The organism is Pseudarthrobacter sp. 1C304 (assembly GCF_052245515.1).
Lineage (GTDB): Bacteria > Actinomycetota > Actinomycetes > Actinomycetales > Micrococcaceae > Arthrobacter.
The window spans coordinates 779976-837646 of the sequence record NZ_JBQQCH010000001.1 but is presented as its reverse complement, the minus strand read 5'-3'; the positions used below and the strand labels follow the sequence as shown (position 1 = coordinate 837646).

The following is a 57671-nucleotide window of genomic DNA, read 5'->3' as shown; positions in this document are numbered from 1 at the left end:
AGCACCGTCGAGGTCGCCGCCGTCATCAGCCGCAGCGCGGCGACGGCGCTCTCGGCCTTGTTCTCCTGCACGAAGCCGAGGGCGCCGTTGAAGACCACCACCGCCCCGATCACGAGGGCATCAACCGGGAGCCCTGCAGCTCCTTCCACGGCCCAGGCCACCACCGAGATGGCGATCGCCGCCAGCAGCAGGTAGATCAGCGGGTCCTGGAACTGCCGCAGGATCTTCCGCCACAGCGGCACGGGCGGTGCGGCGCGCAGTTCGTTGGGCCCGTAGCGTGCCAGGCGCTGCTGCGCTTCCGCCGGGTGCAGCCCGGTCTCCGGGTCGACGCCGAACGCGTGCAGGGCCTCCGTGGCACGGCGGAGGTGCCAGGGGAGGGCACCGGTTCCACCGCCGGAGGCTGGGTTTGTGGGCACGGCCGGTAAACCGGATCAGGCTGCCCAGACGGAAGCGGCGCCGGAATGGCCGGTGATGACGCTCTGGTAGATGAAATAGGCCCCGGCCGCGGCGGCGAGAACCAGCAGTACCATCCGGACGGCCCGGTGTGTCCGCAGGCTGCCAAGGAACGCGAAGCGCCGGCCGATCGGCTCATAGCTTGTTACCAGGGACGCTGCGACCACCACGAAGAAGAGGACGGAGATGGCCTTGAGCACGTCCCCCTGCTCCGCGTGCTCATGGATGAGTGCCGACGCCGGGCGGGTTTCCTCCAGCTGCTCGCCCGCCTCGGCGGTCAGCAGGGACAGGGGAACGAGGAACAGCGACAGCACTCCGAGCGGCCAGGCCAGGTAGCCGCGCCACCGCGGCGCCGCGGCATAGACGACGGCGGCCAGGCCGGCGAGGGGTGCCAGCACGACGACGGCGTGGATGAGCAGAATGTGGGCGGGGAGCCCGGCGATTTCGATCACGAGTGCCCTCTTCCTAGAGAACTCTCCGGTGGCGGCCGCATTGCCCGGGCCGGGATTCTATGATTCTTGCATGAGTGAGCAGGCACTGGCGGACATTGCTGCCCAGCTCTATGCCCTTCCGTTTGACGAGTTTGTCGCCGCGAGGACTGCCGCCGCCAAGACGGCGGCCGCGGCAAAGGACCGGCGGGCCCTCGCCGGGGAAGTACGTTCCCTGCCCAAGCCTTCCGTGGCGGCGTGGACGGTGAACATGCTCGCGGCCCGCTGGCCGGAGACACTCCGGGAACTCGCCGGGCTGGGGCAGTCGATGCGCGCCGCGCAGTCCTCCCTCGATGCTCCCGAACTCCGCCGGCTGGGCCAGGAACGCCGCCAACTGCTGAGCGGCGCGGTCAAGGCAGCGCAGGCGGCGGCGGAACAGCAGGGCCGGAAGATCAGCGGTGCGATCGCGACGGAAGTGGAAGAGACACTGCGCGCCGCGACAGCGGATGCGGGGGCCGCGGCCGCCGTCCAGTCCGGCCGCCTGCTCCGGGCCCTGTCCGCCGACGGCGTCGACGTGGTGGATCTGTCAGGTGCCGTGGCGCTCCCCGGCCTGCTTCCCGCCGGGGATGGGCCTGGCCCGGCGCCGGTTCGATCCGGAAAGACGGCCCGCGCCGGGGCCGCCACCGGGGCCCCGGCGGGGAAAACGGCATCGCAACCGCGGCTCCGGGCGGTCCGGCCGGAACCGCGGCGGTCCACGCCGTCCGCGGTGGAACGGGCCAAGGTGTTGCTCGAGGAGGCGGAAGCGGCAGCGGCCGCCGCTGCCCGGGAGGCCAGCGAGCGGGAGGAGGAACAGGCCGAAGCCACCGCTCTGGCCACAGGGCTCGAAGACGCCGTGCGCGAGCTGCGCGGGCAACTGGCGCAGCGCGAGCTGGAGCTTAAGGCTGCCCGGAAGCACCGGGAAGTGTCGGCCGCCCGCGCCCAGCAGGCCGCACGGTCCGCGGCGAAGGCGCGGCGTAGCGAGGACCTGGCCCGGGAACGCGTGCTGCGCTTGGGCGACACGGGCAACACGCCGGACCGGTGACCGAATAGTGTCGGAGGCCCGCGCCACACTTAATGCATGGATACCAACCAGTACTTTGAAGTCACGTACCTGGACCCGGACTGCGGCCGCATCTGCACCGAAACCTTCGACGACGTCTCCGCCGCCGAACGCTTCGCGAGCCGTAAGGTGCTGGACGAGCACGGCTGGGCCGTCATTGACGCCGTGCCGGTCCAGGCAGGCCGGAAAGCCGCTTAGCCCCTGCTCCGCGCGGCCCCGGACAGCAGCAGGGCCCCCACCCTGTCCGGGTGAAGGCCCTGTTGCGGACTGAGCCGGCCGGTGTACCGGCGGCGGATCCGCTTAGGCGAAGTCGGAGACAGCCGGGTCGGGGCCGATGCGGCCGGCGCCCTCGGCGGACTTGTCCAGGCCGTTGATGGCCTGCACGTCGGTCTCGTCCAGGGTGACGTCCAGCGCTGCGAAGTTCTCGCGGATGCGGGACTCCGTCACCGACTTCGGGATGACCACGTTGCCGATGGCGAGGTGCCAGGCGATGACCACCTGCGCCGGAGTGGCGTTGTGCTTGGCCGCGATCTGGCCGATGACCGGGCTTTCCAGCAGCTCTCCGCCCTGGCCCAGCGGCGACCAGGCCTGGGTGAGGATGCCCTTGGAGGCGTGGAACTCACGCAGTGCGGCCTGGTTGAAGAACGGGTGAAGTTCGACCTGGTTGATGGCCGGCACGACCCCGGTCTCATCGATGAGGCGCTGCAGGCCCTCCTGGGTGAAGTTGGAGACACCAATGGTCTTGACCCGGCCCTGCTTCTGGAGCTCGATGAGGGCCTTCCAGGTATCGACGTACTTGTCCTGCTTGGGCTGCATCCAGTGGATCAGGTACAGGTCCAGGGTCTGAAGGCCCAGGCGCTCCATGGATTCCTCGAAGGCCTTCAGCGTGGACTCGTAGCCCTGGTCCGCGTTCCACAGCTTGGTGGTGATGAAGATTTCCTCGGGCGTGAGGCCGGAGCGCTCGATCGCGCGGCCCACTCCTGCTTCATTGCCGTAAATCTTGGCGGTGTCGATGTGGCGGAAGCCGGCTTCGAAGGCCTGCACCACCACCTTCTCGGCGACGTCGTCTTCAACCTGCCACACTCCGTAGCCAAGCTGGGGAATCGTGTTGCCGTCATTGAAAGTCAGTACCGGTGAGATTGTCATTCAGCTATCCTGCCAACGCTTTCACCCGGACCGCCAGCCTGGAGGGCCCGGCTAAGCTAGGCGCTTAACCGGGAATTTTGGCCGCCCCGTGAGGGGGGGCCGACGGGCGCGGCCTGCCGCGTCAGTCCGTAGCAGCAGCCTCGGCGAGCCGGCGTTCGGCGTCGGCCACCTGCTCCAGCACGGAAGTTGCGCGGCGCCGCACCGACTCGGCGCCCGCGGGAACCGGGCCGACGGCGAGGCGGAGCATCGCCGCCGCCTCGGCCGTCGTCGCGAGGGAGTTGCCGGCCGACGACAAGGCACGGTGGACACCCGCGAGGCTCCCCGGGATGTCGAGCCCTTCACTCGGCGATCGGCGCTGGGCCTCCACGCAGACCCGCCGGACCCGCCCCGAGAGCGCGGACAGCTCATCGGCTACCTCAAGCAGCTCGGCGTAGAGGGCTTCGTCGTCCACCCCTTCGAGGACCTGGTGGTAGCGGTCCAGGCCCCGGGTGAAGCGGTCGTGGGCCCGCCGCCAGAGGCCCTTGCCGAGCTCGGCGTCGTCTTTCCGCCCCTGGCGGGCGGCGCTGAAGAATCCCAAGGGTGCCCTACAGGTACTGGCCGGGGCCGTGGTCCGGGTCTGCGGGTTCGCGCGGCTGCGACGGATCCGCGCCAGGCCTGGGCGCGGCCGCCCGCTGCGGTTCCCCGTTCTCCCCGATGACGACGCCGGGGGCGATCATGGTGCCGGGCGGCAACTGGCGGAGCTGGGCCTGCGCGGCCGAGTGTTCGCGGGCGGCGTGCTGGGCGGCGAGGGTGGCCTGGATGCCGTGGAAGAGGCCTTCCAGCCAGCCGACCAGCTGGGCCTGGGCGATCCTCAGCTCCGGGTCCGAGGGTGTGCCGTCCGCGGGTAGGGGCAGGCTGATCCGTTCCAGTTCGTCGACGAGTTCCGGCGCGAGGCCGTCTTCGAGTTCCTTGATGGAGCGCGCGTGGATGCCGGCCAGCCGGGCCCGGGCGGCGTCGTCGAGCGGGGCGGACTTCACTTCGTCAAGGAGCTGCTTCATCATGGTTCCGATCCGCATCACCTTCGCCGGCTGGTCCACCAGGTCCTGGAGCTGGCTGGGCCCGGGCCGTCCGTCCCTTTCGGGCGCCGCCGGCTGTGGCGGGTGCTCCGTCGTTCCGGGACCGCCGCGGCGGTCCTGCGGCGGCGCCTGTCCGTCGTCGCCGGCTGGCTGGGCGGGAAGTGCGGCGCCCACCAGGGGGTCTCCGTCGGGGACCTCGCTGGCCGGCTGAGTATCGTGCGGATCGCTCATGGCTTCATACTCTCATGAGCCCGCAGCGGGCACGGGCGGCGGGCGGGCACGGAGGTGAAACGCCCCGGACGGCGAGGGGCGCCGCCGGGCACTGGTGTGCCTGGCGGCGCCCTTCGCGGCTGCCACGCCGCTCAGCCGGTGAAACTCAGCAGCACCGGCCCTGCGGGTTGGCGTCCTGGCGGTCTGTCTGGTCCCGCCAGAACTCCCGTTCGGTCATCGGCGGGGAGCTGTGACCGGCCTCGGCGTGATGGGCCAGATACTTCGCGTACGCGTCCGCACCCATCACACCCCCCAGGTACCGGGCGAATCCCCGGAATCCTGCAACCACCGCGTTCATTGTTGGCTCCGCATCAGTGGTGGGCGGCCTGTGTCCGCTTGTCCGCCGGCAGCTGGTTCCACTCGTTCATAAGCTCACGCTCGGAACGGGTGGGCGCCGGACCGGCCGGAGCGAACACGCGGGACGGCAGCGCCGGGTCCTCGTTGTCCTCATTGGGCAGCCCGGCTTTGGAGTTGCGGAACGCCTTGTAAGTGGCGAGCAGCGCCGCCGTGATGACGATGATGCTGAGCACCACGAAGATGACCGAGAGCCAGCCCTGGATCGCGGTGTTGCGGATGACCGCTTCCATGGCCTGCACGGTCTTGGCCGAACCGAAGGAGGTCTGGCCTTCCGCGAGTGCCTTGGAGAAGGCCGCGTTGTTGGCGAAGTAGCCGACGGCCGGCGTCGAAGAGAAGATCTTCTGGTAGCTGGCCGTGATGGTGACGACGGCGGCGAAGGCCAACGGGAGCGCCACGATCCAGAGGAACTTGAAGGATCCCTTCTTCGCCGCGATGGCGAGGCAGACGGACAGCGCGATGGCGGCCAGGAGCTGGTTGGCGATGCCGAACAGCGGGAACAGCGTGTTGATGCCGCCCAGGGGGTCGGTGACGCCCATCAGCAGCACCGCACCCCAGGCACCGACCATAACGGCGGTGCAGAGCCAGGCGCCGGGGCGCCAGGAGTGCTCCTTGAACTTCGGGACGAAGTTGCCGATCGAGTCCTGCAGCATAAAGCGGGCGACGCGCGTGCCGGCGTCGACAGCGGTCAGGATGAACAGGGCCTCGAACATGATGGCGAAGTGGTACCAGAAGCTCATCATGGCGGTGCCGCCGATGAACTGCTGCATGATGTGGGCCAGGCCCACGGCGAGGGTCGGGGCGCCGCCGGTACGGGAGACGATGCTGGTCTCGCCGACGTTGGCTGCCGTCTCGGCCAGCATGTCCGGGCTGACGTTCACCCCCGAAAGTCCCAGGCTGTTGACCCAGGCCGCCGCGGTTTCCACCGTGCCGCCGGTGAGGGCTGCGGGGGCGTTCATCGCGAAGTAGAGACCGCGGTCAATGGAGATTGCCGCGACGAGCGCCATGATGGCCACGAAGGACTCCATCAGCATGCCGCCGTAGCCGATGTAACGGGTCTGGCGTTCCTTTTCGATCAGCTTCGGGGTGGTTCCGGAGGAGATGAGGGCGTGGAATCCCGAGAGTGCGCCACACGCGATGGTGACGAAGAGGAACGGGAACAGCGCACCGGGGAAGACGGGTCCGTTGTCGCGGCTGGCGAATTCGCTGAAGGCCGGTACGGAGATTTCCGGACGGACCACAATGACGGCCACGGCCAGCATCACGATCACGCCGATCTTCATGAAGGTGGAGAGGTAGTCCCGCGGCGCCAGGAGGAGCCAGACCGGCAGGATCGCGGCGATGAAGCCGTAGATGATGATGGCCCAGGCGAGGGTGACCTTGTCCAGGGTGAAGAGCGCGTCGCCCCACTCGGTCGCTGCGACGACGCCGCCGCCGATGATGGCGGCCATCAGCAGCACAAAACCGATCAGGGAGACTTCCATGATCTTGCCCGGGCGGAGGAAGCGCAGGTAGACGCCCATAAAGAGGGCGATCGGGATGGTCATGCCGACGGAGAACACACCCCACGGGCTTTCGGCGAGGGCATTGACGACGACGAGCGCCAGGATGGCGACGATGATCACCATGATGAGCAGCGTGGCGATCAAGGCTGCGGTGCCGCCGATGACACCGAGTTCTTCGCGGGCCATCTGGCCAAGGGAACGTCCGCCGCGGCGCATGGAGAAGAACATCACGACGTAGTCCTGGACGGCGCCGGCGAACACGACGCCGATGATGATCCAGATGGTGCCCGGCAGGTAGCCCATCTGGGCTGCGAGGATGGGGCCCACCAGGGGCCCGGCGCCGGCGATCGCGGCGAAGTGGTGGCCGAAGAGGACGTTGCGGTCCGTGCGGACGTAGTCCTTGCCGTCTGCCTTGTACTCCGCGGGGGTGGCCCGACGGTCGTTCGGCTTGAGCAGGTAGCGCTCAATGACCTTGGAGTAGAAGCGGTAGCCGATCAGGTAGGTGCTCACCGCAGCGAAGACGAACCAGATGGCGTTGACGGTTTCGCCGCGGACAATCGCCAGCATGAACCATGCCACGGCGCCCAGCAGGGAAATTGCCACCCAGATCGCGATCTTGGCGGGCGTCCATTTGCGCTCCTCGGCCTCGCGCACGGACTCGTCCACGGCTGTGGGCGGCAGGGCCGGGTCCGGCCTAATGCCGTCGTCGACCAGTATGTTCTTTGGCGTGCCATCCGGCATTGTGCCCATGTCTCCTCCTTGAGAAACCTGACCGGGGCAGCTCAACTCGACAGACTTGCCCCAAGGCACCCTACCAACGGCGGCGAGTCATGGGTATGGCTTTGCGCCAGGCGGCAGGAGCCGGGCGACGAACGGTCAGCCGGGAGGCGGGTCCCCGGCGTTACTGCGGGCCCGTCAGCTGCATCAACCGGGCCTCGCAGAGGTCCAGCCAGCGCACCTCCGCTTCCGTCTGGAAGATCAGCGAATCGAGGACCAGCAGCCGGGCAGTATCCGTCGGCCGGTGCTGTGACGCCGTCTCGCGCCGTGCTTTGGTGTAGTCCTGCAGGGCACGGATGGACACCGCGCGCTGGGCATGGATGGCAGCGCCCACGTCGACGCCGGGAAGCGTCAGCCCCAGCGCGAGTTTGATGGCCAGTTCGTTCCGCGGAGGGCTGGCCCGCGGCACAGGGGTGGTGAACCAGTTCCGGACCTCGGTGCGGCCCTCGGGGGTGATGCTGTAGATGACGTGACCCTCGCCGTCGGCGCCGTCCTTGCGGACCAGCCCGTCGCGCTCAAGGCGGTCGAGCGTGGTGTAAACCTGCCCGATGTTGAGGGGCCAGGACGCTCCGGTGCGGTCCTCGAACTCTATTCTGAGCTGGTACCCGTAGCGCGGCCGGTCCTGCAGAAGGGCGAGGAGGCTGTGACGGATGGACATGTTGCTCCCGGAGGGTAGCGGGGACGACAGCATACACGCGCCCCAAGACGCGTGTATACCGCGTATGGAATTACATTACAGTGATTCGCCGGCCGGGAGCAATTCCGGATATGTCGTATGTGGCATATGTCCTACATGACCAGCAGGATCTTCCCCACGTGGTCGCCGCTGTCGAAATACCGGTGCGCCTCCTGGACCTGCTCCAGCGGGAAGGTCTTGGCGACGAGCGGCCGGATCCGACCGTCGGCCAGCAGCGGCCACACCGCGTCGCGGACAGCGTCCATGATCACGGCTTTCTCTTCAACGGGGCGGGGGCGGAGGGCTGTTGCGATGATCGCGGCCCGCTTGCTCAGCAGTTTGCCGAGGTCCAGCTCGCCCTTGGCTCCGCCCTGCAGCCCGATCACCACCAGCCGGCCGTAGTCAGCCAGCGCATCCACATTCTGCCCGAGGTACTTGGCCCCGACGACGTCGAGAATCACATCCGCGCACTTGCCGCCGTTCTGCGCCCGGAGGCTCTCCGGGAAACTTTCCTCGGCGTAGTTGATGGCGATGTCCGCGCCCAGGAATGCCTTGGCGGTGCCCACCTTTTCGGCAGTGCCCGCGGTGGTGGCCACCACGGCGCCCAGGGCCTTGGCCAGCTGGATGGCCATGGTGCCGATCCCGCCGGTTGCCCCGTGGATGAGCACGGTCTCCCCCGGCTGAAGCTGCGCGGTCATGACCAGGTTGGAGTAGACCGTGGCTGCGACCTCGGGCAGGGAGGCCGCGGTCACCAGGTCCACGCCGTCGGGAATCCTCAGGACCTGCCCTGCCGGCACCGCAACCTGCTGGGCGTAGCCGCCGCCCGCCAGCAGCGCGACCACCTTGTCGCCCACTGAGAACGGCCTGGTCACCCCGGGCCCGAAGCCGGAGATCCGCCCCGAAACCTCCAGACCGGGAATGTCGGAGGCGCCGGGCGGGGGCGGGTAGTAGCCCTTGCGCTGCTGCACGTCTGCGCGGTTGAGCCCTGCGGCGACGACGTCGATCAGCACCTCACCCGTCCCGGGCACCGGCGCCGGAACCTCGCGGACCTCAAGGGCCTCGGGTCCGCCCGGCTCCGAGATATAGACAGCCTTCATGGACACTCCCGATTTCTCACAGACTCTTGCAGCCTTCTCTTCCTTGATGCGCCTCCGGCACACCCCGGCCGAAGCGCTTCCTCCCAGAGTAGGCGGAGAAGCTGTCCCCTGTCCGCGAGCGCAGCCGGCTTTTTGTGGCTGCCGACCGGCTATGAAACACTACTCGTTAGGGAAGGTTGTCCGAGCGGCCGATGGAGCTGGTCTTGAAAACCAGTGTGCGGTAACCCCGTACCAAGAGTTCGAATCTCTTACCTTCCGCGAATAATGCCCCCGGTACCTGCGCCCGCCGCTGAACCGGGGGCATTTTTGCGTGCCGCGCCTGGGCCGGGCTGGTCACCGGGCCATTGAAAGTGTCAGCGGCCGGGAATAGTCTCACTGTGTCTTCGTCCACCACAGGAATCCGCCGGCCTGCCGCACCACACCAGGGCCGCAGAAGAGAGCAGGAGCCACCATGCCCACACCGAACCACAGCAACGGCGCGCCATGCTGGATCGACCTGATGACGTCCGACACCGGGACGGCCAAAGCGTTTTACGGCGAGCTCTTCGGCTGGACTTTCGAGACGGGCGACCAAGAGAAATACGGCGGATACATCATGGCCGCCAAGAACGGGGAGCCCGTTGCCGGGATGATGCAAAAAGACCTGACCATGGCCGGCATGCCGGACCTGTGGAGCACCTACCTGCGATCGGACAATGCGGCGACCACCGTGCAGGCCGCCGCCGAGCACGGCGGCCAGGTGTATGTGGCGCCTATGGACGTTCCGGACCAGGGCCGCATGGCCATGGTCGCCGATGCCACCGGCGCGTCGATCGGCGTATGGGAGCCCGGCGAAATGAAGGGCTACGGGCTGGCCGCCGAACCGGGCACCCCCGCCTGGCACGAACTCCACGCCAAGGACTACGGCGCCGCGGTGAAATTCTACGAGGACGTCTTCGGCTGGAACACCGACGTCATGAGTGACACGCCCGATTTCCGCTACACGACGCTGGGAGCCGGTGATGCCGCCAAGGCCGGGATTATGGACGCCTCCGGCTACCTTCCCGCCGAGGTCCCGTCGAACTGGCAGGTGTACTTCGCGGTCGCGGACGCGGACGCCTCGATCGACAAGGCTGTTTCCATGGGCGCCCGTGTGGTCGACGGGCCCGACGACACCCCGTTCGGACGGGTGGCCACCCTCGCAGACCCCACCGGCGCCATGTTCAAGATCGTGGCGGAAACCGCGCCGGATGGGGGCGAAGCCCCCACGGACGGCGTGTGAGCCCCGCGCTAAACCTCAGGAAAAGCTGAGGAAAAACTTCGGAAAATCCTTCCGCAAAAATGCCGCAGGAATACCGGCCAGCCGCCTTTCGGGCGATTACTGGCCGGTATTCTTTGTGCCATGCCCGCCGACTGCGCCGGGCAGGGCCGTCTGGCACTGCCAGAAGCCGCATCAACTCCCGTCTCCGGGGCGCACCGCTGGTCGCCCCGTGCCGGCTGTGACGCGTTCCGCTGGGGGACGTCTCGCCGAATGCACACGCAATACATGCCGTGTTCATTCACCCCTGTTTTGATGTGCCGGAAACTGCTTGACCAGGAGCAGCGACCGGCGGTCCGAGGCATCACCCGGACACCCTTCCACCCAGCCCGCACCCGGGCAACTAATGAGAGTTAGAGCGGATGAAACACATACCTTGGAAGACCGCGCTGGGCACAGCGCTGTCAGTGGGGCTCATCGCCGCCCCGCTGGCCGCTGTGCCGGCGTTTGCCGTGGAAGTCTCCCCGGCAGCGGCTGGCACCTCGCCAGTCATCATCAACGAGGCGTACCTCAGCGGCGGCAGCAACGGCGCCGCCTTCAAGGACAAGTTCGTCGAGCTGTACAACACCTCCGACGCCCCGGTGTCGCTGGACGGCTGGTCCATCCAGTACCGCTCCGCCACAGGGACCGGCACTCCCGGAAACACCGTCCCGCTGGCCGGCAGCATCGCCGCCAAGGGCTTCTACCTGATCAAGGCGACCGGCAACAATCCCACGACGTCGACGGCGCTGCCCCTCCCGCCAGCCGACCTGGACGCGGGCACCAAGTTCGCTCCCAGCGGCACCAACGGCACCATCCTGCTCGCAAAGCAGCCCACCGCCGTCACCCCGCTGGCCGCCGGCTCCGTCATTGAGCCCGCCAACGTTGCCGACCTGCTCGGCTACGGGACCTCCAACACCTACGAGACCCTGGCAGCCACCGCGCCGACGAGCAACACCGACGTCAAGAGCTTCAACCGCAGCAACGGCGTGGACAGCAACAACAACGCCGCCGACTTCAGCCTCAACGCCACCATCACCCCCAAGACCGCCAACGGTGCGGCCGCACCGGTGGATCCCCCGGTCGATCCCGGCCCCGTCACCCCGCCGGCTGCCAAGACCATCGCGGAGATCCAGGGCGACGGCGCCGCCAGCCCGCTGGCCGGCACGTCCGTCACCACCCGCGGCAAGGTCACGGCCACCTTCCCCACCGGCGGATTCTCCGGCTACTACATCCAGACCCCGGGCACCGGCGGCGATCTGACCCCGGCCAACCACACGTCGTCGGACGCCATCTTCGTCTTCTCCGCCGCCACGGCGGGCTCAGTCCAGCCCGGCGACTACGTCGAGGTCACCGGCGCGGTCAGCGAGTACTTCGGCATGACGCAGGTGACGGTCGCTGCCGCGGCGGACCTGAAGAAGCTCACCGAAGCCGCCCCGGAGGTCAAGGCCACCGGATTCGCCCTCCCGGCCGAGGAGGCCTTCCGCGAATCCCTCGAAGGCATGCTGCTGGCACCGCAAGGTCCCATGACGGTCAGCGACAACTACTCGCTGAACCAGTACGGCGAAATCGGCCTGGCCGGCGGCACCACCCCGCTGGAACAGCCCACCGCCGTCGCGGAGTACGGTTCCGCCACGTACACCGCCACCGTCGCCGCCAACGCCGCCCGCGGCATCAAGCTCGACGACGGCGCCACCACCAACTTCCTCAAGGACCCGGCCACCAAGGCCGAGGTGCTCCCGTACCTGACCACGGCGGACCCCGTCCGCGTCGGCACGCCGGTGACCTTTGAAACCAACGTGGTGCTCAACTACGGGAACGGCGCCTGGAAGTTCCAGCCGCTGACCCACCTGACCGCGGCCAACGCGGAGGCAGTCCAGCCCGCAAGCTTCGGCGCCACCACCCGCACGGAGGCCCCGGCCGCCGTCGGGGGCAACCTGAAGATTGCCTCGTTCAACGTGCTTAACTACTTCCCCACCACCGGCGACCAGCTCACCGGATGCACCTACTACACAGACCGCGCCGGCAACCCGATCACCGTCCGCGGCGGCTGCGACGCCCGCGGCGCGGCCAACGCCGAGAACCTCCAGCGCCAGCAGGACAAGATCGTCGCCGCCATCACCAAGTCCGGCGCCGACGTCGTCTCCCTCATGGAAATTGAGAACTCGGCGCAGTTCGGCAAGAACCGCGACGACGCCCTGGCCAAGTTGGTTGATGCCCTGAACATCCCCACGCCGGGGATCTGGGACTATGTCCGCACGCCCGCGAACGCACCTCCGCTGGCCGACGAGGACATGATCCGTACCGCTTTCATCTTCAAGAAGGCCGCCGCGGAGCCGGTGGGCGAGTCCGTCATCCACAACGACACCGTGGCGTTCGCCAATGCCCGCAAGCCGCTGGCACAGGTCTTCAAGCCGGTGGGCGCGGGCGATGACAAGAAGTTCATCGCAATCGCCAACCACTTCAAGTCCAAGGGTTCTGCCGCCACCCCGGAGGACACCGACAAGGGCCAGGGCGCCTCCAACCTCGCGCGCGTCGCGCAGGCCAAGTCGCTCCTGGCGTTCTCCAACGAGCTGCAGACCGCCAAGGGCACCGACAAGGTCTTCCTGATCGGCGACTTCAACGCCTACGCCAAGGAAGACCCCATCAACGTCTTCACGGCCGCGGGCTATGTCAACCAGGACGAAAAGGCCCGGAACGCCGACGGCTCCGCCAAACACTCCTACCTCTTCGGCGGCCTGGTGGGTTCCCTGGACCACATCCTCGCCTCCCCGGGCGCCAACGCCGTCGTCACCGGCGCCGACATCTGGAACATCAACTCCGTGGAGTCCGTGGCGCTCGAATACAGCCGTTACAACAACAACGTGACCGACTACTACGCCCCGGACCAGTTCCGGGCGAGCGACCACGACCCGGTGGTGGTGGGACTGGATCTGCCCGCGACCCCCGCCAGCGTTGACCTGAACTTCCTCGGCATCAACGATTTCCACGGCCGCATCGATTCGAACACCGTGTTCTTCGCGGGAACCATCGAGAAGCTGCGCGCCGCGGCCGCCCCCGGCGCCACGGCGTTCCTCTCCGCCGGAGACAACGTCGGAGCCTCGCTGTTCGCCTCGGCCCTGGCCAAGGACCAGCCCACCATCGACGTGCTGAACGCCCTGGAACTGCGGACCTCCGCCGTGGGCAACCACGAGTTCGACGGCGGCTGGGCCGACCTGAACGACCGCATCATCGCCGGCGGCAGCAACGCGAAGTTCCCGTACCTGGGCGCCAACGTCTACCGGAAGGGCACCACCGAGCCCGTCCTGCCGGAGTACACCGTGCTGGACATGAACGGCGTCAAGGTCGCCGTGATCGGCACCGTCACACAGGAAACGCCGTCGCTGGTTACTCCCGCAGGCATCGCCGACCTTGAGTTCGGCGACCCCGTCGACGCCATCAACCGCGTCGCCGCCACGATCAAGGCGGAGAACCTCGCTGACGTGATCATCGTGGAGAACCACGACGGCGCCGGTTCCGGCGCGCCCGAGGGTTCCACGCTGGAGCAGGAAGTCGCTGCCGGCGGCCCCTTCGCCAAGATGGTCACCGAGGTCACCCCGGATGTGGCCGCCATCTTCAACGGCCACACCCACAAGCAGTACGCGTGGGATGCTCCCGTGCCCGGCGTGGAGGGCAAAACCCGCCCGATCGTGCAGACCGGCAACTACGGCGAGTTCATCGGCCAGATCCAGCTCACCATCGACACGAAGACCATGTCGGTCACGGGCTACAAGGCAGGCAACGTCAAGCGGACCACTTCCTCGGACCAGCCGGCAGCCGATCTCGTGGCCAAGTACCCGCGGGTCGCCGCCGTCAAGACCATCGTGGACAAGGCCCTGGCCGACGCAGCAGTGGTCGGCAACCAGCCCGTCGGCGCGGTGACCAAGGACATCACCACCGCGTTCACGCCTGCCACCGCCACCACCCCGGCGTCACGCGATGACCGTAGCAGCGAGTCCACCCTGGGCAACCTCGTGGCGGATTCCCTGGTGGATTCGCTGAAGGCACCGGAACTCGGCGGCGCCGAGATCGGCGTCGTCAACCCGGGCGGCCTGCGCAACGAGCTGTACTACGCCCCGGACGGCACCGTCACGTACGCCGAGGCCAACGCGGTGCTGCCGTTCGTGAACAACCTGTGGACCACGTCGCTGACGGGAGAGCAGTTCAAGACGCTCCTGGAGCAGCAGTGGCAGACCAACGCTGACGGCACGGTCCCCAGCCGCGCCTACCAGCAGCTGGGACTGTCCAAGAACGTCAACTACACCTACGACGCCGCCCGCGCGGCCGGTGACCGGATCACGTCGATCCGGGTCAACGGCGAACTGGTGGACCCGGCGAAGTCCTACCGGATCGGAACGTTCAGCTTCCTGGCAACGGGCGGCGACAACTTCCGCATCTTCACCTCCGGCACCGACACCCGGGACTCCGGGCTGGTGGACCGCGACGCCTGGATCAAGTACCTGCAGGCACACAACCCCGTGTCGCCGGACTTCGCCCGCCGCTCTGTGGCCGTGGTCAACACCACTGCCGCCGAGGTCAAGGGCGGGGAGGCCATCTCCCTGGCCGTCTCCAAGCTGGACCTCACCTCGCTGGGCAGCCCGGTCAACACCTCGCTGCGCGCGGAGTTCACGGATGCGATGGGTGCTGTCACGGCGCTCGGTTCGGTGCCGGTGTCCGGCGGCGCCGCCACCGTTCAGGTGACGGTACCCGCCGGCGCCGCGGCGGGCACGGGCACCCTGGTGCTCACCGCCGTCGAATCCGGCACCGTGGTGAAGACGGCCGTCCTGGTTGCGGCCAGCACACCGGTTCCGCCGAAGTGCACCGCGCCGGTCAAGCCGAAGCGTCCCGCGGACCTCGTGGGATACGCCAACTACGGCCAGGCCATGGCTGCCTACCGCCACTGCCTCAAGGGCTAGTTTCGTAGCCCCGCCCCACTGAGCATGCCCTCCCCCGGGCTGCAGCGATGGACATAGTGCCTGTATGTCCACCGCTCAGCCCGGACGGAGGGCATGCTCATTGGTTGAACCCGGAAACGGAGGGCATGCTCATTGGGGGCACCTGGAAACGGAGGGCATGCTCATTTTTCGGCTCCGACGGAGGGCATGCTCACGGGTGCTGCGGGCTGTCAGGCGCCGAGGATGGCCCGGGCGATCTCGTCGGCGTCCCGCAGGGTGCGCTGGCCGCTGCGGTACACGGGCCCGCTCTTCTGCCGGGCCTCGGCCGCGATGGCCGTCCCCCACTGCACGGCGGACAGCTGGAGGCCCAGCACATAAAGGCCCTCGGTCACGGAGCCGTTCGCGCCCAACGGCCGGTAGGGGTGCGGGGCCACGTCCAGCCCGGACGTCGGCACCGGTGTTCCTTCCACGGTCATCATGAGCCGCGGACGGACCAGGCCCTCGGCGAGCAGCTGCTCCAGCAGCGGCGACTCGTTGACCGCCACCCTGTTGGCCGGCGCCAGCGCTTCCACCATGGCCACGGCGTGCACCGGCTCCCCGGCCACGGCGTCCTCGGTGTTCCCCACCCAGGGCGACGCCGCCGTGAAGGTCCGCGCTGTGCGGTCCACCCCGAACTTGGGGTCCGGGCCCACAAAGCGCACGACGCCGGCCCGCACCAGTGCGGCGAGCTGATCGGCGCGCAGCGCCGGCGGCCCGCTGGCCAGCCCCTCCACAAACGTTTCAAACCAGCCGCGCAGCCCGGCCACCCACGATTCGTCGGTGATGCCGCCGTCGGCGACAGCGGTTTTCAGGACCGCCCGGCCGTGGTGCAGGGCGCCGATGGTCATCTTCACCGGGTCGTCTTCCCCCAGCGCGGAGCGCCGGGCATCATCCATGAGGTAGTCGACGACGGCGGCGTCCAGCTCCGCTCGGGAGTCGAACGACTTTCCCGCCAGGGGCGCTGCGAGCCCGAGCAGGTTGAGCCGGTGGTCGGTTTTCACGTGCACCGCCAGGACGGAGTCCACCAGGTCTTCCCATTTCGCCGCGGAGTGCGCGTGCGGCTGCAGGGCCTCCTCCAGCGCCGCCAGGAATTCCTTCGGTTCCGACAGGACCGCCTCGGGCTGCGAGCGCGCCAGCGTGGAGTAGTAGGCCCACAGGGCGTCCCGGTGCAGGAGCGGCCAGAGGTCGTGGTCGAAGGCCGGCCGGATGCCGGTTTCCGCGAATTTCGCCAGCGCGACTTCGGTGCAGTACCGCAGGGTCACGGCGCCCGGGTAGTAGCCGGAGAGGGTCGCCTTCGCCCGGTACGGGGTGCCGCGCCGCGAGGCCGCGATGATCAGCGGTTCGCGGCCGGAGGGAAGGTAGCGGAGCCCGCCCTCGCCGGGCAGGAACCGGCCGCCGCGGCCCTCGGTGAGCTGGCCCATGGCATCAAAGAAGTTCAGCCCCATGCCGCGCACCAGCACCGGTTTGACGGCGGGCACCAGGGACCAGTCGACGTCGGCCGGCGCCGCCGGGGGCAGGTACAGGAGCCCGAATTCCTCCGCGGCCGCTTGAAGCTCGCGCTGTTCGGGGTTGAGCCGCGACTCCAGATGGCCCAAGGCCAGCACCACGGAATCGACGGTCAGGACCTCGCCGCCGGCCAGTCCGACGTCGAACGCCGCCGGCCCGTCGGACGTTGCGGAACCGGACGCGTGGCGGACGGAGGTCGCCGTTGTGCGGTGGAACTCGACGGTGACGCCGGCGGGGAGGCAGGACAGCAGGTCCTCCAGGGTGGAGCGGAGGTAGCGGCCGTACAGGGCCCGGCTGGGGAAGTTCGTTGAGGCGAGCCCCGTGAGTTCGGCGCGTTCCTCGGCGGTGAGGCCGGGATGGGGGTGCTCGCGCTGCAGTTCACGCCAGCGGTCGAAGGTGTGGCCGGCCAGCGGCCGCGCGAGGTCCGGGTCCTCAGGGATGACCGTGGGGTAGAACGACTGCGTGTTCATCAGGTAGAGCCGCGACTGGCCGGGCTGCCAGACGTGCCCCGGACCGGCCGGATAGGGGTCGACGACGTCGATGTGCAGCGTGGCGTCCGGACCGGCGGGCGCCCAATTGGCAAGCAGCCGCTCCAGCACACTCGTGCCCCGGGGACCGGCGCCAATCACTGCCGTCCGGATGCTTCGCGATATTCCCACGGCATCCAGCGTATCTGCAACGCGCCCGCCGCCCCGACCCGGCAGTGGCGGCCCCGGTGGCTCCGCGGGTGCCGGCTTGACTTGCACCCGGCGCGCCGGGGTTGCTTGGATGGAAAAATGACCACCGCTGAAGCTGCTCCCCTGCCCGCGTCCGGCCGTCCGGCAACCGCCCCTGAACCCGTCGACGAGAACATCTGGCTCGAGGAGATCTACGGCGAGGAACAGCTGGCCTGGGTCCGGGAACAGAATGCCCGCACCGAGGAACTGCTGGAGGACGCGGAGTACACCGCGCTGGAGTCCAGCATCCTCGAGGTACTGGACTCCACCGACCGGATCGCGATGGTGGGCAAGCACGGCCGGTTCTACTACAACTTCTGGAAGGACCGGCACAACCCGAAGGGCCTGTGGCGCCGGACCACGTGGGACAGCTACCGCGGCGGGACCCCGGAATGGGAAGTCCTGCTGGATGTGGACGCGCTGGCCGCAGCGGAAGGCGAAGAATGGGTCTTCCACGGCGCCAGCTTCCTGCGCCCGGCCGAGGGCGAGCCGCACCGGCGGGCGCTCCTGGCCCTCTCCCCCGACGGCGGCGACGCCAACCGCTACCGCGAGTTCGACGTCGAATCCCGCACCTTCGTGGACCCGGCGGACGGCGGGTTCGACCTGCCGACGGCGAAAGGCAACGCGTCCTGGCTGGACGCCGACACCCTGCTGGTCGCCTCCACGGCGGAGGGCCTGCCCAGCACCACGTCCTCCTACGCGCGGACCGGCGTCAAGCTGCCCCGCGGCGGGTCCCTGGCCACGGCGGAGCGGCTGTTCGAGGTCCCCGAGGACCACATGATGGCGCTCGTGGCGCACGACTCCACCCCGGGTTTCGAGCGGACGTTCGCCGTGGACTGGATCAGCTTCTTCGAGAAGACCACCTCCGTGCTGCGGGACGGGCAGTGGGTGGAGCTGGATGTTCCGGTGGACGTGAACGTCAGCGCGCACCGGGAGTGGCTGCTGTTCCGGCCGCAGAAGGACTGGACGGTGGGCGGCGCAACCCACCCGGCGGGCTCCCTGCTCGCCGCCCGCTTCGAGGAGTTCCTGGCCGGCGGCCGGGACCTGGCGGTGCTGTTCACCCCGGACGAGCACACCTCCCTGCAGTCCTGGAGCTGGACGCGGGACTTCCTGCTGCTGAACCTGCTCCGCGACGTTTCCTCGGAGATCCGGGTCCTCGATCCGCAGCAGCCGGGAACGGACAGCGCCTGGGGCTCGACACTGCTGGACGCCTGCCCGCCGCTCCACGACGTCAACGCCTACGCCGTCGACGACGAGGACGCCGCCGGCTCCGACGACGACTCGGTCGACGACGGCACCGACGGCGCGGCACCCGTGGCCGAAGCCGAGGCTCCCGGCGCGGGAAACGACTTCTGGCTCATCGCCACCGGCTTCACAACGCCCAGCACCCTCACCCGCGGGACCCTGAAGCGTGCGGCATCGGGCGGCGTGGAGAGCACCCACGAGGTGGTGCGGTCCTCGCCGTCGTTCTTCAATGAGGCGGCCTACGAGGTGCAGCAGCACTTCGCCGTCTCCCGGGACGGCACCCGGGTGCCGTACTTCCAGGTGGCGGCGAAGGACCTCGTCCTGGACGGCCAGAACCCGACGCAGCTCTCCGGCTACGGCGGCTTCGAGATTTCCCGCACCCCCGCGTACAGCGGCGCGGTCGGCCGGGCCTGGCTGGAGCGCCGCACCGGGGAGTCCGCCGGGCTGAACGGGGAGGCCCCGCACACCCGCGGCGGCGTCTACGTGGTGGCCAACATCCGCGGCGGCGGCGAATACGGCCCCTCGTGGCACCGCGCGGCCCTGCAGGACAAACGGCACCGGGCCTACGAGGATTTCGCGGCGGTGGCGGCAGACCTGATCTCCCGCGGCGTCACATCCCGGGACCGGCTCGGCTGTGTGGGCGGGTCCAACGGCGGCCTGCTGGTGGGAAACATGCTCACCCAGTACCCGGAACTCTTCGGCGCCGTCTCCTGCGGGGTGCCGCTGCTGGACATGCGCCGCTACACCAAGCTGTCCGCCGGCTACTCGTGGATTGCCGAATACGGAGACCCGGACGTGCCGGAACAATGGGAGTTCATCAAGACGTTCTCGCCCTACCACCTGCTCCGGGACGGGGTGGACTACCCCGAGGCGTTCATCTGGACCGCGACGTCCGATGACCGCGTGGGCCCGGTCCAGGCCCGCAAGATGGCCGCCCGCATGCAGGCGATGGGCATCCCCAACGTCTGGTTCCACGAAGCACTGGAAGGCGGCCACGCCGGAGCCTCGGACAACCGCCAGGCCGCGGCCCTGCAGAGCCGCAGCCAGCACTTCCTGTGGCGGGCACTGGCGGGCCGGGGCGCCTGAGCCCGGACCGGCCACGCGGGGTCACTCTGCGCCCATGAGCGCGGCCGGGATGGACCGGAAGTGACCCCGCGTTGGCCGTTTTGCACTGCATGGCTCCTTCTGCGTATCCTTGGTTGGCTAGTTAATAGCAATTGGAGACGTGCCAGAGCGGCCGAATGGGCTTCACTGCTAATGAAGTGTGGGGCACAACTCCACCGGGGGTTCAAATCCCCCCGTCTCCGCGTTTGGCCCCGGTCCACGGACCGGGGCCTTTTGCGTACCCGACACCCGCATACCCGGACCCGCGTCCGGGGGCCGGACACCTGACGCCGTCCCCGCGGATGGGATGGCAGGATAGGCCCATGTCGAGCAACCCTCTGTTGAGCAGCCTGCCTTCCAGCAGCAAAGCGTATGACGCGATCATCGTCGGCGGCGGCCACAACGGCCTGGCCGCGGCAGCGTACCTGTCCAAAGCCGGCCGGAAGGTCCTGCTGCTGGAAAAGCTTGAGCAGCCCGGCGGTGCCGCGGTGTCCGCCCGGGCGTTCGACGGCGTCGACGCGCGCCTCTCGCGATACTCCTACCTCGTCAGCCTCCTGCCGCAGCAGATCATCGACGACCTGGGCCTGTGCATCCGGCTCGCGCGGCGCCGGTACTCCTCGTACACCCCGGACCCCGGCGGCGCCCGCCGCGCCCTGCTGGTCGACAACGGGGATGCCACCGCCACCGCCGCGTCCTTCGCCGCCGTCGGGGCCCCCGAGCACGAGTTCCAGGCCTTCACCGAGTTCTACGCCGGGTGCCGCCGCCTCACCGAGGCCCTCTGGCCGACCATGACCTCGCCGCTGCCGACCCGGTCCGAGGCCAGGGCCCTCGCCGCGCGGGCCGGCGCGGAGGACGTGTGGGACGCCGTGACCGGGCAGCCCATCGGGGACGCGATCGCGGCGTCGCTCCAGCACGACCTGGTCCGCGGCGTGGTGCTGACGGACGCCCTGATCGGCACCTTCGCGCGGGCCGGTGACGAGGACCTGCAGCAGAACATCTGCTTCCTCTACCACCTGATCGGCGGCGGAACCGGGGACTGGGACGTGCCGGTGGGCGGCATGGGCGCCGTATCCGGGGAACTGGAACGCGCGGCCCGCGAGGCGGGCGCGACCATCCTGACATCCGCGGACGTCACCGCCGTCGGCCCGGGAGGCGTGGTCAGCTACCGGCACGCCGGGGCAGAGCACACCGCCACCGCCCCGTGGGTCCTCGCCAACGTGGCCCCGGTGGTGCTGGACCGGCTCAGGACCGCCGGCCAGGCCGGCGGCGCCGCAGCCCCCGCCACCCGGAACCCGAACCACCTCCGGGAGGGCGCCCAGGTCAAAGTGAACCTGCTGCTGAAGCGGCTCCCCCGGCTGCTGGATGACAGCGTCGCCCCGGAAGCGGCGTTCGGCGGAACCTTCCACATCAATGAGACCTGGTCCCAGCTCGACGCCGCCTACCTCGCCGCCGAGGCCGGGGCGGTCCCCCACCCGCTGCCCTGCGAGATCTACTGCCATTCCCTGACGGACCCCAGCATCCTGTCCCCGGAACTGCAGGCAGCCGGCGCGCAGACCCTTACCGTGTTCGGGCTGCACGTCCCGGACCGCCTGATCACGGCAGACAACAACGACCAGCGCCGGGCCGATCTCCAGGCCGCGGTTCTGGCCTCCCTGAACTCGGTCCTGGCCGAGCCCATCGAGGACCTGCTCCTGGCCGGCCCGGACGGGAACCCCTGCATCGAAACCAAGACCACCCTCGACATCGAACGCGCCGTCGGCATGCCGCGCGGCAACATCTTCCACGGCGGCCTGGACTGGCCCTTTATCGAGGACACCACACCCCTGGCCACGCCGGCAGAGCGCTGGGGCGTCGCGACGGATGACCCGCAGATCCTGATCTGCGGCTCCGGCGCGCGCCGCGGCGGGGCCGTCAGCGCCATCGGCGGGCACAACGCGGCCATGGCCGTACTTGAGTCCGGGCCGCCCGCGGCGCACCCCGAAACCCTGGGCTGAGCCCGGGCCGAGGTCAGCCGGCCTGGCCAAGCACCAGCGGCAGCACCGCCCCGGCACCCGCGAGCCTGAGCGCCCGGCCGGCCACGGTCACGGTCCAGCGGCTGTCCACCAGGTCGTCAATCAGCATCACGCTCTGGCCCTGGATCCCGGCCAGGGCCGCTTCCAGCTCCGGCCCCACAACGAGGCGGTCCCAGACCCCGGCCAGCCGGTAGGCGCTGTTGCCGCCGCGGCCGCCGGTGGGTCCGCCGTGCTCCAGCTGCAACTGCCCCAGATACGGGATCCGGCCGATCTCCGAGATGCCCCGGGCCAGCGAGTCCACCAGGGCAGGCTTGCCGCGGGACGGGACGCTGATGATCGCGGCGGGCCGGCCGGCCCCGCTCCAGCCGGGGGCCCGGCTGTCACCGGCGCCCCACTCGCGGAGGACCTGGACGCAGGCCTGCAGCATGCCCGGGTCCACGGTCCGGTCCGGGGCTCCGGCGGCGAAGGTCTCCCGCAGGGCCCCGCCCCAGCCCAGGTCCGTCAGCCGTGCCAGCGCCCGGCCGGGGGCGACGCTCTCCTCGGGCTTGATCTTGCCCTTCACGGGCACGCCCAGCCGGTCCATTCCGCTCGGCCACTGCAGCCGGGGCTCCAGCGGAATTCCGGCGCGGCTCAGCGTCTGGCCCGCCGCTTCCGAGGCCGAGGCGGCAATGTCCGCCGGGAACCAGCGGCCGGCGCAGTTGTCGCAGCGGCCGCAGGCGCGGGCGGTTTCGTCGTCGAGGACCGAGGTGATGTATTCCATCCGGCAGCCCGCCGTGTCCTGGTAGATCACCATGGAGTCCTGTTCGTCCACCCGGGCCTCCGCGATCCGGCTGTAGCGCTCCGCGTCGTAGGTCCACGGCCGGCCGGTGGAACGCCAGCCCCCGCCCACCCGCTCGACGGCGCCGTCCACCGCCAGCACCTTCAGGAGCAGTTCCAGCGGTGTCCGGCGCAGGTCCACGCGCGCTTCCAGGGCCACGGTGGACACGGCGGTCCCCGCCTCGGCGAGCGCCGCGAGGACTGCACCGGCCTTTTCCTCCGAGGGCATGGACGCGGTGGCAAAGTACTGCCAGATGTCGCGGTCCTCGGACCCGGGGAGCAGGAGCACGTCGGCATTGGCTGCGCCACGGCCGGCGCGGCCCACCTGTTGGTAATAGGCCACGGGCGAGGACGGCGCCCCGAGGTGCACCACGAACCCGAGGTCCGGTTTGTCGAAGCCCATGCCCAGCGCGGATGTGGCCACGAGTGCCTTGACCTGGTTGTCCTTGAGGAGCTGTTCGGCGCGTTCCCGGTCGGCGGGGTCGGTGCGGCCGGTGTAGGCGAGCACCTCGTGGCCGGCCTCGGCCAGGAGCCGTGCGGTGTCCTCGGCCGCGGAGACCGTCAGCGTGTAGATGATTCCACTGCCGGACAGGTCCTGCAGGTGTGTGAGCAGCCAGCCGAGGCGGTCGCGGGAGTCCGGCAGGCTCAGGACGCCCAGGCGGAGGGACTCACGGCCCAGGGCGCCGCGGATGGTCAGCACGCCGGTGCCCAGCTGCTCCTCGATGTCGTGCACCACCCGGGAGTTGGCCGTGGCCGTGGTGGCCAGGACCGGGACGGTGTCCGGCAGCTGGGTGATGAGGTCCGCGATGCGCCGGTAGTCGGGCCGGAAGTCGTGGCCCCAGTCAGAGATGCAGTGCGCTTCGTCGATGACCAGCAGCCCGGTGCGGCGGATCAGCTCCGGCAGCTGGTTTTCGCGGAACGAGGGGTTGGTGAGCCGCTCCGGTGAAACCAGCAGGACATCGACCTCGTCCGCGGCGAGCTGTTCGCGGACGGTGTCCCAGTCCAGCTGGTTGGCGGAGTTGATGGCCACCGCCCGGACCCCGGCCCGCGCCGCGGCGGCCACCTGGTCCCGCATGAGGGCCAGCAACGGGGACACGATCAGGGTGGGCCCGGCGCCTCGGCGCCGCAGCAACAGGGACGAGACGAAATAGACAGCCGATTTTCCCCAGCCGGTGCGCTGCACCACGAGGGCGCGGCGGCCGCCGTCGACCAGCGCTTCAATCGCCTCGAACTGGCCGTCGTGGAACTCCGCGGCCGGGTGCCCCACCAGCTCGCGCAGCACCTCCTGGGCCTGCGCCCGCGTCCCCGACGCACCTGAGGGGGCAGCGGTGGAAGCGGACAGGACTGCAGCGTTCTGGTTATTGGCCATTGGTTCAGTATCCCAGCCCCCGCCGACAGCCACGAAGCCGCGGCGGCTGCTATGTGGACAATCACAGCGCGGATCCGGCGGCCGGTGGAACGCGGCAGTGTCCCTCCCCGGCCCGCTAACGCTTCGCCGTAAGATAAGACGCGTGACTATGGACCAGACCAAGACTTTTGACCTCTCCGCCTCCTTCAAGGCCTATGACGTGCGCGGCATTGTCGGCGAAACGATCACCGCCGAAATCGTCGAGGCGGTGGGTGCGGCGTTCGTCGACGTCCTGCAGCTGGAGGGCCAGACAGTGCTGGTCGGCGGCGACATGCGCCCCTCATCCCCCGAGTTCAGCAAGGCCTTCGCCGAAGGCGCCGCCCGGCGCGGCGCCAACGTCCAGCTGCTCGACCTGATCTCCACCGATGAGCTCTACTACGCGTGCGGGGCGCTCAACGCCGCGGGCGCCACCTTCACGGCGAGCCACAACCCCGCCGAGTACAACGGCATCAAGATGGCCAAGGCCGGCGCCGAGCCGATCTCCTCGGAATCCGGTCTCAAGGAAATCCAGGCCCGCGCCGAGGAATACCTCAACTCCGGGTCCATCCCGGCAGCCCCCGCCCGCGGCCTGATCGGCGTGCACGACGTCCTGAAAGGCTACTCCGAGTACCTCCGCAGCCTGGTGGACCTGCGCGGCTCCCGCCCGCTCAAGGTGGTGGTGGACGCCGGCAACGGCATGGCCGGGCTCACGACGCCGGCGGTGCTGGGCGATGCCCTGCTGCCCAAGCTTCCGCTCGAGATCGTGCCCATGTACTTCGAGCTGGACGGGTCCTTCCCCAACCACCCCGCCAACCCGCTGGAACCGGAGAACCTGCGCGACCTGCAGGCCGCCGTCGTCGAGCACGGCGCGGACATCGGGCTGGCGTTCGACGGCGATGCCGACCGCTGCTTCGTCATCGACGAGAAGGGCGACCCCGTCTCCCCGTCCGCGATCACCGGTATGGTGGCGCGCCGCGAGATCGCCCGCGCCCAGGGCCTCGGCGAGGCGAACCCCACCGTCATCCACAACCTCCTGACCTCCCGCGCCGTCCCCGAACTGGTGGAACGCCACGGCGGCCGGGCAGTGCGCACCCGCGTGGGCCACTCCTTCATCAAGGCCGTCATGGCCGCGGAGGGCGCGATCTTCGGCGGCGAGCACTCTGCCCACTTCTACTTCCGCGACTTCTGGAACGCGGACACGGGCATGCTCGCCGCAATGCACGTCCTCGCGGCCCTCGGCGAGCAGGACGGCCCGCTGTCCGATCTCGGCCGCGAATACGAGCCCTACGTGTCCTCCGGGGAAATCAACTCCGAAATCGAGGACAAGGCCGCGGCCGTGGAGCGCGTCCGGCACGATTTCCACACCGAGGACGTGGAGGTGGACTACCTGGACGGCAGCACCTTCATCGCCACGGACGGCAGCTACTGGTTCAACCTGCGCCCTTCCAACACGGAACCGTTCCTGCGCCTGAACGTGGAGGCCACGGACAACGACACCATGGTCCGCGTCCGCGACCGCGTCCTCGCCCTGGTCCGGGGCTAGGCCGTGGCGGAAGCTCCTGCAGAATCTTCCCGTTCTGAATCTTCCCCTTCTGAATCTTCCCCTGCTGAGTCTTCCCCTTCTGAATCTTCCCCTTCTGAATCTTCCCCTGCAGGGTCTTGGCGCAGCAGCGTTCCGGAGGCCAGCGCCACGGACCTGGAGAACCTGCTCGGGACCGGGGTCGGCGCCGCCCAGGAACAGCTCGAGCGTAACGGCGGGTTCCTGCCGTTCGCCCTCGTGGTCCAGAACGACGGCGAGGTCCGGCTGGTGGCCGTCACCCCGGCCGACGCGGCCGAGGGATCGGACGCCGATTTCGACGCCGACGCCATGATCAGGGACCTCACCGAGCTCCTGCGCCAGCACCGCGACGAGTTCCGTGCGGCCGCCGTCGTCTGTGACATCACTCTGCTGGAAGAAGCGTCGGACGCCATCCATGTGGCCGCGGAGCACAAGGACGGGTCGCTGTTCGCCGCGGTCCTGCCGTACGCCGCCAACCCGGCGACGCGGGAGCTGGAATTCGGGGAGCTCTCCGCGGATACGAACGAGCCCGGCGTGTGGGTGGACTAGACCGCCCGTAAGCTGGTGTTATGAAGATCAACGCCTTCGCGGATGTCAGCCTGCGCGCCATGATGGTGCTCGCGGCCGCTCCCGACGGCGGACTCCTCACCACCCAGAGCATCGCCGACGCCGTCGGGACGCCGTACAACCACGTCAGCAAGGCGATGGCGAAGCTGCGGGAGCTGGGGATGGTCGACGTCGAGCGCGGACGGAACGGCGGGTCCCGGCTCAGCAGCGCCGGGCGCTCCGCCACGGTGGGCCAGCTGCTGCGCCTGCTGGACACGCGCGCGGACCCGGCGGACTGCGTCGCCGCCGGCGGGACCTGCCCGCTGATCGCCGAGTGCCGCCTGCGCGGGGCACTCGCCCGTGCCCGCGAGGCCTTCTACCGCGAACTGGACGACCTGGTGGTCGCCTCGCTGCCCACATCCCGGCAGATGGCGCCGGTTTTCCAGGCCATCGGCTTGCGCCCCGGGCTCTAAGAGCACCCCCGTTACGCCCGGGGCCCCCTCGATTTGAACTTGTTTTCTACCTCATGTAGAACTGAGGCATAAATACTCGCATTTCAAATATGGGTATTTGAACCGGTCCGGTCGCAGACCCCGGGCCACTATCTCAGGAGTCAACATGCTCTCGGACAAGTCCTTCCCCGTCATCGAGGCCACCCTCCCGCTGGTCGGTTCCCGGATCGGTGAGATCACCCCCAAGTTCTACGCCCGCCTCTTCGCGGCGCACCCTGAACTCCTCGACGGGCTCTTCAGCCGCTCCAACCAGCGCAACGGCAACCAGCAGCAGGCCCTGGCCGGAAGCATCGCCGCTTTCGCCACCCACCTGGTCAACAACCCGGGGACCCTGCCGGAGACCGTGCTGGCCCGCATCGCCCACCGCCACGCCTCCCTCGGCATCACCGAACCCCAGTACCAGGTGGTCTACGAGCACCTCTTTGCCGCCATCGCCGAGGACCTCGCCGAGGTCATCACCCCGGAAATCGCCGAGGCCTGGACCGAGGTCTACTGGCTCATGGCAGACGCGCTGATCAAGCTCGAAAAGGGCCTCTACGCGGCGCAGGCCAACGGCACCATGTGGAGCCCGTGGCGGGTCGCCGCCAAGACCCCCGCCGGCACCGGCTCCATGACCTTCACCCTGGAGCCCGCCGACGACACCCCCATCACCTCCGCCCTGCCCGGACAGTACGTCAGCGTCAAGGTCACCCTCCCGGACGGGCTGCGCCAGGTCCGCCAGTACTCGCTCTCCGGCGACGCCGGCACCAGCCGCAGCTTCACCACCAAGAAGGACGACGGCGGCGAGGTCTCACCCGTGCTGCACAACAACGTCGAGGTGGGCGACATCCTCGAGATCTCCAACCCCTACGGCGAGATCACGCTCAAAGACGGCGACGGCCCCGTGGTGCTGGCCTCCGCCGGCATCGGCTGCACGCCCACCGCCTCCATCCTGCGCTCCCTCGCCGACGCCGGCTCCGACCGCCAGGTCCTGGTCCTGCACGCCGAAAGCACCCTGGACTCCTGGGCGCTGCGCTCCCAGATGACGGACGACGTCGAACGCCTGGACGGTGCCGACCTCCAGCTCTGGCTCGAGCAGCCGGTCGACGGGACCCGGGAAGGCTTTATGTCCCTGCGCGAGGTGGACCTGCCGGCCAACGCGTCACTGTACCTCTGCGGCCCGCTGCCGTTTATGAAGAACATCCGCAACGAGGCCATCAACGCCGGCATCCCGGCAACCAGGATCCACTACGAGGTCTTCGGCCCGGACATCTGGCTCGCCAGCTAAAGTACCCATCGGTTGCTCCGCAACGGCCCTTTAGAGGGTTCAAAAGGGCTGTTGCGGAGCAGACGATGAGAGTTCGACGGCGGCCCGCACCTTTCGTAACAAAGGTGCGGGCCGCCGTCGTCGCTAACCGGCCCGCGCAGCCCAGTCCGGACCGGTCAGGTCGCGGACGACACTCCGGTGATCGCATGGCCAAACCGCAGGAGGTTGCCGGGGTCGTAGGTGGCCTTGGCGGCCCGCATTCTTTCGTAGACGGCGGGCGACCATGCCCGGGCCCGGTCGGCCTCGTCGCCGGGCTCGCCGTGGAAATTGACCAGCGTAGATCCGGTTGAGTGGGGCGCCATCGCGGCCAGGATCCCGCGCATGGATGCGTGGGACGCCTCGGCCGCGGGCGGTGCGTTGATCCCGACAAGGAACAGAAGGAACGCGGCGTCCCGCCCGGACACGGCGTCCGCCAGGGCCCGGCCCTTGGCCAGCGCCCCTCCGAGCGGGCGGACTTCGATCATGATCAGCGGACAGCCCGAGTCCTGGCCGGCCAGCTCGAGCAGAGCCGCCACCGCCTTTTCGCCGAAATCTTTCAGGAGCACTCCGCCCTCCATGTATGGGAGCGGATCCATCGGATCCATGTGGATCTGGTCGACGTCCAGATAGTCCATCGGGCCCACAGTGTCCATCAAAGGTGCCGAAACCGCGCGCATCGGCGCCAGAAGCGGGTCGCCATCCTCGCGGTTCCCGGGGAATGCGAAGCGCAGGTGCACCACGAACTGGTTCCGGAGCGGCGGGGGAACGAATTCCATGTCCGGAAGGCGCAGCAGGGAGATCGAGGGGGACGCTTGGTCAGGAAGCGTGGGCAGCCACTCGCGGAACGCCGCCAGGATGGAGTCCGCGTCCGCCCCGGGATAAAAGATCGCGCCGCCGTAGAAATCCCCCAAGGGGAAGAGATTGAACTCGAGGGCGGTGACGATCCCGAAATTGCCCTTTCCTCCGCACATCAGCGCGAAGAGCTCGGCTTCGGTCTCGGCGTCGATCCGGCGGGACACGCCGTCAGCCGTCACAAGCTCCATGCTGCGGACCTGCTCCGCAGCGAACCCATGGGCGCGTCCCAGCACAGGGAGCCCGCCGCCGAGCGTGTAGCCGACCACGCCGACGTCAGTGCTTGAGCCGTGCAGCGGGATCAGCCCCTGCGGCACACTCGCTTCCAAAACGCTCCGCCACTTCACACCGGCCCCCACCCTGGCGGTCCGTTTATCCGGATCGATCTGCAGGTCCTGCAGGCGCCGCGTGGTGATGAGCAGGCCGCCGTCAATCGCAAAGTTCGCGCCGTGCCCGGTGGATTGGACCGCGACCGGGAGCCGGCGTGCGGCGGCCCATTTCACGCCGGTGGCGACGTCCTGCGCGTTTTCGGCCCCGAGCACGACGTCGGGACGATGGACGGTGCCGGCGTTGAACGCGAACGTCTCGGCCGCGAATTCGGGACTGTCCGGCAAGGCGACCGGGCCGCTGACAGCCGAGGACAAGGCCTGGATGTCGTCGGTGACAAGCATGATGAGCTCCTGAGCTCTCGCGTGCTGCGAGCAGGTTCGGGGCACGGCCGCGCGCGCAGATTGCCCCAGCTCCCTCTCCAGTCGGCGGACGGGCCGGCTGATGATTCGTCGAGCCTAGGCTTGCGCCCCGACGCGGTCTAGGGGCCTAAGTCCCGCGCCCGCGCAGAGGAGAGTACGACGGCGGCCCCGCACCTTGGACAAGGTGCGGGGCCGCCGATATGCCCCACCGGGAGTCGGTTGGCTGTTAGTGCTCCGCCATCCGCTCCTTCAGGCCTTCCAACTCTGCCCGCAGGGCATCGGGGAGAGAATCACCAAACTTGGCGTACCACTCCTCGATCGAGGCGAGCTCGGCGTCCCACTCCTCGCGGTCCACGCGGACGGCGTCCTCCACGTGGGCGTGCGTCAGGTCCAGGCCGGAGACGTCCAGCGAGTGCCCGGCCGGCACGAAGCCGATGGGGGTCTCGACGGCCTCCGCCTTGCCTTCGAGGCGCTCGATGGCCCACTTCAGGACGCGGGCGTTGTCGCCGAAGCCGGGCCAGGCGAAGTCGCCGTCGGCCGTGCGGCGGAACCAGTTGACCAGGAAGATGTGCGGCAGGCGTTCCGGGTTCGCCTTGCCGGAGACGCTGATCCAGTGCTTCAGGTAGTCGCCCGCGTCGTAGCCGATGAACGGCAGCATGGCCATCGGGTCGCGGCGCAGCACGCCCACCTGGCCGGCCGCGGCAGCCGTCGTCTCGGAGGAGAGCGTGGAGCCCATGAAGATGCCGTTAGTCCAGCTGCGGGCCTGGGTGACCAGCGGAACCGTGGTCTTGCGGCGGCCGCCGAACAGGATCGCGGAGAGCTCGACACCCTCCGGGTTGAAGTATTCCTCGGCGAGCATGTCGATCTGGGAGATGGGTGTGCAGAAGCGCGAATTCGGGTGCGCTGCGGGCTTGTCCGAATCGGGCGTCCAGGAGTTGCCCTGCCAGTCGGTGAGGTGCGCGGGCGTTTCGTCGGTCATGCCCTCCCACCACACGCCGCCGTCGTCGGTGAGGGCGACGTTGGTGAAGATGCTGTGGCCCTTGGCGATGGCGCGCATGGCGTTCGGGTTGGTGCCCCAGCCGGTGCCGGGGGCAACACCGAACAGGCCGGCCTCCGGGTTGGTGGCGCGCAGTTCGCCTTCCTTGCCGATCCGCATCCAGGTGATGTCGTCGCCGAGGGTCTCGACCTTCCAGCCCTCGATGGTCGGATCCAGCAGGGCGAGGTTGGTCTTGCCGCAGGCGGAAGGGAAGGCCGCGGAGATGTAGTAGTTCTTCTTTTCCGGAGAGGTCAGCTTGAGGATGAGCATGTGCTCGGCCAGCCACCCTTCGTCGCGGGCCATCACGGACGCGATCCGCAGGGCGTAGCACTTCTTGCCCAGCAGGGCGTTGCCGCCGTAGCCGGAGCCGAAGGACCAGATGGAGCGCTCTTCCGGGAAGTGCACAATCCACTTGTCCGGGTTGCAGGGCCAGGCGACGTCCTCCTGGCCGGGGGCCAGGGGGGCCCCGAGGGAGTGCAGGGCGGGGACGAAGAAGGCGTTGGTGGCGGTGATCTTGTCCAGGACCTGGGTGCCGATGGTTGCCATGATGCGCATGGAGGCCACCACGTAGGCGCTGTCGGTGATCTCCACGCCGAATTTCGGGTCCTCGGCGTCGAGGTGGCCCATCACGAACGGGATGACGTACATGGTGCGGCCGCGCATGGAGCCACTGAACAGTCCGCGCAGCTTCTCCTTCATTTCTGCCGGAGCCATCCAGTTGTTGGTGAAGCCGGCATCGCGCTCATTTTCGGAGCAGATGTAGGTCTGCTCTTCCACGCGGGCCACATCGGCGGGATCGGAGAATGCCGCGAAGGATTTGGGGAACAGCTCCTCGTTCAGGCGGGTCAGCGTTCCCGCCTCGACGAGCTCGTCCGTGAGCCGGGTGTTCTCCTCCTCGGAGCCGTCTACCCAGTGGATCCGGTCCGGCTGGGTCAGCTCGGCTACCTCTTCAACCCATGCCAGCAGGCCGGCATGTGTGGTGGGTGCCTTTTCAAGCAACGGCAGTCGCGCCAGATCTCCCATAACGGTTCCCTTCCTCGGGTTCAGTGGTGTTTCCTAAATGTAGGGCTAGATCACCTCCCCAAATCCGGGCCAAATGTCAGACGTCTGGGCGGCCGGAAATGAAAAACCCCGGAAAATCAAGGAACTGGCCTGCCACAAAGTGCCTGTTTTGTGATCAAGGTCACGTAGACCGGTCTAGTCGGGCAGATTACACCTGTTTCGATTTGGCAGTACGGGCCCACCTCGCGTAAAGTAATTCGAGGTTCGGGGAGCGAGAAGTTCCAAGAACTGAAGATGCGCCCATAGCTCAGCTGGATAGAGCGTCTGTCTACGGAACAGAAGGTCAGGGGTTCGAATCCCTTTGGGCGCACAATACAAAGATCCGCACCGGTCCGCCGGTGCGGATCTTTTTGTTTAGCATCCGACCTGTATAACGCCCGACGGCGACGCCTGCCGTCGGGTCGCCAGCCGGACTCGGCTACGGCGCGACGGCCCGGTTGATCCGGTCCCGGAGCCCGTCGAAATGGCTGTTGAGCCGCCGGGCGGCCAGATCCTTGTCCCCCGCGGCGACTGCCTCATAAATGCCCCGGTGCAACGCCGCCGCTTGCAGGAGGCCGCCCTCGCCCGCGCCATATGCCTCAGCTCCGGCGGCATCAGCCCCACCGAAATCTGCCCTGCCGGAATCTGCCCTGCCGGAATCTGCCCTGCCCAGCTCAAGCTGGAGCCGCCGGTACACCTTCCAGAAGGCGTCGAGCAGGCCGGACAGCATCTGGTTGTTGAGGGGTTCGAACAGCCGGCGGTGAAATTCCGCGTCCGCCTCCATGAAGCTCTCCCCTGCGCGGGCCAGGGACTCCATCCGGAGCACGGAGGCCTCGATGCCCGCGAGCTGCTCCGGGGTCATCTGCTCCATGGCGCCGGCGATCAGCCCGGACTCCAGCGCCTGCCGCACCTCCACGAGCTGCAGCGCTTCCTGCCCGTGATGCCGCAGCGACAGCCTGCCCCGGAAAACGAGTCCATCGGCCAGTGCCTCGAAATTGTTCGTGGCCACAAACATGCCGAAGCCATGGCGGATGTCGACTACCCCGAGCGCCTGCAGGACCTTGAGGGATTCCCGCAGGGTGTTGCGGCCGATGCCCAGCACCGCGGAAAGCTCAGTCTCGGTCGGAAGCGGGTCGCCGGGCTCCAGCTCACGGTCCAGGATCAGGTCCATGATGTCCGCCTGCAGCGCCCGCAGCCGGGATTGTGCGCTGAACCTGGGCGGTGGCACGGACCTGGCTGAGGCCACGGCGCCGCTGCCCGCACTGTTGGCACCGGCGCCCGCACCGCCCGCGGTCCCCTTGCCTGCCGCCATCGCCAGCCTCCCCCGAAGTGTGAACCTCACAGTAGCGGTGGTCCCACGTCCTGCAAAGGGGTCGTCCCCGGCGTTCCGGGCGCAGCGCCGGGCGTAGGCTTTTGCCATGACGGCACAGGTGGAACGGGAATTCGATGTCATTGTGATCGGCGCGGGCGCCGTGGGCGAGAACGTGGCGGACCGTGCGGTGCAGGGCGGCCTGACGGCTGTCCTCATCGAGGCGGAACTGGTGGGCGGCGAATGTTCCTACTGGGCCTGCATGCCGTCGAAGGCCCTGCTGCGACCCGGCACCGCCCTCCACGGCGCGCAGACAGTCCCCGGCGCCGCAGAGGCCGTCACCCGGACCCTGGACGCGGCGGCCGTCCTGAAGCGCCGCGACCACTTCACCTCCAACTGGCAGGATGACAGCCAGGTGGCATGGGTTGACGACGCCGGGATTGAGCTCATCCGCGGCCACGGCTGGATCACGGGCATCCGGACAGTCGAGGTCGCGGGACTCGACGGCAACAGCTACCTGCTCACCGCACGGCACGCCGTCGTGGTGGCCACCGGCTCCACGCCCACCGTGCCGCCCGTCGCCGGCCTGTCCGACGTGGACTACTGGACCACGCGGGATGCGACGTCCGCGCGTGAGGTACCGGACCGGCTGGCGGTCCTGGGCGGCGGCGTGGCGGGCACCGAACTCGCCCAGGCCTTCGCCCGGCTGGGCTCCTCGGTGACGCTTGTGGCGCGCGGCGCCCTGCTGGGCGCCTTTCCGGAGGAAGCTGCCGCCCTGGTGGCAGCCGGGCTGCGCGCGGACGGCGTTGATCTGCATCTCCACACCGGAACCAAGGGTGTCCGGGAGAACGACGACGGCTCGCTCACCGTGGAGCTGGAGGACGGCGCCGAAGTGACGGCGGACAGGCTCCTGGTGACCACCGGCCGGCACCCCGCCCTGGAAGGAACCGGGCTGGAGAGCGTTGACCTGGGCGCAGAGGACGGCGCGGAGCTGCGGCTCAGCACCGACTCCACCGGGCTGGTGACGGGAGGCGCCGGGAACGACGTCGACCCCTGGCTGTATGCCGCCGGCGACGCGGCCGGGAAAACCATGCTGACCCACCAGGGCAAATACGGCGCGCGCGCCACCGGCGACGCCATTGCCGCCCGCGCCAAAGGCGAGCTCAGCGGCGGGGCGGCCCCGTGGAGCCGTTACGCCCAGACCGCCAACCAGCACGCGGTGCCGAACGTGGTCTTCACGGACCCGGAACTGGCCAACGTGGGCCGGACCGTGCGGCAGGCGGAGCAGGACGGATACAACGTCTCCTGCGTCGACCTGCCCATCCAGGTGGCCGGATCGTCGCTGCATGCCGAGCGCTACGAGGGCTGGGCCCAGCTGGTGGTGGACGAGGACCGCAAGGTGCTGCTGGGTGCCACGTTCGCTGGCCCGGATGTGGCCGAACTCCTGCACGCCGCGACCATCGCGATCGTGGGTGAAGTGCCGCTGGACCGGCTGTGGCACGCCGTTCCCGCCTACCCCACCATCAGCGAGGTCTGGCTGAAACTGCTCGAGGAGTACGGACTCTGAGCCTCTATTTGAACTGACTGGTCAGTTTAGTTAGCCTTGAAGGAGACATCTCCTTCGAAAGGCTCCCCTTGCTCTGCGTACAACAACTCCATGTGAAGGGCCGGCGGGACGACCTGCTCCCGCCCACCTCGCTGCAGGTACGTCCCGGCGAGCTGCTCCTGGTCGAAGGCGACGGCCAGGACCAGCGAACAGCCCTTGCCCTCACCCTCAGCGGCCGGATGAAGCCCTCCGCGGGAGGGCTGGACTGGGACGGGAGTTCCAAGATCAGGCGCCTGCGCCTGGCCAGCGCCCTGGTGGACTCCCCCGGCGTCAACGAGCCCGAACAGCACCTCAGCGTCAAAGACCTCGTCACCGAGGACCTCGCGCTCATCCCCAGGCGCTACCGCGGTGCACTGCTCAGCAAACCCTGGCTCAAGGTGAACCGCTTCGAGGACATCGCTGCCCTCTGGATCGATCAGGTTCCGGCCAGGCGCCGCGCCGAACTGCTGACCGCACTTGCCCTGGCCAACCCCGCGACGGATTTGCTGGTGGTTGATTCGCCGGATCGGCACAGCGCAGATCCTGCGGACTGGCTTCCCCGGCTGGAGGAACTGGCGTACGACGCCGGGCGGCCACTCGCCGTCGTTGCCACCGTCGCGGCACTGCCGGACGGCTGGACCGGCCCGGCATCGTCAATCGGGAACGCCGTGAAGGTTGCCCCGGCAACGGCAGCCCCTGACGAGGAATCCGCGGACCCCTCCGGCCCTCACGGCGCGTCAGGACCGGCGGCGGAGAACGCTGCCGCCAACCACCGGCCCACTGCACCCATCCCGTTCGACTTCGAGGACTCAAAGTGACTGTTCTGCGGCTGGCCCGCTCCGAGCTCAAACGCATGACCGGCGGGCTCCTGCCCAAACTCACCATCCTGGCCCTGACCATGGTGCCCCTGCTGTACGGCGCGGTGTACCTCTACGCAAACTGGGATCCCTATGGCAACCTCGACCAGATCGACGCCGCCCTGGTGGTGGAGGACACCGGCGCGACCGCCAGCAACGGGAGCAGGCTCGAAGCCGGAACTAAGGTGGCCAGCAGCCTGGTGGACGACCATGTCTTCAACTGGCAGGAAGTCGCCACCTCCGAGGAAGCAGACCAGGGGGTCAGCAGCGGCAAGTACGCGTTCGCGCTTAAGATCCCCCAGGACTTCTCGGCCAACCTGGTGTCCCCGGGCAGCTTTGACGCGGCGAACCAGGCCATGCTGAACGTCACCACCAACGATGCCAACAATTACGTCCTCAGCAACATCGTGGACAAACTGACCACCGCCGTGCACTCGACGGTGGCCAAGGAGGTGGGCGAGGAGACCGCGAACCAGCTGCTGACGGGTTTCGGCACCATCCACGCACAGATCGTCCAGGCCGCGGACGGGGCCGGGAAACTTTCCGACGGCATCGCCAGACTCCGCGACGGCGCTGTCAGCCTGCACTCCGGCACGAGCCAGCTGAACGGCGGGATCGCGGAACTTGCCGCCGGTCAGGTGAAACTGCGCGACGGCGCCAACCAGCTCAATGCCGGCGCCGGCCAGCTCAGCTCCGGCCTGGCGCAGCTGGAGGACAAGACGGCCACGCTGCCTGCCGACTCAAGGAAACTTGCGGACGGCGCCGCCCAGGTCGCGGCGGGAAACGCCGCGCTGAACACCAAGGTCCAGGACGTCGTCGGGCAGCTCGACGCGGCTGACCGGGGCCTCCGGGACCGCGTGGTGCAATCCAACAACCGTCTGGTCGCCGCCGGAGTCATCACTTCCGAACAGGCCGGCAGGATCCTGGCCGATTTCGATTCCGCTGCCGTGTCCAACCCCGTGGCGGACGCCAAGTCCAAACTCCAGACCGATGCAGCCCAGATCCAGCGGCTTGCCGACGGCTCTGCCGCGGTCAGTGCCGGGGCCTCCCGGCTTGCAGGCGCGACGCCGGCATTGACCAGTGCGATCTCCAAGGCCTCGACGGGCGCAGACCAGCTCTCAGCCGGCGCAGCCGCTCTGGCCGCGGGCGAGCAGAGCGCCGTCGACGGTACGGCCCGGCTCGCGGAGGGCGCCCGCCAGCTCGACGGCGGCGCGGCCCGGCTGGAGGACGGCGCGCGCACGGCTTCGGATGGTGCCGGGGAGCTGGCCTCCGGCCTGGCGACGGGCGCCGGAAACATCCCCAATCCTGATGATGCGCAGAAGAACAACCTGTCCAAGGTGATTGCGGACCCCGTTGCCGTCAGCGACGTCTCGCAGGCGAAGGCCGCGTCCTACGGCGCAGGCCTGGCACCGTTCTTCCTGACCCTGGCCTTGTGGATCGGCATTTTCATGCTGGTCCAGGCCATGCGGCCCATCACGCAGCGTGCGCTGGCTTCCAACGCGCCGGCGTGGAAAATCGCCGTCGGCGGCTGGCTGCCGTTCTTCGCGGTCTCGGTGGTCCAGGCCAGTCTCCTGACCCTCGTGGTGGACGTGGGGCTGGGCCTGGAACCCGCCCATCCGGTCCTGATGTGGCTGTTCATGCTGGCAGCCGCCATGGCCTTCAGCGCCATCATCCAGGGAGTGGTCGCCCTGCTGGGGACTCCCGGAAAGTTCGTGGTGCTCATCCTCCTGGTCCTGCAGCTGGTTTCCTCCGGCGGAACCTTCCCGTGGCAGACCACCCCGCAGCCGCTGCACTTTGTCCATGAGGTGCTGCCTATGGGCTACGTGGTGTCCGGAATGCGGCATCTGATCTACGGCGCGGACCTTTCGTTGATTGTGCCGACGGTTGCCGGGCTCATGGGGTATACCTTGCTGGGGGCGGCCCTTTCCACGCTGGCCGTTCGCAAGCACAAGTTCTGGACCCTCAAGACCCTGAAACCGGAGATCGCCGTATGACCACCAGCCCGAGCGGCGGCGCGGCAGGCGCCGGGGATCCGGAGAAGAAACTCCGCCCCGGCCGCACCAACGCCACCAAGCAGAAACTGTTCGAGGCGTCCATGGAACTGATCGGAGAGCGCGGCGCGGCCGGCGTGACAGTGGACGAGATCGCCGCCGCCGCAGGGGTCTCCAAAGGCACGGTGTACTACAACTTCGGCAGCAAGTCGGACCTGATCGCGCAGCTGCTGCGGCACGGCGTGGACATCCTGCTGGCACGGCTGCTGAGCGTCAAGGACGAGTCATTGGACCCGCTCACGGCCATGGAGGACATGATCGGGCAGGCCATGGACTTCATGGACGACTACCCCTCCTTCGCCCGGCTGTGGGTCAGCGAGAACTGGCGGACGCCCAGCGAGTGGCAGGACACCTTCACCGAGCTCCGGGGACAGCTGCTCGCCGTGATCGGCGCGGCGATCGATGCGGTGGCCGCCGCCTACCCGGTGGATCCGGGCGTATCCCGCGGCAGCCTGGAGACGGCCGTCTTCGGTGCCTGCTTCGTGGTGGGCCTGGACCGGCAGACCTACCACCCGGAGCGGACCCGCCAGCAGAGTGTCGCCGCAATCATGGCGTCCATGCGCGGCTACATCGTGAAGTAGCCCCGATCGGGGATGATTGTTCACATGGGCCACATGGGTAACAGCGGAAAGATCGCCATCGGCGCGTTCCTCGCCGCGCTGGCGCTCCTGGCCCTGGCCGGCATCACACTCCACGAGACGGTATTTCTGTGGTTCCTGACGGCCGCCGCGGCGGCCTACGTGGCCTGCGTCTCGGAGGTGGTCATCCGCCGCCGGCACCGGACCCTGGCGGCCAGCGGAATCGGGAGCATCCTGTTCATTGCCTTCGGCATCGCGTTCCTGCGGCAGTGGGGCCTGGCCTTCAACGCCGATCCGGACGCGATGTCCGCCCCGGTGGATTCCGAGCATCCGGACCTCTACTTCTATCTCGCCGCCGGCTTCGGCGCAGCCGCGCTGCTGCTGCTGGTGGCCGGGACCGTCCTGCCGGCCAGGGGAAGGCGCCCCCGCGGCGCGGGCGCGCCACCGCGGCGCAGGCCTGCCGCGGGGGCCCGACGGCCGGCACCCAGGCCGGGAGCCGGCAGGCCGGCCGCCCCCAAACCCGGAGCACCACGGACCGCTGCACCACGGACGGCCGTACCGCGGACGGCCGTACCGCGGGCCGCCGCATCCCGGACGGCTGCACGCCCCGCGGCCAGGTCCGGGAGCGCCAAGGCAGGCACCACCAAAGCAGGAACCGCCAAACCCGCCATCACCGCGGCGCGGTCCCAGCCGGCACGGTCCCAGCCAGCACGGTCCCAGCCAGCCAAGACTCAGTCGGCCCGGACGGGTACCCGCCGCTGATCCCGCGGCGGGCGGTCCCGCCGTCGAACGGCCCGCGCCCGAGGATCCCAGGGCCGCAGCACCGCAATGGCGACCCCGGCGAGCAGCAGTGCGCCGCCGGTGATTTCCGCGGGGGTGGGCACTTCGCCCAGGACGAGCCACGCCGTGGTCATTCCCACCACCGGCACCAGCAGGGTAAACGGAACGACGGCGGAGGACGGGTACAGCCCCAGCAGCCGGTTCCAGATTCCGTAGCCAACGAGGGAACCGAAGATGGCCGTGTAGAGCGCGCTCAGCAGGGTGACAGGCTGGACTCCGGCCAGGGCCTGCGCCACGGCAGGCGGACCGTCGACCAGCAGGGACAGGCCCAGCAGCGGCACCGGCACCACGGCCCCTGACCAGACCACCAGCCCCAGCCCCGACGCCGCCTTCGCCTTGCGGGCAACGATGTTGCCGGCCGCCCAGGACAGCGCGGCGGCCAGCACGATCATGAGCGGCAACACCGGTGCCACCAGGCTCCGGCCGACGGCAACCACCGCGAGCCCGGCGACGCCCAGCACCACGCCCGCGAACTGCCGCCGGCTCGGACGCTCACCCAGGAAGCCCGCGGCCAAGAGCACGGTCAACAGCACCTGCGCCTGCAGCACGAGTGACGCCAGGCCGGCCGGCATGCCCAGGGCCATGGCCAGGTAGAGCAGCCCGAACTGTCCGGCGCTCATAAACAGCCCGACGCCGATGATCGCCTTCCAGCCGACGTCGGGCTTTCGGATGAAGAAGATGCACGGAACAACCACCAGGATGAACCGCATCGCCACGAACAACAGCGGCGGCATCTCCGCTCCGGGCGGGTGCAGGCCGAGGTCAATCGCGACAAAGTTGACGCCCCAGAGCACTGCGACGAGCAGGGCCAGGGCGGAATGGCGAGGGTTCACCCTGCCACTATGCCCGTTCCGGCCCTGCTTCGCCGCCGTTCAGGGGCTGCGCGCCGGAAATTCGCCGGCGCGGCCGGGCACTCAGAGGTTGCGGGGATTGTCGCCGCGCGGCTCATCGGTGTGCACCGGTTCCCGGGGCGCGGAGCCGGGCGGCACCTGGGTTCCCGTTGTCTGGGTTCCCGGCGTCTGGGTTCCCGGCGCCTGGGTTCCCGGCGTCTGGCTCCCGCTAGTGGTGGCGGCCTGCTCGCCCGTGGCCGGGTTGCGGGCGCTGCGGTCCCGGCGGAGCTCCTCGGTGCCGGTGTTCTGGGCATCCCGTCTGGAGGTCGCGACGTCGGGGTCCAGCTCGTCAGCCTTCCGCAGCTGTTCCTGCACGCCGGACTGGACCTTGTCGGCCTCCTGCTGCCGTGCGGCTGCTTCAACCCGGAGCCGCTCAGCCTCCACCTCTGCCTGCTTGGCGTCGGCCTCCGCCCGGGCAGCCTGGGCTTCACGCTCCCTGGCGTTGAGCTGTTCGGCCTTGGCCTGTTCCCGCATTTCGACTGCCTTGTTGCGGTCCGCCTCGACCTTGCGCTTGCGGCTGAGCATGGTGGCCACCACCACGATCGCGATCACTACAACAATGCCGATGATGAGCCCGATGAGCTGTCCTGAATCCACGGTGAATCCGCCTTTTCTCCCGATCGCCATAAGTCCACGAGTAAACAGCATCAGTAAACCGCAGAAACGCCGGCATGACTATGCATCGGAAGATCGCGGCTATGCACGGGGAGATCAGGACGGACGCCTTGGCCGTGCCGGAGCGCAGCTGCGCTACTTGCCCCGGGGAACCTTGAAATGCGTGAGCCTGGCGTCCTGGCCGTCCAGCTCGGCCCAGGTCTTTTCCGTCTCCATGACGGTGAGTGCGCTCGTGGGGTACCGCGTGGCAGCGTCCATGTAGGCGTCGTGGTCCGAGTCCCGGGAGGCAAGGTGCATGGCCAGGTCCTGCACGCCGGGCATGTGCGAGATCACCATGAGGGTGGTCACGGTATCCGGGACGTGGTTGATGACCGTCAGCATCCGCTTCGCCGAGGCCGCATAGAGCCCGTCCTCGAGCTTCGGCGTCGGCGCTTTGTCGCCCAGTTCACTGCACACCCATGTGCACGTCTGCCGTGTGCGCAAGGCGCTGGAGCAGAGAATGAAGTCGGGGACCACGCCATGCTTCACCAGCCATTTGCCGGCCTGCGGGGCATCGCGGTGGCCGCGCTCTTCAAGCGGCCGGTCGTGGTCCGCAACGCCGCCGGGCCAATCCGACTTGGCATGCCGCATGATCACCAGCCGTTTGATGTGATGCGCGCTCATGGACCAATCCTAGTGCGGCAGGTGGTCAGCGGGCGCGCATCCCATCCGCGGCCGTTTAGTCCTCAAGGACGAAGGTCACTTCCAGCACAACGTGCCACGCCACGATCGCGCCGTCGTTGATTTCGACCTTCTGTTCCTTCACCCACGCCCCAGTGACGTTGCGCAAGGTTTTGTTGGCCCGGTCAACGCCTTCCTTGATGGCAGCATCGAACGAGGTCTTGGAGTTCGCGCTGAGGGTAGTAATCCGTGCAACTGACATGTCTTCCTCCCAATAGTCGGCCCAACGCTCCGAGACTACGCCGGACCCACTCAACGCAACAGGGCCCGACGGCGGCCAGGCGGCCGCCAACGCAAAAGCGCCCGCACCCCGGCGGGGTACGGGCGCTTTTGCGCTGTGGTGAAGGCTAGATGGAGTATTCCGGAGCGGCCCAGACCACAACTTCGGGGTGCTCGTAGAAGCGGTAACCCTGGCCGCGGACCGTGCGCACGGTGTTCGCCAGACGGCCCAGCTTGGAGCGCAGGCGGCGGATGTGGACGTCGATGGTGCGCTCGTTGGGCACCTCTTCGGCGTTCCGCCAGAGTCCTTCCAGCAGCTCGTCGCGGCCAACAGTGCGGGTGCCGTTCTCGACGAGGTAGTTGAGGAGCTCGAACTCCTTAAACGTCAGGTTCAGGGATTCGCCGTCGAGCGCCACCTCGCGGCGGGCGAGGTCGATCAGCACGCCGGAAGGACGCGGGTCCTGCGGCTGCTGCAGGCGGGCGGACTCGGAGCGCTGGCGGGCGCCCACCGTGGGGTCACCGAAGGTGGAGCGGACGACGTCGAGCGCGGAACCCGGCGCGCTGGCCGGCGCAACGGCGACGGCGGCGTAGCTCTCGGCACCGGACACGAGGGACTGGGCGTAAGCCCTGATTTCCTGGGCAAGCTTGGCGATGGAGGTGCCGGCAGCCGCCGCGGTTTCCTCATCGATCCCCATGTAGAGCACAAAACCGCGGGCGACGTTGTCGCTGGGGACGGGGCGCACTGGGCTCCCTTCGCCGGGGGCAATCACGGGGGTGGGGGCCGTGACCGGCGCCGGCGGGACGGCGCGGAGCTGTCCGTAGGAGTTGGGGTTGTACCCCTGCGGGGCGTAGCCGGGAGCGGGGAAGCTGGCGCCGGATCCGGCGGGGGCGAACGAGCCCCGGCCGCTGAAGCCCTGGCGGATGCCGGAGGCCTGGCCGGCCTTGCTGGCATTACGGACGGAGATGTGGACGTATCCGGATGCAACTGTCATGGATTGCTTACCTCAATGTGAAATGGCCGTCATCGCGGCTCGAATGCTGGTGTCCCCGCAATGAAAACTGGGGAGGGGCGCCCGACGCTGGGCTGGGGGCGAATGCCTAGAAACTCCTGGGGTGTAAAAGTTAGGCGTGCATTCGACAACAGCGCTTTTCAGTACCAGCGGGTGCGCTGATCCAAAAAACTGCGGCTGCAGGTGCTGTTGAGTTCTTGTTCACAATTGAAGTGTGCAACGTAACAATGAAAACTTGCAAGTAACAATGGACCGGAAAGTCCACCATGCGAGACGAAAGCGCCGAGTGTCGCACAGATCACAATTCTGCGACGCGGATTAAATAACATCCGTTCTGCTTTGCGGGCGCGCCAGAGCGAATACTGCCGAACATCCTTCGTCCGAACACGCCGATTCCGGGCAATCATTCACAGGAAGCCGAAACCGCCAAACCCTTCGCATGCTTACCTCCGGGCCTCCGCCGTCCCACATGATGGGCACGCCCGCCGTTGCGAAATTCCGCCCCGCACCCCGGGTTCCGGCGCGCACAGCTCGCTAGGCTGGGATTCACAGGCGCCGCACAGGATCCCCAAAGCAGCACCTCAACGGCAGATCGGAGAGTAGTCCCATGGCCACCTCGCACTCCATGACCAACAACCTCCCCCAGCTCACGCACCCGGACGGCTCACCCATCCGCGCCCTGGTTGTGGACGACGAACCAAGCCTCTCCGAGCTGATGAGCATGGGCCTGCGGATGGCCGGGTGGTCCGTTGCCGTCGCCGCCGACGGCCCCGAAGCGGTGAAGCTTGCCAAGGAATTCCGCCCCGACGTGCTAGTGCTGGACGTGATGCTTCCCGGGTTCGACGGCGTCGAGCTGCTGGGCAGGATCCGTGCCTTTGCGCCGGAGGTTCCCGCGCTGTTCCTGACGGCGAAGGACGCCGTCCAGGACCGCATCACCGGGCTGGCCGCGGGCGGGGACGACTACGTGACCAAACCGTTCAGCATGGAGGAGGTCCTGCTGCGGCTGCACCGGCTGGTCCAGCGCTCCGGGGTGGCCGCGATGGACACCGCCGAGCTGGTGGTGGGTGACCTCGTCCTGAACATCGACACACGCGAAGTGCGGCGCGCGGGCGAAGAACTGCACCTCACGGCCACCCAGTTCGAACTGCTGCGCTACCTGATGGAGAACCCGAAGCGGGTGGTCAGCAAGGCCCAGATCCTGGACCGGGTCTGGGACTACGACTTCGGCGGCCAGGCCAACATCGTCGAGTTGTACATCTCCTACCTCCGCAAGAAGGTCGACGCCGTCCACCCGCCGATGATCCACACCGTGCGGGGCGCCGGCTATGTCCTGAAACCGGCGGACTGATCCGTGCCCCACCACCCCGGCGCCGTCCGACCCCCCGGGCCCGACTGGCGCAATCCGTCCACCTGGCACCTGCGCACCCGGCTGGTCCTCGTCGCCATGGCCCTGCTGGTGGCCATCTGCGGTGCGGTAGGGATTGTCAGCTACGCCTCCATGGACTTCTTCCTGACCCGGCAGCTCGACGACCAGCTGCTGCAGGCGGCGGCCCGCGCGCGCGACTCTGGCCGTTCCGGCGGCCGCGCCGACCCCCTCGAGGCACGCATCGGCACGCTCAACGCCAGGATCGATGATGATTCGGTCCGCAGCTCCGGGTTCCTCGCCGAGGACGGAACCCGCGAACCCCTCACCGACGAGGACGACGAAGCGCTCCTGGGCCTCAGCCCGGGGAGCGAACCGCTCAACAGGACGTTGTCCGCCGGCGCCTACCGGCTGGTGGCAGCGAAGGCACCCGACGGCGACGTGATTATCACCGGCCTCCCCCTCGCGGACCGGCAGAACACACTGGCTTCCCTGGTGTGGACCATGGTGATCGTGTCCGCCGGCGGTCTGCTGGTGATCGGCCTGGCCGGAACGGCCCTGATCCGCCGGACCATGAAGCCGCTGGATCAGCTTTCTGAGGTGGCAACCCAGGTCTCGCGCCTGCCGCTGGACGCCGGGGAGGTGGCGCTCGCTGTCCGGGTGCCGGAGTCGGCTGCGCATCCGGGCACGGAGGTGGGCAGCGTGGGCCATGCCCTGAACCTGATGCTGGACAACGTCTCCAATGCCCTGCAGGCGCGGCAGGAGAGCGAAATGAAGGTCCGCCAGTTCGTGGCGGACGCCTCGCATGAGCTGCGCACGCCCCTGACGGCCATCCGCGGCTACACCGAGCTGATGCGGATGACCGAGCGTTTCACCCCCGACGGCCAGAAGTCTCTGGCCCGTGTGCAGAGCCAGTCTGAACGGATGACCACCCTGGTGGAGGACCTGCTCCTGCTCGCCCGGCTGGATGAGGGGCAGCCGCTCAAACTCAGCGATGTGGACCTCACCCAGCTGGCGGTTGAGACGGTCAGTGACGAGAAGGTGATGGCGCCGGACCGCGTCTGGCACCTTGAGCTCCCCGAAGAGCCGGTGGTGGTCCGCGGCGACGCGACGCAGCTTCACCAGGTGCTGGCCAACCTGCTCTCCAATGCGCGCAAGCACACCGGCCCGGGAACCACGGTGGTGACGGGCGTGCAGCGCGCTCCGGACGGCAGCGCCGTGGTCAGGGTGACGGACAATGGCCCCGGGATCGCCCCCGAGTTTGTGGGACGGGTGTTTGCGCGCTTCACCCGGGCGGACGCTTCCCGGAAGAATCCCGTGGCGGTCACGACGCCGGCACCGAGCCGGCAGCCTGTGGCGCACGTGCCGCAGCGCCCGCCGCGGCTGCCCGCAGCCGGCTCGGCCCCGGGACTGCCGGCCGCCCCGGCCCCGGCAGCGCCGGCGCCAGCCCCTGTTGCGTCGGCCCCTGTTGCGTCGGCAGAAGGAACCAGCGGGCTGGGGCTGTCCATCGTGCAGTCAATCGTCGAGGCCCACGGCGGCACGGTCACTGTGACGTCCGTTCCCGGCCGGACCGAGTTCACGGTGCGGTTACCCGCGGCCAAGACGGAATCCTGAGCCGCGCCGGCGTCGCAAGGCGCAACGCCGCAGCCGTGATCCCCGTTACCAAAATGTGACTTGAGCGGCGGGGTCCTGTACCGTTTTTAGGGTGTGGCCATCGCTAGGGCCGCATATCCGGATGTACGCCAAACTCTGCCGCCTCCCGGATTCCGCTGGATAAGGCAGAGGCGGGGGACCCAGAGTTCCCGGGCATTTCTGCATCTTGCACCCTTGGGGTGAAGCCGACACGTGAGATTCCGTGCGGCCGGATGACCTCATCCGAACCCGACAGCTAACTCCGCAGGCGTTGAGAGGCGATCATGACTGACTTCAAGGCACATTCGCGCCCTGACGGCGCTGCACGCAAGACCCACACTGAGCGTTCACGGCACCGCGCCGAACCGGCCGCACCCGTATCAACCCGGACGCGTTCAAAATCGAGGTGGGTCAAGAACTTCGGGGCCACGGGCCGCCGGGCCGCCGTGGTGGCCGCCGCCTGCGCAGTGCTGGTGGGGGTCGGCGCGGCCGGGCAGGCCTCCGAGACGGCCGCCCGCAACGCTACCGCCAGCAGTTCCACCGCCGCGACGGCGGATCCTCTGACGCAGCTCGACTTTGAGCGGGTCCGGGTCGATAACCAGGTCAATCTCCCCGCCGCGGCCCCGGCCGCCGAGGTGACGCCCGCCGAAGCTCCTGCCGCGCCGGCAGCCCCCGCCCCGGCGGCCCCTGCTCCGGCCGCACCCGCTCCTGCAGCGGCCCCGGCACCGGCTCCTGAGCCGGTTGCCGTCAACGACCCCGCCGGCGCGCAGGCCTACGCGGCCAGCCAGCTGGGCGCTTACGGCTGGGCTCCCAGCCAGATGCAGTGCCTGATGAAGCTCTGGACCAAGGAGTCGGACTGGGAGACGACGGCGACGAATCCCACCAGCGGCGCCTACGGCGTGGTGCAGTCCCTGCCCGCTGAGAAGATGGCCAGCGCAGGCGCTGACTACCGGACCAACTACCGGACCCAGATCAACTGGGGCCTGGAGTACGTCAAGGACCGCTACGGTTCGCCGTGCGGCGCACTGAACTTCCACTACGCCAACAACTGGTACTAGACACCGTTGCGGCTGCGCAGGGCCCCGGATCCACTGGATCCGGGGCCCTGCGCGTTTCTGCGGTTTCCCTGGGCTTGCGTCTCCCTTGGGCCGCCTAGCCGTTGGGGCGGTTGGGGATGTACTGCACGCCCCATTTGTTGCCGTCGGGATCGGCGAAGTAGACGAAGTGGCCCCAGTCCTGGACGTCGATGTCGCTGACGTCCACGCCGTTGTCCTTCAGCTGCTGATGCGCGGCCTGAATGTCGCTGACCACGAGCTGCAGCCCTGGAGCGGTGCCGGGCGGGGCGTTGTTCAGGCCCTCACCGATCGCGATGGAACAGCCGGACCCCGGCGGGGTCAGCTGGACGAAGCGGATGCCGTCCGCGGGCCGCTCGTCATAGTCGGCGTTGAAGCCCACCTTGTTGACGTAGAAATCCTTCGCGCGGTCGACGTCGGACACCGGGACAAAGATGAGTTCGAGTTTCCAGTCCATGGGGCACAGGCTAGCCCCGTGGCGAGGGTTACGGTAGGGCTGTTCGCCGTCCCGGCGGCCCGCCGCGGGCGGGCTCCGGGACCATGTGGGTGCTTAGCCGGCCACGCCGTAGAGGCGGTCGCCGGCGTCGCCCAGGCCCGGAACGATGTAGGACTTTTCGTTCAGCTTCTCGTCGATAGAGGCCAGGACAATCGTCACGTTGGCGTCGGCCAGCTCTTCCTCCAGCTTGGCCAGGCCCTCGGGGGCGGCCAGGAGGCAGATGCAGGTGACGTCGGAGGCTCCGCGCTTGAAGAGGAACTTGATGGCCTCGCGCAGGGTGCCGCCGGTGGCCAGCATGGGGTCCAGGACGAAGATCTGCCGGTCCGTAAGGTCCTCGGGGAGGCGCTCGGCGTAGGTGATGATGTCCAGGGTCTCTTCGTCGCGGGCCATGCCCAGGAATCCGACCTCGGCAGTGGGGACCAGCTTGGTCATGCCTTCCAGCATGCCGAGCCCCGCGCGCAGGATGGGGACCACCAGCGGGGTGGGCTTGGTGAACGCGGTGCCCACAGTGGTGCTCACCGGAGTTTCGATGGTGACGGGTTCGGTGCGGACTTCGCGGGTGGCCTCGTACGCCAGGAGCGTGACAAGTTCCTCGGTGAGCTGGCGGAAGACCGGGGACGGGGTGTTCTTGTCCCGCAGAACGGTGAGCTTATGGGCGACCAGCGGGTGGTCCACAACGAAAGTGCGCATGGGTCAAAACTATCACCCGGCGGGCGGCGGCCCACCCGTGGAACCCCGGGCGCCGACGTCGCGCGCGGTGGTACCGGTGTCCCGGGTGGTAGTGCCGCCGGCGGTACGATCGCCCGCCGCGGCGCTGCCGGCGCTCCCGCCGTCGGCGGGGGCTTCGGCCCCGGCATCCCCGTGGCCGACGCGGCCGTCACGCAGGTGTGCCGGGTGGTCGAACGTGGGTGCGGGGCCCGCATGTTCCCGGTGCCGGATCACATGGAACAGCCGGTGGGCCAGGATCACGATGCCCAGCCATGCAAGGCCGAGCAGCCAGGCGGCGATCACGTCGGTCATCCAGTGGTGTCCGAGGAATACCCGGCTCAGACCCATGGCCAGGACGAAGACGAGCCCCCCGGCGATAACGGCGATGCGGGCCGAGGTCTTTTTGAGCTGCAGGCAGGTCAGGTAGACCAGCACGCCGATCACCACAGTGGAATTGAGGGCGTGGCCGCTGGGGAACGACGGGGAGGTCTCGTACGGCGGGACGGCGTTGATGAAGTCCGGTCGGGTGCGGCCTACGAGGTTCTTGCTGAAGGTCGTGGCGAGGATGGACACGGTGGCTGCGCCGCCGACCAGGATGATGGGCCGCCACGTGCGGTTCACCCAAGTGAGCCAGGCAGTGAGGAGGCTCGCCAGGATGGGCATCCCGATGCTTCCGCCGACATTCGTGAACCCGGTCACGGCGGCGTTGAGCTCCGGCGTGCGCAGGTCCTCGGCGAGGGCCAGGGCAGGTTTGTCCAGGTTCGCCAGGCCGGCTTCGTCAACCACGCTGTCATAGACTTCAGCGCCGAGGAGCGCCAAGATGACCACGATGGTCCCGCCCACGAGCATGGTGATCCACAAGGCCGCATAAGGGACCACCCATTTGCCCCAGCGATCGGTAAAGGCACTCACTGCTGTCTCCCGACTGATATCTGCTTGCCAGCTGTCTGCTTCCCAGCTTGCTTAGTATTCGAAACTATCATTGACCAATGACTTCCCCCGAGCCCCGGCATGCCGAATGGATGGCCCTTGCCCTGGCGGAGGCGCGGGCTGCGCTGGCCACGGCGGACGTTCCGATCGGCGCCGTCGTGATTGGCCCTGACGGCGCCGTGCTCGGGCGCGGCCGCAATGAACGCGAGGCGCTGGGGGATCCGACGGCGCACGCGGAGATGGTGGCCATCCGCCAGGCCGCGGCCCGGCTGCAGGAGCTCAGCGCCCAGGGCGGCAGGGCCGCTGACGGGTGGCGGCTGGAGGACTGCACCCTGGTGGTGACGCTGGAACCGTGCGCCATGTGCGCCGGGGCCGTGGTGCTGGCCCGGATCCCACGGGTGGTGTTCGGGGCCTGGGACGAGAAAGCCGGGGCCGCCGGCTCCGTCTTTGACATCCTCCGCGAGCGCCGGCTGAACCACTGGGTGGAAGTGTACGGCGGCATCCGCGAGCAGGAGTGCGCAACGCTCCTGCGGGACTTCTTTGCCGGGCACCGCGGCACCTGAGCCGCGTTATCTGCCCCGGCCCGCTGCGGCCGCTGCAAGGCCGTCGATCCGCTTCTGCCGGGTGGCCGGTGAGTCGAGGCTGAAGGCCCGGAAGTCGCCGAGGTCCTCGCGGATCCATTCCTCGACGTCGGCGATCCTCTGTTCCACAGCGGCGGTGGCGCCGTGGAACACCCAGGGCACGATCCGTTCCGTGCCGGGATGGTACTGCCACAGCCCGATGATCCGGCCCCGGTCCACGATGGGATGGTCCGGCAGGTCGGCCTGCAGGGCGAGTGAACCCAGGGCGTTTGTGTGCAGGTCCTCCTCGTCCAGCAGGTCGGCTGCGTTGCGCCGCAGCAGGGTGAGGGAATCCGTTCCCGCGAGCAGCTGGATCTGCTCGTCCGCCGGTTCCTCGAAGGCCGCCAGCTGTTCGACGTCGTCGGGCAGCATCCACAGCGTCTCCCCCGCCGCGGTGGGAACCTCCACTGCGGCGGCCGAGGCCAGCGCCGCTTTGGTCTGGGCCACCGTGAACGCGGTGAACCACTGCGACTGCTGGAAAGTGGCGCCTCCGGTCCAGCCCAGGTAGCGGCGGACCAGCTCTGCGCGGGCCTCGTCGTCGTCGAGCGGGCTGGGCGGCAGGTTCCACAGTTCGTAGGCGTAGCGCTGCTGGTCGAGGCGTCCGGTGGCCGGGACCCTGCGGATCCGGCCCTGGGACTGCAGGACGCCGAGGGCCGTGGGCAGGGTGGTGGTGGCGCCCTTCTTTTTGCCCTCCTCGCCAAGGTTGCGCACGGATTCGCCCAGTTCATCCTTAAGCTGCCGCGGGTCCAGCGGGACGGCGGCCTCGGCAAGGGTGTGCAGCACCTGCTCCTCGAGCAGGGTAATTTCGCTGCGGTCCACGCCGAGCCTGCCCACCACCTTGACGGCGGACTCGGCGGCGTCCCGTCCGAGCTGCAGCGCCCAAGCGAAGTCGTCCCGGCCCAGCACGTAGGTGCAGCCGCGCGCCGTCGGAAGTTCCAGGATGCGGCGGGCCAGGACGTCGGCGTCCACCTGTGGGCGGCGGATGCCGGCGCGGGCGAACAGCGTGAGGTAGGGGTTGGCGCCGCCCACGGAGCGCGCCCAGCCGGCCCGGGCGAAGACCTGCTCCGCGGTGCAGCCGGCCAGCGAGCCGTCCAGGCCCTGCCGGTGCCAGGCCCAGGCGCGGAGCCGCTCCCGGGTGAGGGTCCGGGCTGGCGGCGCGTTCACTGCCAGCGACTGCGTGGGAGAGGGCTGGGGCGTCATGGGGTCATTGTCCACCAGCGGGCGCGGGAGGGGAATCGACGCGGCACGATTTTCCTCCGGCGTGGCCGGCCGGCGCCCTGCCGGGTGGTCCGGGTCCAGGGCTGCCAGAACGGCCCGGGCGGTGGCGTCCCAGCCAGGCAGCCGGCCCCGGGCCTCAAGCGCCGCGGCCCGCCAGCCGGCCCGGACGCCGGGGTCCGACAGCCAGCGCCGCAGCACCTGCGCGAGGGGCGCCGGGTCCGCGTCCAGGACGACGGCGGCGCCCGGCAGGTTGGCCGCAGTGCCGTCCTCCGGCGCCGGGGTGCCCGCGGCGAGCGCCTCGACGGCGCCGGTGCCGGCCCGGACCACCACGGGCACACCCCGTGCGATGGACTCGGTCACCACCAGCCCGAAGGTCTCGGCCCGCGAGACGAGCAGGCTGAGACCGGCGGCATCCCATTCGGCCGCGAGCGCGGCGCCGCGCAGCTCCCCCGGGATCCGGATGCGGTGCTGCAGCCCCAGCCGCCGCACAGTACCGCGCAGGTACGCGGCGTAGGCGAGGTCCGCGGTGTCGGAGCCGATCAGGGATGCGGTCCATGGCAGGTCCGCCAGCGCCTGCAGGGCGGCGAGGAGCAGGGCCTGGTCCTTGTTCGGCAGCAGGGCGGCGACGGCCACCAGATGCGGCGGCTCCGATCCGGCGGACAGCGGGGCGGGGTCCGTCCCCGGCAGGGCAACCAGCGTCCCGTCCAGCCCGTGCCGTGCCTGGGTCCGGGCTGCGGCCGAGGTGCTGGTGCAGATCACCCCGGCAGCTGCCTCCAGCGCCCGGCGTTCGAGCACGGCTTCACCATGCCCGGTGTCGTCGAGCGGCATGTGCAGCAGGACCCACGCGGGCAGGCCGGCCGACCGGGCCGCTTCCAGCGCATCCGGCGCCCCGCAGGCGAGGAGCCCGTCGACGACCGTGACGGCACGGCCGGCGGCACCATTATTGCCGGGGGCCGCACCGCCGTCGTCGCACAACACGGCGGCCAGCCGCTGCCGGTCCTCCGCGCTGCCCACCGGCCAGCCGCCGTCGAGCAAGCAGGTCTGCACCTCCACGCCCAGGGCTGCTAGCTCCCGGGCCAGGGCGGCGTTGTAGACGTTGCCGCCGGAGTTGTGGTGCACGTTACCGGGCACCACCAAGCGGATGCGCATTGAGGGCCTAGCTGGCCTCGAAGTCGAGCGAGTAGCTGGCCCAGGCGTCGGGGGTTTCGCGGAGGGTGACCTCCAGCCCGGCGAGTACCCGGCCGTCGGCGCCGGGGCGGATCTTCGCGGCCACAGCGTCGGCCACGTACTGGGCCAGCGCTTCGGTGGTGCTGAGCTTCCCGGCGAAGTCCGGGTGTTCGTCCAGGTTCTTGTAGTTCAGGCCCTCGAGGATGCCGTCCAGCACGTCGCCGGCCTCGCCGATGTCCAGGACGATCGAGTCCTCATTGAGGGTCCGGCGGCGGAAGGTCACTTCCGTGACGAAGGTGGCGCCGTGCATGCCCTGGGCCGGGCCGAAGGCGGGGCGCGGCAGGCTGTGGGCGATCATGAAGTTGCGGCGGACGGTCAGGCTGAACACGGATTTACCTCGTGGCTTTCTGTGGTGGCGGGGTATTCGATGACATGGCAGAGCGCGTCGAGTGTGCCGTCGGAGAGCTGCTGGACGACGCCGGGAAGGTCTTTGAGGGGGGAGGCGCCGGTGAGGAACACGTCGAAGCCGGGGTCGCGCAGGAGGGAGACGGCGAGCTGGAGCCGGTCGGCGTTGGTGCGGCGGTGCCGGCGCGCGCGGGCCACGACGCCCACCTGGCTGGCGCGGATGGAGAGCCTGCGGGCGTGGAAGTCCTCCCCCAGCGGCACGGTCACGTTGCGGTCGGCGTACCAGGACATTTCGATGACGTCGCCGTCGTCGCCTGCGAGCTGCAGGGCGCGTGCGAGGCCTTCCTGCGAGGCGGAGCAGTGGATCACGATGTCGCAGTCCGGCAGGGCGTCGTCGGGGTGGCTGAATCCGACGCCAAGAGTCTCGGCGAACGCCCGCTTGGCGGGGTCGATGTCCACCAGCTGCAGGCGGGACAGCGGGAACGTGCTGAGAAGCTTGGCCACCATGCCGCCGACGAGGCCGGCGCCGATCACGGCGACCCGGTCGCCGAGGCGGGGCCCGGCCTCCCAGATCCCGTTGATGGCGGTCTCCACCGTGCCGGTGAGCACGGCGCGGCGGGCGGGGACGTCCTCGGGGACCTCGGTGAGTGATTCCACCGGGACGATGTAGCGGTCCTGGTGCGGGTAGAGGCAGAAGACGGTCTTGCCGAGCCAGTCGGCCGGGCCGTCCTCGACGACGCCGACGGAGAGGTAGCCGAACTTCACCGGGGACGGGAAGGAGCCCTCCTGGTTCGGGGCTGCCATCTCCCGGGCCACGCACTCCGGCACCCGGGCGTTGTGGACCACTAGCTCGGTGCCCTTGCTGATGCCCGAGAACAAGGTGCGGACCAGCGCCTCGCCGGGGCCCGGAGCGGGCAGGTCCTCGCGCCGGAGCTCCCCCTTTTCCGGGCCGACGGTCCAGTACGCGGTGGCGGTGGTGTGCTGTGGTGGTTGTGTGGCTGAGTTAGTCATCTTGCTGACGAATCTAGTCCCCTGCGCAGTGACGGGGAAGTCACGCCGGGGCGGGCGCGCCGCCTCACGGCTTCGTTGCGGGGCCGTCCGCGCTGGCTGGCGCTGCCGCCGCGGCGGTTCCCGGAAAGCGCCGTTTTGGGGTTGAGCCCCTTGCTCCGGTACCCTATTCAGGTTGGTGACGTGTCCGAGCGGCCGAAGGTGCAACACTCGAAATGTTGTTTGGTGTAAAAGCCAACGTGGGTTCAAATCCCACCGTCACCGCCACATAGCAAGGCCCCTGGTTCCCTTTGTTTACACGGGAAGCAGGGGCTTTTGCTTTGCCAGGGACGCCGTGGCTGGACATGGATTTGCACGCCTGTCCTTTGGACTTCCCGCCCGGCGCCTACGGCTGCGCTTCACCTAGCCGGGGCCGGGTCCCGTGCGCGCGGCGTACACGCCACGCTTCAGGAAATATCCCAGCCCCCACCGAGCTGATCCCGCCACAATTCACGGTCGATGATCTCCAGCATCTGCTGGCGCGTGAAATTGTCGTGATCGCCGAGGCTCTGGACCATATTGCGCAGGATTCTGCCCACACCCTGAGCCGACAGGTTTTGAAGCTGCTGCGTCTGCCCCGAGCCGGGGGCTGCCGGGCCTGCCGTCCCGCGCGGGTTCGGGGAGTCCGCGGCGATGCGCAGTTCTGCAGCGCGCGCAGGCAGGTCCGTCCCGCCGAATGAGGCCCGCCGGCCAGACCGGTAAGCCGCGTCGAGGACCGGTTCCAGTTCGTCGAGTACGGTGCAGTTCCCGGGGAGCACCACGTGGGCCAAGAACTCCGATTCAAGGGTGGCAGCGCCTGCCTCGACCGCGCCGAGCTTGGCATCTATTGCCACGGCCAGTGCGTGCCAAAATCTGCGGGTGGCGCGTTCGTGGATTTTTGCCTCCGCTGCGCGGAGCGGACCCGCTGCGGTGTCCCCCGGGGTTAAGGGTGTTCCGGCCGCCAGCGGCGAGGTGAGGACGAGACGGAATTGCCTCCCGTCGCCCCTGAACGCGATAGCGCTACGGTCTCCTCGTTGACTGAAACGAACATCCGTCGCCCCGTAACCCACGAGCGCTCGTTCGATTTGCTCCCGTGACGACCCGGCGCTGATGGAGCCGCCCCGGTCATATGAACTTGTCATCCTCCCACTATGCGCCTTCCGGCCGCTCCTACCTACACATTGACGGCGCTCCGCCCATCGGGCGTGACGATCGGAACGCACCGCGCGGCGGCGGCAGGTGCGGATGACGTGCCCGGGGCCTGCATGATTCCCGCAAGCTGGCTCCATCGTTTTGAGACCATGGAGCCAGCCTTTGCGGAATCGGGCTCGATCGGAACACCGAAATGGTCTCTCCCCAGAAAGATGCCCGGGCCAGATCCCAACGTAAGGGTAGGCGCCCTGACCTGGGCGGGCAATAGCCTTCCCTGTGACTTGAAAAGGCCGATTTTGTGTGATTGAGCAGTGGCGAAACGGTGACCGCGGGCCGCGCCGAAGCGTCACGGAACAGCCTCGCTGCCCGTCCTGGGGCACAATGCGTTCATGACCAATGACGCTCCCCGCCCGGTCTACTTCCTTTCGGACAGCACGGGCATCACCGCGGAAACGCTCGGCAACACCCTGCTGACGCAGTTTCCCGCGAACGAATACGACCGCATCACGGTCCCCTTCATCACCACGGTGGACCAGGCACGGGCCGTGGTCCGGGTGATCGACAACCTGGCCGACACCGGCCTGCAGCCCATCGTGTTCTCCACCGCCGTGGGCGCCGACATCCGCCAGGCCCTTGGCACCTGCAAGGGGATCATCGTGGACCTCATCGGGACACACGTCGGGCAACTGGAACTGGCCCTGGGCACCCGGGCCAGCGGGGAACCGGGCCGGGCCCACGGCCTGGGCAACGCCGCCCGCTACCAGTCCCGGATGGCCGCCGTCGAATATGCCATGGAGCACGACGACGGCCAGAGCCTGCGCGCGCTCGAAAAGGCCCAGGTGATCCTGGTGGCTCCGTCCCGCTGCGGCAAAACGCCCACCACCATGTACCTTGCGCTGCAGCACGGGATCTTCGCCGCGAACTTCCCGCTGGTGGACGAGGACTTCGAACGGGAGGGCCTCCCCCGGCCGCTGCGCCCGTTCGTTTCCAAATGTTTCGGCCTCACCACCAACCCCCTGCGCCTGAGCCAGGTGCGCACCGAACGCCGCCGCGGCTCGCCCTACGCGTCGCTGCGGCAGTGCGGGTTTGAGCTTCGCAGCGCCGAGCGGCTGTACGTCTCGCACGGGATTCCCTACCTCAATTCGGCCAGCGTCTCTGTGGAGGAAATGGCCGCCACCATCCTCCAGAAAATGAACCTCAAGCACTAGGGCCCGCGTTTCACGAATGTTGCGTGGAACACATCAAGTGGAAACACCGGCGTGGACCTGTCACTGTGGACAGGAATTGCGCCCCACAACGGCGCGCGCCCCATGCGGGGCGGCGATACCGCATGCCATCATCTGCAAAGGAGCAGTAAACGTGACGACAGACATCCTGTGGTTCTCAGAACTTGGCCTCAAGGACCTGGACCGGGTGGGCGGCAAAAACGCCTCCCTCGGCGAAATGGTGCAGAACCTCACCTCTGCCGGAGTCCAGGTCCCTGACGGCTTCGCCACGACGGCCGACGCCTACCGCAGCTTCCTCGCCGACTCCGGCCTGGACCAGAAGATCGCCGACCGGCTGGTGGGCCTGGACACCGACGACGTCACCGCGCTGGCCGCCGCCGGGCAGGAAATCCGCACGCTGATCCGCGAAACGCCCTTCCTGCCGGACTTCGAGGCGCAGATCCGCGCCGCCTACCAGAAGCTGGTGGACAAGCACGGCAGCTCCGAGGACCTCTCCTGGGCCGTCCGCTCCAGCGCGACGGCGGAAGACCTCCCCGACGCCTCCTTCGCCGGCCAGCAGGAAACCTTCCTGAACGTCCGCGGCATCGAGAACATCCTGCAGGCCATCAAGGACGTCTTCGCCTCGCTCTACAACGACCGTGCCATCGCCTACCGCGTGCACCACCAGTTCGAGCACGCCGATGTGGCACTCTCCGCCGGCATCCAGCGCATGGTCCGGTCCGACGTCGGCGCCTCCGGCGTCATGTTCACCATGGACACCGAATCCGGGTTCCAGGACGCCGTCTTCGTCACCTCCTCCTACGGCCTCGGCGAGGCTGTAGTCCAGGGCGCCGTCAACCCGGACGAGTTCTACGTCTACAAGCCGGCCCTGGAGGCTGGCCGCCCCGCCATCCTCAAGCGCGGCTTGGGCGAGAAGGCCCTCCAGATGACCTACACGACCAACCGCGAAGTGGGCCACACCATCGACTTCGTGCCGGTGGAGGCATCCCAGCGGAACCGCTTCAGCCTCACCGACGACGACGTCGAGCAGCTCGCCCGCCACGCCGTCGCGATCGAAAACCACTACGGGCGCCCCATGGACATCGAATGGGGCAAGGACGGGGTGGACGGCGGCCTGTACATCCTGCAGGCGCGCCCCGAAACCGTGCAGTCCCGCCGGGCCTCCGGCAGCCTCAGCCGCTTCCGCCTCAACGCGACCGGCCGCGCCCTGGTCGAGGGCCGCGCGATCGGCCAGCGCATCGGCGCCGGCAGCGTCCGGATCCTCACCGCTATCGACCAGATGGCCGCCTTCAAGACCGGCGACGTCCTGGTCGCCGACATGACCGACCCGGACTGGGAACCGATCATGAAGCGCGCCTCCGCGATCGTGACCAACCGCGGCGGGCGCACCTGCCACGCGGCCATCATCGCCCGCGAACTGGGGATTCCCGCCGTCGTCGGCACCGGCTCCGCCACTGACGTCCTCAGCGACGGTCTCGAGGTGACCGTCTCCTGCGCCGACGGCGAGACCGGCGTCATCTATGAGGGCCTCTTGGACTTCAGCGTCGAGGAAACCGAAATCACCCAGCTGCCCGAGGCCCCGGTCAAGGTCATGATGAACGTCGGCACCCCCGAGCAGGCCTTCACCTTCGCGCAGCTGCCCAACCACGGCGTGGGCCTGGCCCGGCTGGAATTCATCATCAACCGCCAGATCGGCATCCACCCCAAGGCGCTGCTGAACCTGGACGAGCAGCCCGCGGACGTCATCGCGGAGATCCGGGAACGCATCGCCGCCTACGACAGCCCGCGCGACTACTACATCAAGCGCCTGGCCGAGGGTGTGGCCACCATCGCCGCGGCGTTTGCGCCGGAGCCGGTGATTGTGCGGATGTCCGACTTTAAGTCCAACGAGTACGCCAACCTGATCGGCGGCCCCGCCTACGAGCCGCACGAAGAGAACCCGATGATCGGCTTCCGCGGCGCCTCCCGGTACCTGGAGCCGTCCTTCCGGGACTGCTTCGACCTGGAGTGCGAGGCCCTGTCCTTCGTCCGCAACGAGATGGGACTGACCAACGTCAAGCTGATGATTCCGTTTGTGCGCACCGTGGACGAGGCGTCCGGCGTTATCGACCTGCTCGCCGAGAATGGCCTGCGCCGCGGCGAAAACGGCCTCGAGGTCATCATGATGTGCGAGCTGCCGTCCAACGCGCTGCTGGCCGACGAGTTCCTGGACTACTTCGACGGTTTCTCCATCGGCTCCAACGACATGACCCAGCTGACCCTGGGCCTGGACCGGGACTCCGCGATCGTCGCCGGCGGCTTCGACGAGCGGGACGGTGCCGTCAAGAAGCTCCTCAGCATGGCCATCGCGGCGTGCAAGGCGCGCGGCAAGTACGTGGGCATCTGCGGCCAGGGCCCGTCCGACCACGCGGACTTCGCCGAGTGGCTGGTCGGCGAAGGCATCGACTCCGTCTCGCTGAACCCCGACACCGTGGTGGACACCTGGCTCCGGCTCGCCGGCGCGGCCGCACCTGTCAGTTGACACTGTCAGCTGACACTCTGGCCTGACGCAGTCAGATGACACTGTC

General features: G+C 68.7%; 47 protein-coding genes, 4 tRNA genes and 1 riboswitch (1 of these 52 only partly in view). Of the genes, 25 read left to right on the top strand and 26 right to left on the bottom strand.

What is annotated here, in order from left to right:
• Both ACTWQD_RS03955 and ACTWQD_RS03950 read right to left on the bottom strand, forming a co-directional pair.
• A protein-coding gene (locus ACTWQD_RS03955) for a cation-translocating P-type ATPase (protein WP_443194868.1) crosses the window boundary here: on the bottom strand, positions 1-416 show its 5' end (the start). Its footprint begins 2440 nt before the window's first position; only the first 416 of its 2856 coding nucleotides appear in the window; its start codon is at positions 414-416; its stop codon lies off the left edge, out of view.
• A 15-nt stretch (positions 417-431) separates the two neighbouring features.
• Positions 432-905, bottom strand: coding sequence for a hypothetical protein (locus ACTWQD_RS03950; protein ID WP_443194867.1), 474 nt, complete (start codon positions 903-905; stop codon positions 432-434).
• Between the two features lie 70 nt (positions 906-975).
• Between ACTWQD_RS03950 and ACTWQD_RS03945 the strand changes: the two genes are divergently transcribed.
• Positions 976-1962 carry a hypothetical protein gene (locus ACTWQD_RS03945; protein WP_443194866.1) on the top strand — a complete coding sequence of 329 codons (987 nt, stop codon included), beginning with the start codon at positions 976-978 and terminating at the stop codon, positions 1960-1962.
• Between the two features lie 36 nt (positions 1963-1998).
• A complete protein-coding gene (locus ACTWQD_RS03940; protein WP_443194865.1) occupies positions 1999-2178 on the top strand; it encodes a hypothetical protein in 180 nt (59 codons plus the stop codon).
• 102 nt (positions 2179-2280) lie between these two features.
• Here ACTWQD_RS03940 and ACTWQD_RS03935 read toward each other — a convergent pair whose 3' ends face one another.
• From ACTWQD_RS03935 to ACTWQD_RS03905, 7 genes are all read right to left on the bottom strand, one after another.
• Positions 2281-3126, bottom strand: coding sequence for an aldo/keto reductase (locus ACTWQD_RS03935; protein ID WP_443194864.1), 846 nt, complete (start codon positions 3124-3126; stop codon positions 2281-2283).
• A 121-nt stretch (positions 3127-3247) separates the two neighbouring features.
• Entirely contained in the window at positions 3248-3703 is a 456-nt protein-coding gene (locus ACTWQD_RS03930; RefSeq protein WP_443194863.1) for a hypothetical protein, read from the bottom strand.
• Positions 3704-3710: 7 nt separating this feature from the next.
• Positions 3711-4412 (bottom strand): bacterial proteasome activator family protein, encoded by a 702-nt coding sequence (locus tag ACTWQD_RS03925; protein WP_443194862.1) that lies wholly within the window; start codon positions 4410-4412, stop codon positions 3711-3713.
• A 145-nt stretch (positions 4413-4557) separates the two neighbouring features.
• Complete coding sequence (locus tag ACTWQD_RS03920) at positions 4558-4749, bottom strand: YbdD/YjiX family protein (protein WP_066433456.1); 192 nt, start codon at positions 4747-4749, stop codon at positions 4558-4560.
• A 13-nt stretch (positions 4750-4762) separates the two neighbouring features.
• Entirely contained in the window at positions 4763-7060 is a 2298-nt protein-coding gene (locus ACTWQD_RS03915; RefSeq protein WP_443194861.1) for a carbon starvation CstA family protein, read from the bottom strand.
• Positions 7061-7211: 151 nt separating this feature from the next.
• Positions 7212-7745 (bottom strand): PadR family transcriptional regulator, encoded by a 534-nt coding sequence (locus tag ACTWQD_RS03910; protein ID WP_443194860.1) that lies wholly within the window; start codon positions 7743-7745, stop codon positions 7212-7214.
• A gap of 131 nt (positions 7746-7876) precedes the next feature.
• Positions 7877-8860, bottom strand: a complete 984-nt coding sequence (locus ACTWQD_RS03905; RefSeq protein ID WP_443194859.1) for an NAD(P)H-quinone oxidoreductase — start codon at positions 8858-8860, stop codon at positions 7877-7879.
• A 170-nt stretch (positions 8861-9030) separates the two neighbouring features.
• On the opposite strand from ACTWQD_RS03905, the gene ACTWQD_RS03900 reads away from it, so the two are divergent.
• The 3 genes from ACTWQD_RS03900 to ACTWQD_RS03890 all read left to right on the top strand — a co-directional run bounded on the left by ACTWQD_RS03900 (position 9031) and on the right by ACTWQD_RS03890 (position 15091).
• Positions 9031-9118: transfer RNA gene (locus ACTWQD_RS03900), tRNA-Ser, on the top strand.
• A gap of 193 nt (positions 9119-9311) precedes the next feature.
• On the top strand, positions 9312-10121 hold the full coding sequence (locus tag ACTWQD_RS03895) for a VOC family protein (protein ID WP_443194858.1): 810 nt from the start codon (positions 9312-9314) through the stop codon (positions 10119-10121).
• Between the two features lie 398 nt (positions 10122-10519).
• Complete coding sequence (locus tag ACTWQD_RS03890) at positions 10520-15091, top strand: ExeM/NucH family extracellular endonuclease (RefSeq protein WP_443194857.1); 4572 nt, start codon at positions 10520-10522, stop codon at positions 15089-15091.
• 209 nt (positions 15092-15300) lie between these two features.
• Here ACTWQD_RS03890 and ACTWQD_RS03885 read toward each other — a convergent pair whose 3' ends face one another.
• The gene (locus ACTWQD_RS03885; protein ID WP_443194856.1) at positions 15301-17274 is read right to left on the bottom strand and encodes an FAD/NAD(P)-binding protein; all 1974 of its coding nucleotides are present in this window, start codon (positions 17272-17274) and stop codon (positions 15301-15303) included.
• A gap of 117 nt (positions 17275-17391) precedes the next feature.
• On the opposite strand from ACTWQD_RS03885, the gene ACTWQD_RS03880 reads away from it, so the two are divergent.
• From ACTWQD_RS03880 to ACTWQD_RS03870, 3 genes are all read left to right on the top strand, one after another.
• Positions 17392-19662 (top strand): prolyl oligopeptidase family serine peptidase, encoded by a 2271-nt coding sequence (locus ACTWQD_RS03880; RefSeq protein WP_443194855.1) that lies wholly within the window; start codon positions 17392-17394, stop codon positions 19660-19662.
• Between the two features lie 133 nt (positions 19663-19795).
• A tRNA-Ser gene (locus ACTWQD_RS03875) sits at positions 19796-19883 on the top strand.
• A gap of 120 nt (positions 19884-20003) precedes the next feature.
• The gene (locus ACTWQD_RS03870) at positions 20004-21674 is read left to right on the top strand and encodes a phytoene desaturase family protein (protein WP_443194854.1); all 1671 of its coding nucleotides are present in this window, start codon (positions 20004-20006) and stop codon (positions 21672-21674) included.
• Positions 21675-21687: 13 nt separating this feature from the next.
• On the opposite strand, the gene ACTWQD_RS03865 is transcribed toward ACTWQD_RS03870, so the two are convergent.
• Complete coding sequence (locus ACTWQD_RS03865; RefSeq protein ID WP_443194853.1) at positions 21688-23877, bottom strand: RecQ family ATP-dependent DNA helicase; 2190 nt, start codon at positions 23875-23877, stop codon at positions 21688-21690.
• A gap of 142 nt (positions 23878-24019) precedes the next feature.
• Between ACTWQD_RS03865 and ACTWQD_RS03860 the strand changes: the two genes are divergently transcribed.
• From ACTWQD_RS03860 to ACTWQD_RS03845, 4 genes are all read left to right on the top strand, one after another.
• Positions 24020-25438: a phosphomannomutase/phosphoglucomutase gene (locus tag ACTWQD_RS03860; protein WP_443194852.1), complete on the top strand. Its 1419-nt coding sequence runs from the start codon at positions 24020-24022 to the stop codon at positions 25436-25438.
• A 153-nt stretch (positions 25439-25591) separates the two neighbouring features.
• Positions 25592-26002, top strand: coding sequence for a hypothetical protein (locus ACTWQD_RS03855; protein ID WP_443194920.1), 411 nt, complete (start codon positions 25592-25594; stop codon positions 26000-26002).
• A 20-nt stretch (positions 26003-26022) separates the two neighbouring features.
• The gene (locus ACTWQD_RS03850; protein ID WP_066433415.1) at positions 26023-26472 is read left to right on the top strand and encodes an RrF2 family transcriptional regulator; all 450 of its coding nucleotides are present in this window, start codon (positions 26023-26025) and stop codon (positions 26470-26472) included.
• Positions 26473-26617: 145 nt separating this feature from the next.
• Positions 26618-27778, top strand: a complete 1161-nt coding sequence (locus tag ACTWQD_RS03845) for a globin domain-containing protein (protein ID WP_443194851.1) — start codon at positions 26618-26620, stop codon at positions 27776-27778.
• A gap of 155 nt (positions 27779-27933) precedes the next feature.
• Here ACTWQD_RS03845 and ACTWQD_RS03840 read toward each other — a convergent pair whose 3' ends face one another.
• Together ACTWQD_RS03840 and ACTWQD_RS03835 are read right to left on the bottom strand one after the other, a co-directional pair.
• Positions 27934-29319 carry an FAD-binding oxidoreductase gene (locus tag ACTWQD_RS03840; protein WP_443194850.1) on the bottom strand — a complete coding sequence of 462 codons (1386 nt, stop codon included), beginning with the start codon at positions 29317-29319 and terminating at the stop codon, positions 27934-27936.
• 244 nt (positions 29320-29563) lie between these two features.
• A complete protein-coding gene (locus tag ACTWQD_RS03835; protein WP_443194849.1) occupies positions 29564-31396 on the bottom strand; it encodes a phosphoenolpyruvate carboxykinase (GTP) in 1833 nt (610 codons plus the stop codon).
• A gap of 275 nt (positions 31397-31671) precedes the next feature.
• Here ACTWQD_RS03835 and ACTWQD_RS03830 point away from each other — a divergent pair.
• Positions 31672-31745, top strand: a tRNA-Arg gene (locus ACTWQD_RS03830).
• A 108-nt stretch (positions 31746-31853) separates the two neighbouring features.
• Here the strand turns inward: ACTWQD_RS03830 and ACTWQD_RS03825 are convergent.
• On the bottom strand, positions 31854-32660 hold the full coding sequence (locus tag ACTWQD_RS03825; protein WP_443194919.1) for a FadR/GntR family transcriptional regulator: 807 nt from the start codon (positions 32658-32660) through the stop codon (positions 31854-31856).
• A gap of 172 nt (positions 32661-32832) precedes the next feature.
• Between ACTWQD_RS03825 and ACTWQD_RS03820 the strand changes: the two genes are divergently transcribed.
• From ACTWQD_RS03820 to ACTWQD_RS03800, 5 genes are all read left to right on the top strand, one after another.
• Positions 32833-34290, top strand: a complete 1458-nt coding sequence (locus ACTWQD_RS03820; protein ID WP_443194848.1) for a dihydrolipoyl dehydrogenase family protein — start codon at positions 32833-32835, stop codon at positions 34288-34290.
• A gap of 68 nt (positions 34291-34358) precedes the next feature.
• Positions 34359-35126: an ABC transporter ATP-binding protein gene (locus tag ACTWQD_RS03815; protein ID WP_443194847.1), complete on the top strand. Its 768-nt coding sequence runs from the start codon at positions 34359-34361 to the stop codon at positions 35124-35126.
• Positions 35123-37159 (top strand): YhgE/Pip family protein, encoded by a 2037-nt coding sequence (locus ACTWQD_RS03810; RefSeq protein WP_443194846.1) that lies wholly within the window; start codon positions 35123-35125, stop codon positions 37157-37159. The genes ACTWQD_RS03815 and ACTWQD_RS03810 overlap by 4 nt, the downstream gene beginning before the upstream one ends.
• Positions 37156-37797 (top strand): TetR/AcrR family transcriptional regulator, encoded by a 642-nt coding sequence (locus ACTWQD_RS03805; RefSeq protein ID WP_443194845.1) that lies wholly within the window; start codon positions 37156-37158, stop codon positions 37795-37797. Before ACTWQD_RS03810 ends, ACTWQD_RS03805 begins: the two co-directional genes overlap by 4 nt.
• A 33-nt stretch (positions 37798-37830) precedes the next feature.
• Complete coding sequence (locus ACTWQD_RS03800) at positions 37831-38556, top strand: hypothetical protein (RefSeq protein WP_443194844.1); 726 nt, start codon at positions 37831-37833, stop codon at positions 38554-38556.
• Here the strand turns inward: ACTWQD_RS03800 and ACTWQD_RS03795 are convergent.
• The 5 genes from ACTWQD_RS03795 to ACTWQD_RS03775 form a co-directional block, all read right to left on the bottom strand.
• Positions 38526-39467, bottom strand: a complete 942-nt coding sequence (locus ACTWQD_RS03795; protein WP_082699207.1) for an EamA family transporter — start codon at positions 39465-39467, stop codon at positions 38526-38528. The genes ACTWQD_RS03800 and ACTWQD_RS03795 overlap by 31 nt on opposite strands.
• Before the next feature lie 81 nt (positions 39468-39548).
• Complete coding sequence (locus ACTWQD_RS03790; RefSeq protein ID WP_443194843.1) at positions 39549-40121, bottom strand: hypothetical protein; 573 nt, start codon at positions 40119-40121, stop codon at positions 39549-39551.
• Positions 40122-40274: 153 nt separating this feature from the next.
• On the bottom strand, positions 40275-40802 hold the full coding sequence (locus tag ACTWQD_RS03785; RefSeq protein ID WP_443194842.1) for a SixA phosphatase family protein: 528 nt from the start codon (positions 40800-40802) through the stop codon (positions 40275-40277).
• Between the two features lie 55 nt (positions 40803-40857).
• Positions 40858-41061: a dodecin family protein gene (locus ACTWQD_RS03780; protein WP_443194841.1), complete on the bottom strand. Its 204-nt coding sequence runs from the start codon at positions 41059-41061 to the stop codon at positions 40858-40860.
• A 145-nt stretch (positions 41062-41206) separates the two neighbouring features.
• Positions 41207-42070: a winged helix-turn-helix domain-containing protein gene (locus ACTWQD_RS03775; protein ID WP_443194840.1), complete on the bottom strand. Its 864-nt coding sequence runs from the start codon at positions 42068-42070 to the stop codon at positions 41207-41209.
• Positions 42071-42695: 625 nt separating this feature from the next.
• Here ACTWQD_RS03775 and ACTWQD_RS03770 point away from each other — a divergent pair.
• From ACTWQD_RS03770 to ACTWQD_RS03760, 3 genes are all read left to right on the top strand, one after another.
• The gene (locus ACTWQD_RS03770; RefSeq protein ID WP_443194839.1) at positions 42696-43436 is read left to right on the top strand and encodes a response regulator transcription factor; all 741 of its coding nucleotides are present in this window, start codon (positions 42696-42698) and stop codon (positions 43434-43436) included.
• A 3-nt stretch (positions 43437-43439) separates the two neighbouring features.
• The gene (locus ACTWQD_RS03765; protein WP_443194838.1) at positions 43440-45065 is read left to right on the top strand and encodes an ATP-binding protein; all 1626 of its coding nucleotides are present in this window, start codon (positions 43440-43442) and stop codon (positions 45063-45065) included.
• 143 nt (positions 45066-45208) lie between these two features.
• Positions 45209-45369: riboswitch (cyclic di-AMP (ydaO/yuaA leader) on the top strand.
• A complete protein-coding gene (locus tag ACTWQD_RS03760; RefSeq protein WP_443194837.1) occupies positions 45368-46141 on the top strand; it encodes a hypothetical protein in 774 nt (257 codons plus the stop codon). (Overlaps the previous riboswitch by 2 nt.)
• A gap of 94 nt (positions 46142-46235) precedes the next feature.
• Here ACTWQD_RS03760 and ACTWQD_RS03755 read toward each other — a convergent pair whose 3' ends face one another.
• From ACTWQD_RS03755 to ACTWQD_RS03745, 3 genes are all read right to left on the bottom strand, one after another.
• Positions 46236-46613, bottom strand: coding sequence for a VOC family protein (locus ACTWQD_RS03755; RefSeq protein ID WP_443194836.1), 378 nt, complete (start codon positions 46611-46613; stop codon positions 46236-46238).
• 93 nt (positions 46614-46706) lie between these two features.
• Complete coding sequence (gene upp / locus ACTWQD_RS03750) at positions 46707-47342, bottom strand: uracil phosphoribosyltransferase (protein ID WP_066433371.1); 636 nt, start codon at positions 47340-47342, stop codon at positions 46707-46709.
• 12 nt (positions 47343-47354) lie between these two features.
• Positions 47355-48272, bottom strand: coding sequence for a phosphatase PAP2 family protein (locus ACTWQD_RS03745; RefSeq protein ID WP_443194835.1), 918 nt, complete (start codon positions 48270-48272; stop codon positions 47355-47357).
• Positions 48273-48349: 77 nt separating this feature from the next.
• On the opposite strand from ACTWQD_RS03745, the gene ACTWQD_RS03740 reads away from it, so the two are divergent.
• Positions 48350-48853 carry a nucleoside deaminase gene (locus ACTWQD_RS03740; protein ID WP_443194834.1) on the top strand — a complete coding sequence of 168 codons (504 nt, stop codon included), beginning with the start codon at positions 48350-48352 and terminating at the stop codon, positions 48851-48853.
• Positions 48854-48859: 6 nt separating this feature from the next.
• Here the strand turns inward: ACTWQD_RS03740 and ACTWQD_RS03735 are convergent, their stop codons facing one another.
• From ACTWQD_RS03735 to ACTWQD_RS03725, 3 genes are read right to left on the bottom strand one after another with little or no spacing between them, the layout of a single operon-like run.
• On the bottom strand, positions 48860-51277 hold the full coding sequence (locus tag ACTWQD_RS03735; RefSeq protein ID WP_443194833.1) for a DNA glycosylase AlkZ-like family protein: 2418 nt from the start codon (positions 51275-51277) through the stop codon (positions 48860-48862).
• 7 nt (positions 51278-51284) lie between these two features.
• Positions 51285-51683, bottom strand: a complete 399-nt coding sequence (locus ACTWQD_RS03730) for a 6-pyruvoyl trahydropterin synthase family protein (RefSeq protein WP_443194832.1) — start codon at positions 51681-51683, stop codon at positions 51285-51287.
• Positions 51671-52711 carry a dehydrogenase gene (locus ACTWQD_RS03725; RefSeq protein ID WP_443194831.1) on the bottom strand — a complete coding sequence of 347 codons (1041 nt, stop codon included), beginning with the start codon at positions 52709-52711 and terminating at the stop codon, positions 51671-51673. The genes ACTWQD_RS03730 and ACTWQD_RS03725 overlap by 13 nt, the downstream gene beginning before the upstream one ends.
• A 174-nt stretch (positions 52712-52885) precedes the next feature.
• On the opposite strand from ACTWQD_RS03725, the gene ACTWQD_RS03720 reads away from it, so the two are divergent.
• Positions 52886-52975: transfer RNA gene (locus ACTWQD_RS03720), tRNA-Ser, on the top strand.
• Between the two features lie 179 nt (positions 52976-53154).
• Here ACTWQD_RS03720 and ACTWQD_RS03715 read toward each other — a convergent pair.
• Positions 53155-53580 carry a hypothetical protein gene (locus ACTWQD_RS03715; protein ID WP_443194830.1) on the bottom strand — a complete coding sequence of 142 codons (426 nt, stop codon included), beginning with the start codon at positions 53578-53580 and terminating at the stop codon, positions 53155-53157.
• 687 nt (positions 53581-54267) lie between these two features.
• Here ACTWQD_RS03715 and ACTWQD_RS03710 point away from each other — a divergent pair.
• The gene (locus ACTWQD_RS03710) at positions 54268-55086 is read left to right on the top strand and encodes a pyruvate, water dikinase regulatory protein (RefSeq protein WP_443194829.1); all 819 of its coding nucleotides are present in this window, start codon (positions 54268-54270) and stop codon (positions 55084-55086) included.
• 151 nt (positions 55087-55237) lie between these two features.
• Positions 55238-57625 carry a phosphoenolpyruvate synthase gene (gene ppsA / locus ACTWQD_RS03705; RefSeq protein WP_443194828.1) on the top strand — a complete coding sequence of 796 codons (2388 nt, stop codon included), beginning with the start codon at positions 55238-55240 and terminating at the stop codon, positions 57623-57625.
• Positions 57626-57671 lie beyond the last annotated feature (46 nt).

Bases quoted from the DNA above. Each gene is read 5' to 3' on its own strand.
- ACTWQD_RS03945 (WP_443194866.1), top strand. From the start codon at position 976: ATGAGTGAGCAGGCACTGGCGGACATTGCTGCCCAGCTCTATGCCCTT.
- ACTWQD_RS03940 (WP_443194865.1), top strand. From the start codon at position 1,999: ATGGATACCAACCAGTACTTTGAAGTCACGTACCTGGACCCGGACTGC.
- ACTWQD_RS03935 (WP_443194864.1), bottom strand. From the start codon at position 3,126: ATGACAATCTCACCGGTACTGACTTTCAATGACGGCAACACGATTCCC.
- ACTWQD_RS03925 (WP_443194862.1), bottom strand. From the start codon at position 4,412: ATGAGCGATCCGCACGATACTCAGCCGGCCAGCGAGGTCCCCGACGGA.
- ACTWQD_RS03920 (WP_066433456.1), bottom strand. From the start codon at position 4,749: ATGAACGCGGTGGTTGCAGGATTCCGGGGATTCGCCCGGTACCTGGGG.
- ACTWQD_RS03915 (WP_443194861.1), bottom strand. From the start codon at position 7,060: ATGGGCACAATGCCGGATGGCACGCCAAAGAACATACTGGTCGACGAC.
- ACTWQD_RS03910 (WP_443194860.1), bottom strand. From the start codon at position 7,745: ATGTCCATCCGTCACAGCCTCCTCGCCCTTCTGCAGGACCGGCCGCGC.
- ACTWQD_RS03905 (WP_443194859.1), bottom strand. From the start codon at position 8,860: ATGAAGGCTGTCTATATCTCGGAGCCGGGCGGACCCGAGGCCCTTGAG.
- ACTWQD_RS03895 (WP_443194858.1), top strand. From the start codon at position 9,312: ATGCCCACACCGAACCACAGCAACGGCGCGCCATGCTGGATCGACCTG.
- ACTWQD_RS03890 (WP_443194857.1), top strand. From the start codon at position 10,520: ATGAAACACATACCTTGGAAGACCGCGCTGGGCACAGCGCTGTCAGTG.
- ACTWQD_RS03880 (WP_443194855.1), top strand. From the start codon at position 17,392: ATGACCACCGCTGAAGCTGCTCCCCTGCCCGCGTCCGGCCGTCCGGCA.
- ACTWQD_RS03870 (WP_443194854.1), top strand. From the start codon at position 20,004: ATGTCGAGCAACCCTCTGTTGAGCAGCCTGCCTTCCAGCAGCAAAGCG.
- ACTWQD_RS03865 (WP_443194853.1), bottom strand. From the start codon at position 23,877: ATGGCCAATAACCAGAACGCTGCAGTCCTGTCCGCTTCCACCGCTGCC.
- ACTWQD_RS03850 (WP_066433415.1), top strand. From the start codon at position 26,023: ATGAAGATCAACGCCTTCGCGGATGTCAGCCTGCGCGCCATGATGGTG.
- ACTWQD_RS03845 (WP_443194851.1), top strand. From the start codon at position 26,618: ATGCTCTCGGACAAGTCCTTCCCCGTCATCGAGGCCACCCTCCCGCTG.
- ACTWQD_RS03840 (WP_443194850.1), bottom strand. From the start codon at position 29,319: ATGCTTGTCACCGACGACATCCAGGCCTTGTCCTCGGCTGTCAGCGGC.
- ACTWQD_RS03835 (WP_443194849.1), bottom strand. From the start codon at position 31,396: ATGGGAGATCTGGCGCGACTGCCGTTGCTTGAAAAGGCACCCACCACA.
- ACTWQD_RS03820 (WP_443194848.1), top strand. From the start codon at position 32,833: ATGACGGCACAGGTGGAACGGGAATTCGATGTCATTGTGATCGGCGCG.
- ACTWQD_RS03805 (WP_443194845.1), top strand. From the start codon at position 37,156: ATGACCACCAGCCCGAGCGGCGGCGCGGCAGGCGCCGGGGATCCGGAG.
- ACTWQD_RS03800 (WP_443194844.1), top strand. From the start codon at position 37,831: ATGGGTAACAGCGGAAAGATCGCCATCGGCGCGTTCCTCGCCGCGCTG.
- ACTWQD_RS03785 (WP_443194842.1), bottom strand. From the start codon at position 40,802: ATGAGCGCGCATCACATCAAACGGCTGGTGATCATGCGGCATGCCAAG.
- ACTWQD_RS03780 (WP_443194841.1), bottom strand. From the start codon at position 41,061: ATGTCAGTTGCACGGATTACTACCCTCAGCGCGAACTCCAAGACCTCG.
- ACTWQD_RS03775 (WP_443194840.1), bottom strand. From the start codon at position 42,070: ATGACAGTTGCATCCGGATACGTCCACATCTCCGTCCGTAATGCCAGC.
- ACTWQD_RS03770 (WP_443194839.1), top strand. From the start codon at position 42,696: ATGGCCACCTCGCACTCCATGACCAACAACCTCCCCCAGCTCACGCAC.
- ACTWQD_RS03760 (WP_443194837.1), top strand. From the start codon at position 45,368: ATGACTGACTTCAAGGCACATTCGCGCCCTGACGGCGCTGCACGCAAG.
- ACTWQD_RS03755 (WP_443194836.1), bottom strand. From the start codon at position 46,613: ATGGACTGGAAACTCGAACTCATCTTTGTCCCGGTGTCCGACGTCGAC.
- upp (WP_066433371.1), bottom strand. From the start codon at position 47,342: ATGCGCACTTTCGTTGTGGACCACCCGCTGGTCGCCCATAAGCTCACC.
- ACTWQD_RS03740 (WP_443194834.1), top strand. From the start codon at position 48,350: ATGACTTCCCCCGAGCCCCGGCATGCCGAATGGATGGCCCTTGCCCTG.
- ACTWQD_RS03735 (WP_443194833.1), bottom strand. From the start codon at position 51,277: ATGCGCATCCGCTTGGTGGTGCCCGGTAACGTGCACCACAACTCCGGC.
- ACTWQD_RS03725 (WP_443194831.1), bottom strand. From the start codon at position 52,711: ATGACTAACTCAGCCACACAACCACCACAGCACACCACCGCCACCGCG.
- ACTWQD_RS03710 (WP_443194829.1), top strand. From the start codon at position 54,268: ATGACCAATGACGCTCCCCGCCCGGTCTACTTCCTTTCGGACAGCACG.